At 36.1% G+C, this 57,671-nt stretch carries 39 protein-coding genes and 5 pseudogenes (1 of these 44 running past the window's edge); 25 read left to right on the top strand and 19 right to left on the bottom strand.

From position 1 onward, the window contains the following. Positions 1-282: 282 nt before the first annotated feature. A complete protein-coding gene (locus tag SAGCYANO_RS12755; protein WP_202220429.1) occupies positions 283-441 on the bottom strand; it encodes a hypothetical protein in 159 nt (52 codons plus the stop codon). 64 nt (positions 442-505) lie between these two features. On the opposite strand from SAGCYANO_RS12755, the gene SAGCYANO_RS12760 reads away from it, so the two are divergent. Next, positions 506-964, top strand: coding sequence for a peroxiredoxin (locus SAGCYANO_RS12760; RefSeq protein ID WP_202220430.1), 459 nt, complete (start codon positions 506-508; stop codon positions 962-964). A 175-nt stretch (positions 965-1,139) separates the two neighbouring features. Here the strand turns inward: SAGCYANO_RS12760 and hpf are convergent, their stop codons facing one another. After that, positions 1,140-1,778, bottom strand: coding sequence for a ribosome hibernation-promoting factor, HPF/YfiA family (hpf, locus tag SAGCYANO_RS12765; RefSeq protein WP_202220431.1), 639 nt, complete (start codon positions 1,776-1,778; stop codon positions 1,140-1,142). Positions 1,779-2,186: 408 nt separating this feature from the next. On the opposite strand from hpf, the gene lipB reads away from it, so the two are divergent. Beyond that, entirely contained in the window at positions 2,187-2,855 is a 669-nt protein-coding gene (gene lipB, locus SAGCYANO_RS12770) for a lipoyl(octanoyl) transferase LipB (RefSeq protein WP_202220432.1), read from the top strand. Between the two features lie 111 nt (positions 2,856-2,966). Here the strand turns inward: lipB and SAGCYANO_RS12775 are convergent, their stop codons facing one another. The 3 genes and pseudogenes from SAGCYANO_RS12775 to SAGCYANO_RS50235 form a co-directional block, all read right to left on the bottom strand. Then, positions 2,967-3,473: a single-stranded DNA-binding protein gene (locus tag SAGCYANO_RS12775; RefSeq protein WP_202220433.1), complete on the bottom strand. Its 507-nt coding sequence runs from the start codon at positions 3,471-3,473 to the stop codon at positions 2,967-2,969. 632 nt (positions 3,474-4,105) lie between these two features. After that, positions 4,106-6,208, bottom strand: coding sequence for a sugar phosphate nucleotidyltransferase (locus SAGCYANO_RS12785; RefSeq protein WP_375339922.1), 2,103 nt, complete (start codon positions 6,206-6,208; stop codon positions 4,106-4,108). 35 nt (positions 6,209-6,243) lie between these two features. After that, positions 6,244-6,632: pseudogene (locus tag SAGCYANO_RS50235) on the bottom strand (NDP-sugar synthase). Between the two features lie 1,037 nt (positions 6,633-7,669). Here SAGCYANO_RS50235 and SAGCYANO_RS12790 point away from each other — a divergent pair. The 3 genes from SAGCYANO_RS12790 (at position 7,670) to SAGCYANO_RS12795 (ending at position 9,049) form a co-directional block, all read left to right on the top strand. After that, entirely contained in the window at positions 7,670-7,864 is a 195-nt protein-coding gene (locus SAGCYANO_RS12790) for a hypothetical protein (RefSeq protein ID WP_202220435.1), read from the top strand. Between the two features lie 238 nt (positions 7,865-8,102). After that, positions 8,103-8,303, top strand: a complete 201-nt coding sequence (locus tag SAGCYANO_RS44645; protein ID WP_237396121.1) for a hypothetical protein — start codon at positions 8,103-8,105, stop codon at positions 8,301-8,303. An 8-nt stretch (positions 8,304-8,311) separates the two neighbouring features. After that, positions 8,312-9,049 carry a class I SAM-dependent methyltransferase gene (locus SAGCYANO_RS12795; RefSeq protein WP_202220436.1) on the top strand — a complete coding sequence of 246 codons (738 nt, stop codon included), beginning with the start codon at positions 8,312-8,314 and terminating at the stop codon, positions 9,047-9,049. A 267-nt stretch (positions 9,050-9,316) separates the two neighbouring features. Here SAGCYANO_RS12795 and SAGCYANO_RS12800 read toward each other — a convergent pair whose 3' ends face one another. Next, a complete protein-coding gene (locus tag SAGCYANO_RS12800) occupies positions 9,317-10,036 on the bottom strand; it encodes a tetratricopeptide repeat protein (RefSeq protein WP_202220437.1) in 720 nt (239 codons plus the stop codon). A 243-nt stretch (positions 10,037-10,279) separates the two neighbouring features. Beyond that, positions 10,280-11,404: a site-2 protease family protein gene (locus SAGCYANO_RS12805; RefSeq protein ID WP_202220438.1), complete on the bottom strand. Its 1,125-nt coding sequence runs from the start codon at positions 11,402-11,404 to the stop codon at positions 10,280-10,282. A 356-nt stretch (positions 11,405-11,760) separates the two neighbouring features. Here SAGCYANO_RS12805 and SAGCYANO_RS12810 point away from each other — a divergent pair, with 356 nt between their 5' ends. From SAGCYANO_RS12810 to SAGCYANO_RS12825, 3 genes are all read left to right on the top strand, one after another. Then, a complete protein-coding gene (locus SAGCYANO_RS12810) occupies positions 11,761-12,054 on the top strand; it encodes a hypothetical protein (protein WP_202220439.1) in 294 nt (97 codons plus the stop codon). A 297-nt stretch (positions 12,055-12,351) separates the two neighbouring features. After that, positions 12,352-13,101, top strand: coding sequence for a hypothetical protein (locus SAGCYANO_RS12820; protein WP_202220441.1), 750 nt, complete (start codon positions 12,352-12,354; stop codon positions 13,099-13,101). Between the two features lie 83 nt (positions 13,102-13,184). Further along, on the top strand, positions 13,185-13,391 hold the full coding sequence (locus tag SAGCYANO_RS12825; protein WP_202220442.1) for a hypothetical protein: 207 nt from the start codon (positions 13,185-13,187) through the stop codon (positions 13,389-13,391). Positions 13,392-13,681: 290 nt separating this feature from the next. On the opposite strand, the gene SAGCYANO_RS12830 is transcribed toward SAGCYANO_RS12825, so the two are convergent. The 5 genes from SAGCYANO_RS12830 to SAGCYANO_RS12850 all read right to left on the bottom strand — a co-directional run bounded on the left by SAGCYANO_RS12830 (position 13,682) and on the right by SAGCYANO_RS12850 (position 21,225). After that, positions 13,682-14,287: a hypothetical protein gene (locus SAGCYANO_RS12830; protein ID WP_202220443.1), complete on the bottom strand. Its 606-nt coding sequence runs from the start codon at positions 14,285-14,287 to the stop codon at positions 13,682-13,684. A 131-nt stretch (positions 14,288-14,418) separates the two neighbouring features. Further along, the gene (locus SAGCYANO_RS12835) at positions 14,419-14,562 is read right to left on the bottom strand and encodes a hypothetical protein (RefSeq protein ID WP_202220444.1); all 144 of its coding nucleotides are present in this window, start codon (positions 14,560-14,562) and stop codon (positions 14,419-14,421) included. A 218-nt stretch (positions 14,563-14,780) separates the two neighbouring features. Then, positions 14,781-14,918, bottom strand: coding sequence for a hypothetical protein (locus tag SAGCYANO_RS12840; RefSeq protein ID WP_202220445.1), 138 nt, complete (start codon positions 14,916-14,918; stop codon positions 14,781-14,783). A 2,442-nt stretch (positions 14,919-17,360) separates the two neighbouring features. Beyond that, a complete protein-coding gene (locus tag SAGCYANO_RS12845) occupies positions 17,361-17,525 on the bottom strand; it encodes a hypothetical protein (RefSeq protein WP_202220446.1) in 165 nt (54 codons plus the stop codon). Between the two features lie 352 nt (positions 17,526-17,877). Further along, a complete protein-coding gene (locus SAGCYANO_RS12850) occupies positions 17,878-21,225 on the bottom strand; it encodes an alpha-mannosidase (RefSeq protein ID WP_202220447.1) in 3,348 nt (1,115 codons plus the stop codon). Positions 21,226-23,273: 2,048 nt separating this feature from the next. On the opposite strand from SAGCYANO_RS12850, the gene SAGCYANO_RS12855 reads away from it, so the two are divergent. The 5 genes from SAGCYANO_RS12855 to SAGCYANO_RS12875 all read left to right on the top strand — a co-directional run bounded on the left by SAGCYANO_RS12855 (position 23,274) and on the right by SAGCYANO_RS12875 (position 29,156). After that, entirely contained in the window at positions 23,274-24,485 is a 1,212-nt protein-coding gene (locus tag SAGCYANO_RS12855) for a hypothetical protein (RefSeq protein WP_202220448.1), read from the top strand. Positions 24,486-24,589: 104 nt separating this feature from the next. After that, on the top strand, positions 24,590-24,706 hold the full coding sequence (locus SAGCYANO_RS12860; protein ID WP_202220449.1) for a photosystem II reaction center protein I: 117 nt from the start codon (positions 24,590-24,592) through the stop codon (positions 24,704-24,706). 500 nt (positions 24,707-25,206) lie between these two features. Continuing rightward, on the top strand, positions 25,207-25,293 hold the full coding sequence (locus SAGCYANO_RS50240; protein ID WP_202220469.1) for a zinc ribbon domain-containing protein: 87 nt from the start codon (positions 25,207-25,209) through the stop codon (positions 25,291-25,293). An 866-nt stretch (positions 25,294-26,159) separates the two neighbouring features. Next, positions 26,160-28,817, top strand: coding sequence for a DUF3769 domain-containing protein (locus tag SAGCYANO_RS12870; RefSeq protein WP_202220450.1), 2,658 nt, complete (start codon positions 26,160-26,162; stop codon positions 28,815-28,817). 102 nt (positions 28,818-28,919) lie between these two features. Beyond that, positions 28,920-29,156, top strand: a complete 237-nt coding sequence (locus tag SAGCYANO_RS12875; RefSeq protein WP_202220451.1) for a hypothetical protein — start codon at positions 28,920-28,922, stop codon at positions 29,154-29,156. A gap of 616 nt (positions 29,157-29,772) precedes the next feature. Here SAGCYANO_RS12875 and argC read toward each other — a convergent pair. Continuing rightward, positions 29,773-30,831, bottom strand: coding sequence for an N-acetyl-gamma-glutamyl-phosphate reductase (argC, locus tag SAGCYANO_RS12885; RefSeq protein ID WP_202220452.1), 1,059 nt, complete (start codon positions 30,829-30,831; stop codon positions 29,773-29,775). A gap of 292 nt (positions 30,832-31,123) precedes the next feature. Between argC and SAGCYANO_RS12890 the strand changes: the two are divergent. The 4 genes and pseudogenes from SAGCYANO_RS12890 to SAGCYANO_RS12905 form a co-directional block, all read left to right on the top strand. After that, positions 31,124-31,803: pseudogene (locus SAGCYANO_RS12890) on the top strand (porphobilinogen synthase); the annotation flags it as partial. 1,032 nt (positions 31,804-32,835) lie between these two features. Further along, positions 32,836-33,249: an AbrB family transcriptional regulator gene (locus tag SAGCYANO_RS12895; RefSeq protein WP_202220453.1), complete on the top strand. Its 414-nt coding sequence runs from the start codon at positions 32,836-32,838 to the stop codon at positions 33,247-33,249. Positions 33,250-34,147: 898 nt separating this feature from the next. Continuing rightward, a pseudogene (locus tag SAGCYANO_RS12900) lies at positions 34,148-34,524 on the top strand (ISAzo13 family transposase); the annotation flags it as partial. Positions 34,525-34,963: 439 nt separating this feature from the next. Further along, positions 34,964-35,089: a hypothetical protein gene (locus tag SAGCYANO_RS12905; RefSeq protein ID WP_375339923.1), complete on the top strand. Its 126-nt coding sequence runs from the start codon at positions 34,964-34,966 to the stop codon at positions 35,087-35,089. 754 nt (positions 35,090-35,843) lie between these two features. Here SAGCYANO_RS12905 and SAGCYANO_RS12910 read toward each other — a convergent pair. Continuing rightward, entirely contained in the window at positions 35,844-36,833 is a 990-nt protein-coding gene (locus SAGCYANO_RS12910) for a hypothetical protein (protein ID WP_202220454.1), read from the bottom strand. 1,701 nt (positions 36,834-38,534) lie between these two features. Between SAGCYANO_RS12910 and SAGCYANO_RS50245 the strand changes: the two genes are divergently transcribed. Further along, complete coding sequence (locus SAGCYANO_RS50245; protein ID WP_202220455.1) at positions 38,535-38,642, top strand: DUF4896 domain-containing protein; 108 nt, start codon at positions 38,535-38,537, stop codon at positions 38,640-38,642. A 1-nt stretch (position 38,643) separates the two neighbouring features. Here the strand turns inward: SAGCYANO_RS50245 and holA are convergent, their stop codons facing one another. Continuing rightward, complete coding sequence (holA, locus tag SAGCYANO_RS12920) at positions 38,644-39,699, bottom strand: DNA polymerase III subunit delta (protein WP_202220456.1); 1,056 nt, start codon at positions 39,697-39,699, stop codon at positions 38,644-38,646. Positions 39,700-39,732: 33 nt separating this feature from the next. Between holA and SAGCYANO_RS12925 the strand changes: the two genes are divergently transcribed. The 7 genes and pseudogenes from SAGCYANO_RS12925 to SAGCYANO_RS12955 all read left to right on the top strand — a co-directional run bounded on the left by SAGCYANO_RS12925 (position 39,733) and on the right by SAGCYANO_RS12955 (position 53,654). Further along, complete coding sequence (locus SAGCYANO_RS12925; RefSeq protein ID WP_202220457.1) at positions 39,733-40,512, top strand: DUF1868 domain-containing protein; 780 nt, start codon at positions 39,733-39,735, stop codon at positions 40,510-40,512. Positions 40,513-40,731: 219 nt separating this feature from the next. Further along, positions 40,732-42,036 (top strand): annotated as a pseudogene (locus SAGCYANO_RS12930) (RNA-guided endonuclease InsQ/TnpB family protein). Positions 42,037-42,059: 23 nt separating this feature from the next. Beyond that, on the top strand, positions 42,060-43,316 hold the full coding sequence (gene cbiE, locus SAGCYANO_RS12935) for a precorrin-6y C5,15-methyltransferase (decarboxylating) subunit CbiE (protein ID WP_202220458.1): 1,257 nt from the start codon (positions 42,060-42,062) through the stop codon (positions 43,314-43,316). A gap of 834 nt (positions 43,317-44,150) precedes the next feature. After that, on the top strand, positions 44,151-45,557 hold the full coding sequence (locus tag SAGCYANO_RS12940; RefSeq protein WP_202220459.1) for a carotenoid oxygenase family protein: 1,407 nt from the start codon (positions 44,151-44,153) through the stop codon (positions 45,555-45,557). 1,610 nt (positions 45,558-47,167) lie between these two features. After that, complete coding sequence (locus SAGCYANO_RS12945; RefSeq protein ID WP_202220460.1) at positions 47,168-51,427, top strand: GAF domain-containing protein; 4,260 nt, start codon at positions 47,168-47,170, stop codon at positions 51,425-51,427. A 32-nt stretch (positions 51,428-51,459) separates the two neighbouring features. After that, a complete protein-coding gene (locus SAGCYANO_RS12950; RefSeq protein ID WP_202220461.1) occupies positions 51,460-51,648 on the top strand; it encodes a hypothetical protein in 189 nt (62 codons plus the stop codon). A 223-nt stretch (positions 51,649-51,871) separates the two neighbouring features. Then, a pseudogene (locus SAGCYANO_RS12955) lies at positions 51,872-53,654 on the top strand (EAL domain-containing protein). Between the two features lie 310 nt (positions 53,655-53,964). Here the strand turns inward: SAGCYANO_RS12955 and SAGCYANO_RS12960 are convergent. The 4 genes from SAGCYANO_RS12960 to SAGCYANO_RS12975 form a co-directional block, all read right to left on the bottom strand. Further along, complete coding sequence (locus tag SAGCYANO_RS12960) at positions 53,965-55,614, bottom strand: WD40 repeat domain-containing protein (protein WP_202220462.1); 1,650 nt, start codon at positions 55,612-55,614, stop codon at positions 53,965-53,967. Positions 55,615-55,658: 44 nt separating this feature from the next. Next, a complete protein-coding gene (locus SAGCYANO_RS12965) occupies positions 55,659-56,057 on the bottom strand; it encodes a hypothetical protein (RefSeq protein WP_202220463.1) in 399 nt (132 codons plus the stop codon). Positions 56,058-56,333: 276 nt separating this feature from the next. Further along, the gene (locus SAGCYANO_RS12970) at positions 56,334-56,480 is read right to left on the bottom strand and encodes a hypothetical protein (protein ID WP_202220464.1); all 147 of its coding nucleotides are present in this window, start codon (positions 56,478-56,480) and stop codon (positions 56,334-56,336) included. Positions 56,481-56,702: 222 nt separating this feature from the next. After that, a protein-coding gene (locus tag SAGCYANO_RS12975) for a glycosyltransferase (RefSeq protein ID WP_202220465.1) crosses the window boundary here: on the bottom strand, positions 56,703-57,671 show its 3' portion. 222 nt of this gene lie beyond the right edge of the window; only the last 969 of its 1,191 coding nucleotides appear in the window; its start codon lies beyond the right edge, outside the window — the gene reads right to left on this strand; the stop codon is at positions 56,703-56,705.

Consider the following 57,671-nt stretch of genomic DNA (forward strand, 5'->3'; position numbering starts at 1 on the left):
AAGTCAGTAGTCAGTAGTCAGTAGGGGCGATTCGCGTTAATTACGCGTTTACCTTATGCTTTGCATCTCCGGACCGAAAGTATTCCGTAGGAAATCGCCCCTACAGATGGTGGATAACTAGATATTTTTCCTAAGTCCTGTTTATATTAGGAGCGAGGAGGAATAATGGTCTAATATCTGGAAAGCATTTCCTACGGTATGCTTACTTTTTTTCCGTAAAAAAGGTTAAAGTATTTACAAATAAAAACTTTTAAACTCAAGTGGTAAATCCTACCTATAATATTAGGTCTCCTGGGGCACTTTTGTGTAAACCCAAGGGTGAATATCTAGAGGAAATTTAGGTTTTTTCCAGCTTTTAAGCCTTCTTCCTTCTTCCCTCTTCCTTCTTCCTTCTTCCCTCTTCCTTCTTCCTTCTGCTATAATTTTCCTAATCCGAACCATGTACGCTAATATAACAAAAAGTTAACACTATATCCAAAAAATTAATTGGACTTATAACTTAAGTATGGCAGTTAAAGTAGGAGATCCAGCACCCAATTTCACCTTACCATCCCAAGACGAAACCCCAGTTTCTCTATCTAACTTCCGTGGTAAGAAAAATGTTGTCATTTATTTTTATCCAAAAGATGATACACCTGGATGCACTAAAGAAGCTTGTGCATTTCGAGATAAATATCAAGTCTTTACAGATGCTGGTGCTGAAGTGATTGGTATTAGTGCAGACTCTCAACAGTCTCACAAACAATTTGCTAGCAAGTATAATTTACCGTTTACCCTTTTAAGCGATACTAACAACAAAATCAGAGAATTATATGGTGTTCCCGCTACACTCTGGATACTGCCGGGTAGAGTTACTTACGTCATAGACAAAGAAGGAATTATCCGTCATATCTTTGACGATATGTTCAAATTTGAAGCTCACGTTGAAGAAGCTTTAAAAACATTAAAAGCAATACCTACCTGAAGAAGCTAGAAGGCTGTCATCAGAGACTTACGCAAAATTCTCTATTATCCCATAGCCTTATTATAGGGTGCATTGCAACACACCCTGCAATTAGAGTTTTTGCGTAAGTCCTCTATTTTTGAAATGAATCACTCAGATATTGGTTAATAACTCCAATTCTGACATCATTCTAAACCTAAGCAGATTCAATATCTGCTACTTCATCAATACTATGGACTGCTTTTCCATTGCTACCATTACCATTAGTAGGTCGTGGTTGAATTAAACCATAACCACCATGATGATAACGTTTGTAGATAACATTAATCTCACCTGTTGCAGCATTGGAAAACATATAGAAATCATGATCGATAAATTGTAGCTGTTCCAGTGCTTCTTCTACCGTCATCGGAGACATAGCAAAATATTTCGTCCGTACTACTTCACTCGGTAGCTCCGGTTGGCGATCGCCAATCAAGTCCTGCTCTACTGGTTGTGATTCAACTATCTCAACAGTTTTAACCTTATTAACCTTGGATTGACGCTTTTCTTTATACTTTCTTAATTGGCGTGCAATTTTATCTGCTACTAAGTCAATACTAGCATACAAATTCTCGCTACTTTCTTGGGCACGAATGACTGTACCGTTAGCGTAGATAGTTACTTCTGCCGTCTGCTTAGGATTTATCCGTGGGTTTCGAGCTACTGATAGATGTACATCTACCTCCGTAGTGAGTTGTTGAAAATGGCTAACAGCTTTTTCAATTTTTTGATTAACATACTCGTCAATGGAATCGGTTATTTCTATATTCTTACCCTGGATAACAAGCTTCATAAGCTCCCTCCGCTAATGTTTGGGATTTATTATTTAGAGTAGCACTTTGTATTCTTCCCAACATCCTATCTTTAAAATCCTTTGCATCCCTTGACAATTCTTGATTTTTTTTGTTTTAATTTGGCTAAATTTACCCTTGATTTTTTGGATAATTCACAGTATCTCCAGAAAAGAGGGAGTAGGGAGTAGGCAGTAAGCGGAAAGAATTAATGATTTATGTACGAGAATTAATTTTATTTTTTATTTATTATCAAACAGGATTGGGTCGCGCCACCCCACCTTGACTGGTGAAATATTTTTGGAGCTTTGCTCAACATCCCCTACTTCCCCTCCAGCGGAAGGGTTAGGGGTGGGTTGACTCCTAGAGACTTGACCATTCTATAACTGTTTAACCGGATTTGATATAAGATGGTTTATCAAAATAGTCCCTGTTTACCAAGCACTTGCCATTTAATTTGTCCAGGATTAATCAGTTACTCAGTGGCCTGGGAATGGCAAAAATCACTTGTCCAAGAACGCTGCAATTGTCCAGAATTGACTGATGTCCTCATATTATTAGAACATCCACCAGTTTATACTTTAGGACAAGGGGCAAAATTAGATTTTCTCAAATTCGATCCGACTCAAAATGAATATGAACTTTACCGAGTGGAGCGAGGTGGGGAAGTTACATATCATTGTCCTGGCCAACTGGTGGGTTATCCTATTCTCAATTTACGACGTTATCAGCAGGACTTACATTGGTATTTACGACAATTAGAAGAAGTATTGTTACAGGTCTTAGATATTTATGGTCTCAATGGTGAAAGATATCCAGGTTTAACTGGGGTTTGGTTAGAGGGACGAAAAATAGCAGCTATCGGGATTAAAGTTAGTCGTTGGATAACTATGCACGGTTTTGCTCTCAATGTTTGTCCAGATTTAGTTGGTTTTAATAGAATTGTACCTTGTGGTATTTCTGATAAATCTGTAGGTAGTCTCGCAGAGTTTATTCCTGGTATTACTATAGATGAAGTCCTTCCTCAAGTAGCTGCTGCTTTTACTAAGGTATTTGGAGTAGAGTTAATTTACTATTAGTACTAGACACTTCCAATAATAAAAAATAGAATCAATTATCGAACATAAATTATCAATTCTTCCCCTCCTGGGAGGGGCCGGGGTGGGTCCCTACTCCTTCTTTTCTGTCTATTAAAAAGGTATAGGATCGGAATCGTCTGGTGGTGAATTCTCTTCTGACATATTTGGTTTTGATTCTTCGTTGAAAGTAGAGTTACGACGAGATTTTAAATCTACAACATTATTATAGTTTTGCTCTTGTGGTTGTGTCTGAGTTACTGTTCTTTTACTTGATTGATTTTTGGATGTTTGACTATCATTTTGAGTCATAGCTTCAGCACTTACAGGATATATTCTGGAGGCTGTTAATTCGGCTCGTTTTTCTTTAAAACCTTCTGGTCGTTCAATAGTATTTATATTCAAGCGACCTTCAACAATTACAACATCCCCTTCGTGATATTGTTGACTAATTTGTTGAGCTAAATCTCTCCATGCTACTACTTTTAGTAAAGCTGGTTTATTTTCTACTCCTAAATTAGAAAATTCTACCATCATTTCTGCTACTGGTAATTGAGCATCTGCTGTGTAGCGAAGTTCTGGATCTTTGATAATTTGTACCATCAATATACAGCTATTCATTTTGATTTTTAATTATGATTAATTGAACAAAGTAAGAATTCAACAATTAATAATTAATAATTAATAATTAATTATCACCTCTCCTTGAAAAGAAGAGGATTGACGCGGTAGGGAAAATTTTTTCTTATTTCTACTTTAAAGGAGAGGCTTTAAACCTTAATTATTCGGTAAATAAATTGTAGGGGCGGGTTTAACCGAAACCTTTGACTTAAGCGCAATGAGTTCTCAAAACCCGCTCTCTAATATTGAGTTTATTTCTGCTCACCTACTTCCTTCTTATAACCCCCTTCAAGCTAGCAAAAAAAGGAAAACAAAAACAAGATAATTATAGTAATCTAAGAAAAGGTAAAGATATATCAAAAGCTGAAAACTCAGACAACACAATATTTTTCCTTGTGCCTTCTGCCTTCTTCCTTCTTACCGAAAAATTAAGGTATAAAGCCTCTCCATTCTTTGAGAAAAAAGCGGTCGAGGGATGGCGAGGAAACCTCGCCATATCCAATCGACCAAGAGAAGAAAAAATTCCTTTTAACCCAATCCTCTTCTTTTCAAGGAGAGGTAATTCTAAATTCTAAATTCTAAATTCTAAATTCTAAATTCTAAATTATTGAATTCTTCCTTCTGCTATACTATCAATTATTTAACTTTTTCCCACTCATAAATAAATTCACAAAATCATTGATTGTATTGCGGTAATCTCTCAAAGTTTTATCAACCCAATCTCGATCATTACTATCTGCATAAATATGTACTAAGGGTTCTGCTGCATCCGGTAAAACTAATACCCAATTATCATTTTGATGATTAATAATCTTTACTCCATCAGTTAATTGTAATTTTTCTGGAGGATTAGTTTCTACTAAATACCTCATTAAAGCTCCTTTCACTTTCCAAGGACAACGTACTTTATAGGAACGATGAGTAACAACAGGAATATCCGCACTGATTTGTCCTAAAGAGCGCTCTTGAATAGTCAACATTTCTATTACTTTAGCGATACAAAACATCGCATCAAAACCAGGATGCAATTTAGGAAAAATAAATCCCATATCACCACTTCCACCTAGTACCACATTATGATTAATTTGACAAGCCTCCATCAATGCCGTAGGATTTGCTTTTGTCCGAATCACACGACTATCATGACGACGAGCAATTTGTTCTACTGCCGCAGAAGCATTTATTGGCACTACTACCGCACTGCGCGGATGAGCGGTTAACATCAAATTGACCATTAGTGCAGTTAACATTTCACCACGAATAGCAGAACCAGTTTCATCTACTAATATTAATTGTTCACCATTTGCTGTTACTTGAACTCCTACATTTGCTTGTAGAGCTTCTACCACCCGACCTAATTGATCTAATAAATTTTCTTTTTCTTCTTTCCCTAAAGAAGTCTCTTTTAAGCTCGCATTTAGAACTACAGCATCACAACCAAATTTAGCTAATAATTGTGGTAATACTGCTCCAGAAACACCATAACAATAATCAATTACGACCTTAGATTTACTATAGCGAATTGCCTCAGAATTAAGCAGATTTTCAAAGCCTTTGCTATAAGCATCTAATACTTCATGGCGATAAACTACATTGCCAATTTCTGGAATTTGTACTCGCCGTAAATCTTCTTTAAAATATGCTCCTTCTATCTTTTTTTCCTTAGCTTTAGAAAGATTAATTCCTTGAGAATCAAAGATTTCAATTAATATTTGGTCTGAGCGGTTAGGAGAAAGACGTACATGAACACCACCTACAACATTCATAGTTGGTAAGATTGTTCTGGCAATAGGAATTGCAGTAGATTCTAAATTTATTACGTTCACTCCTACTGACATTAAACCGGCAATTAAAGACCGAGAAACCATCCGAGATATACTGCGTTGGTCACGAGAAGCTGAGATTGTTGAACCAGGTTTTAAAATAGAACCATAAGCTGCTCCTAACTTCACCGCAAATTCTGGAGTAATATCTATATTTGCTAATCCTTGCACCCCTCGTTGTCCAAACAAATTTCTCTTAGCAGTTGTCCCCCAAATCAAATTAATATTCAGGGTAGCTCCAGATTCTACTTTTTTACTAGGCCATACTCTAACATTGGGACTAATTTGAGCCTCTTCTCCTACAGTAGATAATGAACCAACCACAGCACCTTCTAATACCTGAGCGCGACGGTCTATCCGCGCACCTCGACAAATTACACAAGCTCTTAAATTTGCATCCTCTCCCACCAATGCTCCATTCCAAATAATTGGACGCTTCACATCAGCATCTGCGCCAATTGTCACATTATCTCCAATCACACTACCTGCTTCAATCTGAACTCTTGGCCCAATTCTACAGTTATCTCCGATTAAAGCTGGTGTCTCAATTTTAGCTGTCCGGTCAATATAAGTATTTTCTCCTGTCCAAAGTCCGGGCGATCGCTCTTGATAAGCAAAATCAAGTTTTACTGTCTGTTGAAGTGCATCATATTGAGCTTCCCGATAGGCATCTAAATGTCCGACATCACACCAATAGCCTTCTGCTATATAGCCATACATTGGCTCGTTTTTATCTAACAATAAAGGAAATAATTCTTTAGAGAAATCACTTTCTTGATTATCTGGTAGATAGTTTAAAATTTCTGGTTCTAAAATGTAGGTTCCTGTATTAACAGTATCGGAAAATATTTCGCTGCTAGAAGGTTTTTCTAGAAATCTTTTTATTCTCTGTTTTTCATCTGTAATTACCACTCCAAATTCTATAGGATTAGGTACGCGAGTTAGTACTAAAGTAGCTTTTGAATTATTTTTTTATGAAATTCTATAGCTGTAGTTAAATCAAAATCTGTAATTGTATCTCCACTAATTACTAAGAAAGTTTCATCGAGAAGTTCAGCAATATTTTTTACACAACCAGCAGTTCCTAGAGGTTGTTCTTCTTCTACAGCATAAGTCATTTGTACTCCAAATTGACTGCCATCTTGGAAATATTCACGCATTACATCAGGTAAGTAATGTAAAGTAGCAATAATCTCCCTAATTTGATGTTTTTTAATAAATTAATAATATGTTCGGCTATTGGGCGATTTAAAATTGGTACCATTGGTTTCGGAAGATCGCAGGTCAGTGGTCTGAGTCGTGTTCCGGAACCTCCTGCCATTAATACTGCACGCATAATTCCTCCTTTTTTGTTAATTTTATATTCATATCTATTAATTGATTAATACTAATTGACACTCTTTTTATATGATTGTGTCAGAACGCAAATAATTGGTCAAAATTCATTATTTCTTATTACCTTTTAAATACTATAATTAAGATTTTTTTATTGACTTTTAGCAAATTTTTGGTAAGTATTTCCTGCGGAATGCGGAGCAAACAGCCATCAGCTCTCAATTCTTAGCGTTTCTCATTTATTGCGTTTGGAGGGTAAGCATTTCCTGGGGAATGCGGAGCAAACAGCTATTACCTGTCAGGTCTCAGCTCTCATGGGGGGGGTTTAAATGAATATAGACTTTAAAGCGGACTTTGGTAGTAAGTATAAATTCTGCCTCAATTAGTAAAGCTTTTATTTCAAACTAAAAGCAATAGCTGACGGTTAAATGTTTACTTTGGAGGAGGAATTAGGATTGAGTTTGAGCAAGAATTAAAAGTCTGGGTAAAAGCAAAAGCATCACTTAACTTTACCTATTTAGCTTCTTTAGCTTCATTTTCATTACTGAAGTTCACAGTTCCTCTGTAGGAGACTAGCTAACTGCTAATAGCGGAATGCTGACAATTTTTACTCGAAGCTTTCCTTCAAATCTTCCACTCCAAATCAATCAAACTCCAGGAATTATAATAAACTTTAGACATCGCAACAATTATCAAAAATTAAATTTTTTCACTGACTTTTTATCAACTTTTTATTCTCTATTCCTGATTTGCTAGTAGCTGTAAAGAAGTTTTGTTCAAATATCACCTAATTTTAATTCCATAATCATTAAGTATATAGAACCCATTTGGGATCTATATAAGCATCTCCTCCACTCATAGGGAGTAGGCAGTAGGGACGCCCTTATGCAACGTCCGTACAGAGTAGGGGTAAAGAATTGATGAATAACAGTGCAATAATTGATTTGATTTTTGATTGTTGGAGATATCTATCTATGTAATTAAATATCAATATTCTAAATTATTTGCCTAAAAACCCTACATTTGCAAAGATACCAAATGGCTTCTATAGGTCAAATTAATATAGAAAATGATTGTTTAGAAAAAATAGAAGTTAGGCAATTTTTCCCACCTCGCCTGACACTTTGTATCCTGGTTTTATATTTTTTTACCGAAAAATTGTGGGTATGCGCCTCCCCTTTTAAGGGGATAAAAAGCGGTCGAGAGATGGATGGGTTACCTAATCATATCTAATCGACCAAGAGAAAAGATAATTCCGTATTTTCTTGCCTCCTTATTGCAGAGGTACTGATAACTGATAACTGATAACTGATAACTGATAACTGAAATGACACCTAACCTACTTACCTATATTACCTACTATTTGGTTATAATAAATTGAGGAATATTAAACCTAAAGTCCAATTAAGATTAATTAAATCATTATATTTGGACTGTACCTAAAAAATTGACCTTTTAAGAGTTTTGTGCCATGAGTACATTAATTGGCCTGTTATTACTGGTTGTATATGGAGGTGGAATCTGGAAGTTCTGGAATGGGTTTGAACAAACAAACTTTTCTAAGAACTTTCAGAATCGTTTGGTATTATCTATATTTTGGCCAGTTTTATTGATTGGTAACAAATCTTACCGTAAGAACTTTACAAAAGCTCTGAAAGGTTCTAAACGATAGAGAAATAAATGTCCAAAAAAAAGTCTGCCTTGTCCTCAGATGGGGACCAATCTTCCTGGTTTGCTCAAAAAAATTTAGATAATTGGCATACTCAAATCATCGCAGTACAGGATCGCTTCGATCGAGATTACCGAGGAGAATCTTTTGAGTTACCCTCGGAAATTGAAGCAATGCCAATATTCCATGATTATGCCTCCGGTAACCTCACAGCAAAAATAGTTTCACCTTTTTGGGAAATAGCTAAACCTAAGAAAAATCAAAAATGTTTGGATATTGGCTGTGGAGTGAGTTTTTTGATTTACCCTTGGCGTGATTGGGAAGCTTTTTTTTATGGTCAAGAAATTAGTACAATTGCTAGGGATAATCTCAATCAACGAGGCTCTCTACTAAATTATAAACTATTTAAAGGAGTAGAGTTAGGACCTGCTCACCAATTAAATTATCAAGCAAATGAATTTGACTTGGCGATCGCTACAGGCTTTAGTTGTTATTATCCTATAGATTATTGGGAAGAAGTACTTAAGGAAGTAAAACGCATTCTTAAACCTGAAAATAATTTTGTTTTTGACGTGCTTAACCCAGAACAACCATTAGCAGAAAATTGGGCAATTTTAGAAACTTATTTAGGAGCAGAAGTATTTTTGGAACCTTTAGAAAATTGGGAAAAAATTATCGATGCTATGGGTGGGAAAATAGTAAGGCGACAACCTGGAGAACTATTTCAAATGTATAAGGTAAAATTTTGAATGGTAGAGCAGAAAATAATTTTTGTATTTACTTAGTTATGATTAGTATACTCAATTAAGAAAATTATCACCACGAAGCTTTTGTTAGTATTTAGAAATTAATGTTAGGAATTAGCAATCTAAATTAGTCGGTGTTAAAATTAATCCTAACGGTTAAGGTAGAAGACAGAAAAGAAAAGTTTTTTGAACGATATGGAAAAAATAAAGGCATCTCATGGAATGCCTTTACCAAAGAATAATTACCTTTACTCTCTGTACTATTAACTATTACTTACATGGTCCTTTGTACAAAGCATTGTGTTCAAGGCTGAGAACATTATCTAGCTTGTCTGATTCATGAACAGTCACATTTCCAAACATACTTGAGATGCCTTGAGAAGTCAAAATTGGAACCATACTTATGTTACTAATATCTTCCTTAATTCCTTTCACATTATTAACACACTGCTTTTGATTAGATGACTCACAAGTATTTATTTTCTCAAGATATCTTTTAGCGGTATCTTTATATTGACTACTCTCAGGAACTTCCTTTAGAGTAATTTTTGCCTGTTCAACATCTCCAAGAAAATATTGTGCTATTCCCTTCCCAATATATGCGGAATAATTTGACAACTCTTCATTATCTTTTTTAACTCTTATTGCTTCTTCAAATTCATCCAGAGCATTTTTATATTCTTTTTCATTACTATCTTGATTTAGCAAAAGAGCAAAACCAAAATCTCTTCGCGCTTCATCAAAATTCAAGTCACCTGGAATAGTCACCTCTTTGTAATTATGAAGAATCAATTTTACTTTCCCACCATAAATAGCTGCTTTATAATAATTAATTGCCTTGTTGTAATTGCCGCTCATTGCATATACAGAACCACGATTATAAGTGACTTGATTCGATGGTTTTTCTGCTAGTGCATCCTCAAAATCTTTCCCAGACATTGCATATTCTTTAAGCCAAAAATACCCCATTCCTCTACTTACCAAAGCCATAAGTGTCACTTTGCTTCCGATACTACTTATTAATCAGCTAGTACTTGCAAGATTATGCAAGATTTAGTTTCACTAGAAGTAAAAATCAAAAAAATAAAGCATCGCACTATATTCTTCACCAAAAAAAGGTGACGAATTTACACATAGTACGAATACTTTTTACAAAAATTAATATTATTGATTTGGAAAATATAGAACTCACTATCATTGTTATTAATTATTAGGATAATTGAAATAACCAACTTAAGTAGTTTTAGCTTGCTCCTTTTTTGCTAGTAAATTCCTAATTGAAGCTTTTTCAATCAACCCTACTAATGCACCATTTTCACCAACTACAGTTAATTCATTAATTTGCTTTTGTTCCAACAAAGAAACTACTTCTAAAAGAGAAGTTTTAGCTACTACAGTCTCCATTGTTGTTACAGGTTTAGTTAATTCTTTGACCATAATTAAAGGCCACTCAGAAGTATTAACTACTTTCAAATCATCAACCTTAATGACTCCTACTAACTCCTCTACTTCATTAATAACTAAAAACTGCTTTCTACTATCTTTCCCAATTACATATTCATTCACAAATTCTCTTAAAGAAAGACTTTCTGAAACAATTGGGCTATCCGGAATAATAGCATCTGCTGCAGTTAAGTCCGCAAGAGTACCTTGAATTTCTGCATATTGGGCAGAACGACCAGCATTTTGTAGTAAAAACAAACCAATTAGAATATTCCAAATATTAGGAAAACTACTAAATAAAAATGTAGGAATTAAACCAGAAATTATTGCTAACCAACCAAATGCTTGACCTACTCTACTAGCAAAAATAATTCCTTTGTAAGGATTATTAGTGATTTTCCAAACAATAGATTTAAGGATATTACCACCATCAAGAGGTAAGCCAGGAATTAAATTGAATAATGCTAAAGCTAAATTGATATAAGCTAAGAGTTGCATAATTGCTGCTAATGGTCCGTTGATGGCTGTAAATATATTAATTACAGTAAACAAACCACATAAAACTATACTTACTAACGGACCTGCAATTGCCACCCAAAATGCTTCTCCAGGAGTTTTTGATTCTCTATCTAAACTAGCTAAACCTCCAAACAGAAATAGGGTAATTGATTTTACTTCTATTCCTTGAGATAGAGCAACAAAACTATGACCTAACTCATGAGCTAAAACAGAAGAAAATAATAATAATGCAGCTATTAATCCTAATATCAGTGGTAATATTTCGCCCAATTCTGGAAATTGATCTGCCAAATTGCTACTATAAGTTAAAGTGACAAGAAATAAGACAATAAACCAGGATGAGTTAATGTAAAATGGTATGCCAAATAGGTTACCTACACGAAAAGACCTATTCATAAATTTATCCTCTAAGTTAATAATCTTTAATTAAAGGAATTTCTTCCTCTTTTAAATCTATATATTTACTGTAACAAAATGTAAATTGGCTTTGTAGTTTCTTAATATAGTGGTATCCCTCCCTCAATGTTCGGTCATAGAAAAATTAACTAAATTATTTTATGATCTTAAATTTATGATGATTTTATTATAATATAGCTTTTTCCAATTCACCTCAGATACAGGATTTGGGATTTCAGGGAGCAAGCAAGAAATTAGATGTAACTTAACTGGATGATGGTTAATTACAGATAAAATAAAAATTAGCAGTAAATACAATAGTTATTAATGAAGAATAAACCTTATGGATAGGTTTGATGAGTGGAGGAATAACTGCAATTGCAACCGCTATTGTCACAATGGTTTATTCCCCAACTTTTCTAAACAAAACTCACCGGAATTATGCGGTCGCTTGTACGGCAGGTATTACCAGTTTTATCACAACGTTTAGCTTAGGTATTATAACTGCCCAAAAACTTCGTTTTTCAACTAATAGACTAGAGAATTGTCTAGAGGATATTTCTGAGGGAAAATATAATATTAGAATTCCTATTTATGCTAATGACGAGCTACAAGATTTGACTAAAAATTTAATTCTATGGCTGACGTGATTTGTAATCTTCTAATTAATCTAAAAATTAGAGAAGAAAGGAGCGAACAGGATAAAGAAAAATCGCTAGTCAAGTTATAAAATTGTTGGATAAAGTAGATACTGCTGCTCATGGTCAAATTTATGTAAAACTCAAAGTTAGATGCGAAGAATTGGGAGTAATATCTTATTGTATTAATATGACTCTCAACAACTTTATAAAACTTGTTAAAAAGTCAATTCTGATAGTCAAGAAATTCTGACTCTAATCGCAACAGATAGTCAAACTATTTTTCAAAATTTATCCCGAGAAAGTAAGTTGCAAGCAGAAGAAATAGATTCTTTTCTCACATCTTTAGAAGCGATAGTTGATACCTTTTATCAAAGAGCATATAAAGCATGGGAAGCCGAACAAGTTTATCAAGAAATTAGTAATTATGCTTCCACAAGTTACCAGTCAATAGGCAATATTTTTCAAGAAATTATGGCAGCATATATGTTGATTTCAGAAATTCATCATAAAGTCAAAAGATTGACTGAGTATAATTATGATTTAAATAAAATCCAAGCTTTAGTCGAACAAATGAATATTCACAGTAAATTTTTGTTACTAAATACTGCTATTTTTGCTTATAGGAAAACCAGCAACGAAGACCTACTAAAAATAGCAATAAAATTGCAAGAAATGGCAAATAATTGGGATTTAATCAAGAAAAGTTTAGAACACTTTCAACACAATGTTCAAAGCTTAAATCTGACTATTTATGAGAATAATATAGTTGTAGAAGAATTCCCACAGCAAAAATTAGGAGAAGAAGTTAAGCAAGGACTAACTAAAATTGTTCAGAATATCTATAAATTTAATAACTATATAGATAATGTTGCATCTTTAGGAGAAAATCAGACCGATAATCTACAAAAATCACAGAATTTTTACAAATTATCCACAAAAAAATATCGAAAGAAGTCAAGTGACAAAAAATTATATGATTCTTCACAAAAAATTATGAATATTACAGAGAGTTTAGCAGAATCAGTTAAACATTTTACTTTAGAAAAAACAGAATAATTATTGAGTTTGAGATAAATTTCAAAATCTAATATTGACATCCTTATTTAAGAGGCGATCGCTAGATAAATTTTATTTGAATTTTGAAGAAGGAAGAAGTTAATGGCAATGAGGATAAGAATATTGAAAAGTTGCCACTTGGAGTCTACAAACCCCAACTAATTGTAGATGCCGTGAGACAGCAGAGTATTAAACTAATCAGGAACAAAAGATCGAATTTTTTTGGGGTATCTGTAGCAGTTAGACACCATCAAAAATTATTTAAAATTAAGGCTATTATTGAGATTTAGATTTTAGTCAAAACGATAAAATCTATATTCTTTAGTTAGTTATTTCAATTTCATAAATTGTTGCTATATTAATTTTACAGGAAGAGTGAAAATATCTTAATAGTTTTGCAGACCATTTGACTGTAACTATCTTGAGTTTTAATTTGTCATTCTTGATAACTCTTCTCACCTTATAGATAAAATTTTCTGAAAATATCTACTTTTTATCTTGATGATATTTTCCAACAATTCAATTATCAAAAGTGATTTTTAAACAAGCAAAAATACAGTGATGAAAAGCTCAAAAAAATTCACCTTAGTTCTGGAGGATATTTGTTTCCTGAAAGAAAATATTGACGAATTTGAAACATTGGTCGCCAAGCAATAGCATTATAATTAGTACGAGCTGATGCTAAATTATTTCCTTGAGCATCAAATACTTCAAGGCATCCATCACCATCAGTAGTTGTGCGAATAATTAATGTATCTTGACCTTCAATAGTTATTCTCAATCCATAAGCTTTACCCCAGTCTCCTTCTTCGGCTTTATTATAAAATTTGTAGGATTCCCAAACACTATTTGGTAGTTGATTCACTGTTGCTTCAAAATCATTTTCTCCATCAACCGCCATACATTTTGGTATCTCATCAAATTTCTGCAAGTCACTTAGATAAAGTCCTCCATAAAGACTTACAAGATTTTCAAGATTAAAGGCAAATCTTAACTGATACTTATATTCATCAACAAATTCTTTTTGTAGAAGTTCTTCTGCCTTTTCAAGATTTAATCCGTGAATATAAAAAGATAAATTTTCATAGGGTTTAATTACTTCTAGAACTACAGGTTTTCCCCGGTCATACACTTTTAAATATTTCTGAGAATAAAATCCTTTGACAGTTTCTACAAAATTACTCATTGTTAATCCCCAAAATTTTTACTCAAAAAATCCACTATATAAAATTTAGTATAAATATTTGATTCCCTTAGCAACCCCCTTTCAGCAATCAACAATTATTACTCGGAGTAAACTCAAAATTTCATCTAAAATTAAAATGATATTTCCCCATACTTACCATAGGCAAAAATTTCACTTTCTATACCTATATCTATATTGATAGAGAAATTTTCATTGCCAGAAGTAAAGAAAAAGCGACGATTTTTCCTCAGAGCATAAATTTCCAACTCAGACAAAAGATAAATAGAAAAAATTCACCACCTCCCACAACCAAAAATCAGACATTGCCATACTTATCTATCTATTTATAGAGAAATTTTTACTGCCAGAGGTAAAGGAAAGCCAAGGATTTTTCCTCAGAACAGAAATTCCCCACTCAGACAAAAAATAAATGGATAAAAATCTCTCATCTCCCACAACCAAAAATCAGACATTGCCATACCCATCTATATATTTATCGGAAATTTTCACTGCCAGAGATAAAGGAAAGCCAAGGATTTTTCCTCAGAGCAGAAATTCCCGACTCCGACAAAAGACAAATGGAGAAAAATCTCTCATCTCCCACAGCCAAAATTAAAGAAAAAATCGTCATTTTTCCTCAGAACAGAAATTCCCGACTCAGACAAAAGATAAATAGAGAAAAATCTCTCATCTCCCATAACCAAAAATCAGACATTGCCAAACCTATATCTATATTTATTGGAAACTTTCACTGCCAAAATTAAAGAAAAATCGTCATTTTTCCTCAGAGCAGAAATTCCCGACTCCGACAAAAGATAAATAGAGAAAAATCTCTCATCTCCCATAACCAAAAATCAGACATTGCCAAACCTATATCTATATTTATTGGAAACTTTCACTGCCAAAATTAAAGAAAAAATCGTCATTTTTCCTCAGAACAGAAATTCCCGACTCAGACAAAAGATAAATAGAGAAAAATCTCTCATCTCCCATAACCAAAAATCAGACATTGCCAAACCTATATCTATATTTATTGGAAACTTTCACTGCCAAAATTAAAGAAAAAATCGTCATTTTTCCTCAGAACAGAAATTCCCGACTCCGACAAAAGATAAATAGAGAAAAATCTCTCATCTCCCATAACCAAAAATCAGACATTGCCAAACCTATATCTATATTTATTGGAAACTTTCACTGCCAAAATTAAAGAAAAAATCGTCATTTTTCCTCAGAACAGAAATTCCCGACTCCGACAAAAGATAAATAGAGAAAAATCTCTCATCTCCCATAACCAAAAATCAGACATTGCCAAACCTATATCTATATTTATTGGAAACTTTCACTGCCAAAATTAAAGAAAAAATCGTCATTTTTCCTCAGAACAGAAATTCCCGACTCCGACAAAAGATAAATAGAGAAAAATCTCTCATCTCCCATAACCAAAAATCAGACATTGCCAAACCTATATCTATATTTATTGGAAACTTTCACTGCCAAAATTAAAGAAAAAATCGTCATTTTTCCTCAGAACAGAAATTCCCGACTCCGACAAAAGATAAATAGAGAAAAATCTCTCATCTCCCATAACCAAAAATCAGACATTGCCAAACCTATATCTATATTTATTGGAAACTTTCACTGCCAAAATTAAAGAAAAAATCGTCATTTTTCCTCAGAACAGAAATTCCCGACTCCGACAAAAGATAAATAGAGAAAAATCTCTCATCTCCCATAACCAAAAATCAGACATTGCCAAACCTATATCTATATTTATTGGAAACTTTCACTGCCAAAATTAAAGAAAAAATCGTCATTTTTCCTCAGAACAGAAATTCCCGACTCCGACAAAAGATAAATAGAGAAAAATCTCTCATCTCCCATAACCAAAAATCAGACATTGCCAAACCTATATCTATATTTATTGGAAACTTTCACTGCCAAAATTAAAGAAAAAATCGTCATTTTTCCTCAGAACAGAAATTCCCGACTCCGACAAAAGATAAATAGAGAAAAATCTCTCATCTCCCATAACCAAAAATCAGACATTGCCAAACCTATATCTATATTTATTGGAAACTTTCACTGCCAAAATTAAAGAAAAAATCGTCATTTTTCCTCAGAACAGAAATTCCCGACTCCGACAAAAGATAAATAGAGAAAAATCTCTCATCTCCCATAACCAAAAATCAGACATTGCCAAACCTATATCTATATTTATTGGAAACTTTCACTGCCAAAATTAAAGAAAAAATCGTCATTTTTCCTCAGAACAGAAATTCCCGACTCCGACAAAAGATAAATAGAGAAAAATCTCTCATCTCCCATAACCAAAAATCAGACATTGCCAAACCTATATCTATATTTATTGGAAACTTTCACTGCCAAAATTAAAGAAAAAATCGTCATTTTTCCTCAGAACAGAAATTCCCGACTCCGACAAAAGATAAATAGAGAAAAATCTCTCATCTCCCATAACCAAAAATCAGACATTGCCAAACCTATATCTATATTTATTGGAAACTTTCACTGCCAAAATTAAAGAAAAAATCGTCATTTTTCCTCAGAACAGAAATTCCCGACTCCGACAAAAGATAAATAGAGAAAAATCTCTCATCTCCCATAACCAAAAATCAGACATTGCCAAACCTATATCTATATTTATTGGAAACTTTCACTGCCAAAATTAAAGAAAAAATCGTCATTTTTCCTCAGAACAGAAATTCCCGACTCCGACAAAAGATAAATAGAGAAAAATCTCTCATCTCCCATAACCAAAAATCAGACATTGCCAAACCTATATCTATATTTATTGGAAACTTTCACTGCCAAAATTAAAGAAAAAATCGTCATTTTTCCTCAGAACAGAAATTCCCGACTCCGACAAAAGATAAATAGAGAAAAATCTCTCATCTCCCACAAGCAAAAATCAGACATTGCCAAACCTATATCTATATTTATTGGAAACTTTCACTGCCAAAATTAAAGAAAAATCGTCATTTTTCCTCAGAACAGAAATTCCCGACTCCGACAAAAGATAAATAGAGAAAAATCTCTCATCTCCCACAAGCAAAAATCAGACATTGCCAAACCTATATCTATATTTATTGGAAACTTTCACTGCCAAAATTAAAGAAAAATCGTCATTTTTCCTCAGAACAGAAATTCCCGACTCCGACAAAAGATAAATAGAGAAAAATCTCTCATCTCCCACAGCCAAAATTAAAGAAAAAATCGTCATTTTTCCTCAGAACAGAAATTCCCGACTCAGACAAAAGATAAATAGAGAAAAATCTCTCATCTCCCACAAGCAAAAATCAGACATTGCCAAACCTATATCTATATTTATTGGAAACTTTCACTGCCAAAATTAAAGAAAAAATCGTCATTTTTCCTCAGAACAGAAATTCCCGACTCCGACAAAAGATAAATAGAGAAAAATCTCTCATCTCCCACAAGCAAAAATCAGACATTGCCAAACCTATATCTATATATTTATAGAGAAATTTTTACTGCTACCTTTATTCAAAGTAAAAATTTTAGATAGAGACAAGCGATCGCTCATCTCAATTCACAAAACTTTCCCAAATTCATCACACCAGAAAATCTAGAGAAAAACTCATTATTTTCCAAGGTGAAATTTCACAACTTCCACTCTCAAAATCAACAGAAGATTCAGCAACATCTCGCTCCAACAAATCAACAACTTTTCCTACTGCCAAACCAGCATCACTTTCCAACTTCAAAATTGCCTCTCTTCCCAAACATTCATAACACCTTAAAACCCAATATTGATTATTCTCCGACCGTTTCAACGCCATCAAAATTAAATTATCAGTTTCCCAACCCAAGAAACGATAAATTTGTGGCAACCTTCCACCAGATTTTTCCGAACTAATCCACGGCATTACCTTAACAAGCAAAGGCAGATTTAACTCATAACCCCGTTGCACAGTACCAGCACTTTCCCAACTTCCCAAATGAGGATAAATAGCATAAGTAAATTCGTGAATTCCCACATCAGCTTCCTCATCAGGCCAAGTCGAACCTCTTAATAAAGTTAAACGTAATTCATCCGACTTTGCATCATATCCATACTTACAATCATTCAGCAAACTTACCCCATAATTATCATCACTAATATCCGCCCAACGTAAAGCAGGAACTTCCCATTTTGCCTTATCTCTTTCTGTCTGAAACTTAGTCATTCTCTTAATTGCCCCACAAGGAATTTCATAAGTAACAAAATCCGTATCTATATTTATAGGAAAAGCCACCTTAACTAAAGTATGACTTTCCTGCCAATTTACCCAACATTTAATTTTTAGCAGCGGAGAACCAAACTCCAGAATATAATCCTGACAAAATTCAGACTTTCCTATTTTTCTAATAACTCGCAGACAACTTCTTAAATCTCCCCGTTCCATCCACCCAATATCTATTAATTTTGCAGGAGCTAAAAGATATTCTTGATAATTTGGATCAATATTCCAAGCATCCCAATATTGACCCTCATCTTGAAAAACTTGCAATTCATTCCCCTTCCCTTTTCCCAAAACTTCCCGTTCATTAACCTTGTCAAAAATACTCTCCAAATTTCCCATTTTCCCCTCCACCTTTACCCGTAATAAATCATTCTCTAAAAGCCATCCTTCACCATCTAAACTAACAGTATTGACAAACTCAATTTTTTTCGCTATCCTTTCTGTAGAATAGGGAATAGGTGTGCTCATATATAGTCTTTTGTCCAAATCTGAAAACCCACAACATAACCAAAACACTCGATAACCAACCCCAGGCACATCAGAAGCAACAAACAACAAATCCTGAACCGAGACCTGAGAACTAACTAATTTTCCCTCATTGTCATAAACTAGCCAGTCATTTCCATCGCTTTGCATACCAGCAGAATAATTATCCATATCCAAACCCTCTCCCTGCTCCATCTCTTGATGCGCCTTCCCTTTCATCTGTCGCCGACCTGGGGTCGCACCGCCACTCCCTACCCCCCAACAACCCTTTTTTTCCGGAGGCGCTGGCAAAGCAACCGAAACCAATTCCGAACGTTGCCAATTCAAAGAATTAAAAACAATAACCGGAAAAAACATCCCACCTTCACCAGAATCAAACGAAAAAGGCCGACAAAAATCAATCTGAGAAGCGATCGCCTCCATAGCCTCATCCAAAATTTCCAACCCTAACCGTTCAGACTCCCTCCAACTACCATTAGCATCCACATAAACATCAGAAATAGCCGAACCAGGCAAAATATCATGAAACTGATTAAACAAAACCCCCTTCCAAGCAACCTCCAAATCACTCTTCCGGTAAAAAGCTCCAGTCACAACCGAAGCAAAAACAGCAAACAACTCCGCCTCATACAACAAACCCTCACAACAACGGTTCCATCTTTTTTGATCCGCATGAGTCGTATAACAACCCCGATGAAACTCCAAATAAAGTTCATCCCGCCAAACAGGATAATCATCAGAACATTCCCTCGCCAACTCCACCAAAAAACTCTCAGCAGTCGTAAACTCCAACAAAGGAAAAAAACCAGACTCCCGCCATCTTTTCCCTACCTCCAACATATCCCTAGTCGGACCTCCACCATGGTCTCCCACCCCAGGCAACCACAAAACATTTTTCCTGCCAGTTTTCACCAACCATTCACAAGCAAACCTTCCCATCCTCACAACATCAATACCCTCCCCTATCGGCGGTAACATCAAACTAAAAATCCGACTTTTATCCAGACCTTCCCACCAAAAAACCTCAAAAGGAAACTCCATCAAATCATTCCAACGCAACTTTTGAGTCACAAAATATTCCATACCCCCACCCTGAAGAATTTGTGGAAGTTGCCAACAAAAACCAAAACTATCAGGCAACCAAGCTACAAGAGAAAATCTGCCAAACTTTTCCCAAAAATAACCTTGACCATATAAAACCTGCCGAACAATTGATTCACCACTCACCATATTTAACTCTGGTTCCACCCACAAACCCCCAACAAACTCCCACTTTCCCAACTCAACTTGTCCTTTAATTCTATTAAATAAATCTGGTCGATTTATCTCTATCCATTCATATAGTGCCGGAGTCGAATGACAGAAAATAAGTTCCGGAAAATCTTGTTGTAAATTCAATACAGACTCAAAAGTTCGTTCCGCCACTTCCCAAGTTTCTTTTACATCCCATAACCAAGCTAAATCTAAATGAGCATGACCCAATAATTTCAGTTTTAAACTATTAATATACTTCTCAGAAATTTTGGCTATTTCAGCATTGACTTTTAACAGACACTTTTCAAATTTTTCCCTCTCTCTAACTGAATGCCAATCTATCAAATTCACCGCATCTTTTATTCTGTCTATATCTAAGTCATTCTCAGTCTCAACCTTTGCCAAATATTCAACCAAAATTTCTAACTCGTCTGCCAAAAAACCAGGGTCTAGCTGATAATTATCCACATTTTCATACACACACCAAGACTTTACCAAAGCTCCCCAGTCATGTACTGGACTTACCAACTTAATCCCAATTAAAAAAGTCTCCCCAACCATTGCCTTTCGACTCAGTAAAATTCGACTCGAACAGTCAAATAAATCTCCTGTTTGTACTAATTTTCCGTTCACATAAATTTCCGCAGATTCAGCCCACCAAGTTAAACCTAATTTTAAAGATAAATCAGCTAAAAAATAGTCGTTTAAGTGTGAGGGAATTATCAATTTTTGCCCTAACCATAAAATCTGTTTACCTTTTGCCCAGGCAATATGTTTTCTCTCATTTGTTACAGCTAACTCCCAACTGTCTAAATTTTCAAGTGCGGTTAAAGGTATATCTCTTTGTCGGTATCGCCATTGTCTTTGAATATCTACTTGGGTTAGTTTTCGTAGTTTGTCTATAGTTGTGGAAATTTCTTTGATAAGAAGTTGCATAAAGTTTTGATTTCTTGATTATTGATCTGGTTAGACCGAGTATATAGCAGAATAAAGAAGGAAGAAGAATAGGATAGATAGGATATAAGCTATCGTTCCACTCAACTGAGAAGATAGAGAAAATATTCGTTTCAGTGGAGTTAAATAAAACATTTTGTGAAGCACCAAAAAATCTGTCAGGTTTTGAGTCTTGCATTCTCCAAAAAATAGTGAGACAATTTATGCATTGGGATCTGTTCGCCCCTACGCATGACTATTTATTCAACTAAAACCACCGCACTTTCTGCGCATATCCTATATTTATAGATATAGCGATCGCTGAACTCAACTGAGAAGAGAGAAAAACATTTTGTGAAGCTCATGAAAAAACCGTGGCGACAAGGGTTTTTGCCTTGCATTCCCCAAAAAATTGTGAGACAATTAATGTATTGGGAGCTTTTCGCCCCTACGCATGACTATTTATTCAACTAAAAATCTCCCACTTTCTACTGATAACTATATATATAGAGATATAAGTGATCGCTCCACTCAACTGAGAAGAGTCAAAACAAGCATTTTGTGAAGCACCAAAAAAATCTGTCAGGTTTTGAGTCTTGCATTCTCCAAAAAATAGTGAGACAATTTATGTATTGGGAGCTTTTCGCCCCTACGCATGACTATTTATTCAACTAAAACCACCGCGCTTTCTGCGCATATCCTATATTTATAGATATAGCGATCGCTGAACTCAACTGAAAAGTTTTCCCTTTTTTCCCTTTCTATGGAAAATCATCATTGTGTGAAGCATCAAAAAATCCCCAAGATTTTAGCCTTGCATTCCCCAAAAAGTTGTGAGACAATTTATATATTAGGGGTCGTTCGGCTATCCGCATGACTATTTATTCAACTAAAAATCTCCCACTTTCTACGGATAACTATATACAGAGATAAGTGATGTAGCTACCGTACTTGTTCCGCCAACGCTCCACTCAATTGAGAAGAGTCAAATCAAGCATTTTGTGAAGCACAAAAAAAAATCTGTCAGGTTTTGAGTCTTGCATTCCCCAAAAAATTGTGAGACAATTTATGTATTGGGAGTTGTTCGCCCCTGCATATGACTATTTATTCAACTAAAAATCTCCCACTTTCTACTGATAACTATATATATAGAGATATAAGCGATCGCTCCACTCAATTGAGAAGAGTCAAATCAAGCATTTTGTGAAACCAAAAAATCTGTCAGCTTTTGAGTCTTGCATTCTCCAAAAAATTGTGAGACAATTTATGTAGTGGGGGTTGTTCGCCCCTACGCATGACTATTTATTCAACTAAAACCACCGCACTTTCTACCGATAACTAATAGAGAATCTGAAGTGATCGCTCCACTCAATTGAGAAGGGAGAAAAAGTCTTCCTCTCAGTGGAGTCCCCAAAATCATTTTGTGAAGCACCAAAAAAATCTGTCAGGTTTTGAGTCTTGCATTCTCCAAAAAATTGTGAGACAATTTATGCATTAGGATCTGTTCGCCCCTCTGCATGACTTTTTATTCAACTAAAGCCACCGCACTTTCTACTGATAACTATAGATAGGATATAAGCGATGTAGCTACCGCACTTCTTCCGCCAAGGCTCCATTCAGTTTAGAAAGGAGAAAAAGTTTTCCTCCTGTCATTAAAAATAATCATTGTGTGAAGCTCAAAAAAATCTGTCAGGTTTTGAGCCTTGCATTCCTCAAAAAATTGTGAGACAATTTGTATATTAGGAGTGATTCGCCCCTACGCATGACTATTTATTCAACTAAAAAATCAGATAACTCTCTCATAAAAATACCCAAAAATCCTATATTTCTTCTCCTTGAAATAGAGATGTAGAAGCAGATTCTGATTTTTTTTTCTAACAACAACTTTTTTGCATTTTGCAACTAACTTGAGTTCCTGATGAGCTTTTCTCATACAAAAATTTCTTTCATCAAAACCTTAGCTATTTGATAAATAAGTAAAGCCAAATCATATTTCATATTTCAATTCACTCAGAATAGAAAATTAATAAACCTATAAATCTAAAATAAAAATGACATCAAGTACTTATAAAAGTAAAGTATTAAACTTTGTTTCTGAAAAATATCGCCAAATATTAGATAAAAGCGATCGCGCCCTCAGTCAAATAAAATTTGCAACAACCAACACAATTCAATTGCTACTTTATCCAATATATGTGTTGCTGCAAACCTCTCGCCTAGCAGTCAAACAACTAGAAAAAAATAATACTAGCAAAATACCACAAATTCAAAATAAAGTCAATAATAAAAAGACTAAAAATCATCAAAATACTAGCTTACCCATTCAGCAAACATCACTAACAACAATACAAACACCCACTCCACAAACAGCTAAACTCTCAGTAAACACCTCAGCTTCCTCCTTAATTAAACCCCAATCTGAACTTTTCCCAGGACCAGATATTAAATCAGAAAACCAAGACATCCTAGCTGATAATCATCAAAAATCTGAACTTTTGACCAAAGACCAACAAAAACAGCCACTTATCCTAACAGCTTACTTAGAACACAAAACCCCATTGCAACTTCAACCATGCGCCGAAATTGCACCAAATTCAGGATATATGAGTATTTTCTGGCAAATTATGGCTTGGGTGCAAACCAGTAAAATAGCCTTGTGGTTCAATCTATTTGAGGAATTAAACTTAGTCCTAGAGAAAAATGAACTAATTCAGCAAAAGAAGCCTTACCAAACACCGCTATTATTGTCAAGTTCCAACCTAACATTCCGTGACTTTATTAACAATATAGCTAAACATTACCTACACCCAATTACTAGAAGTCTAGGTTTAAATGAATTACTACCACCTATTAACATAGAAGAATTACCCTTTGACTCATTGTTAGAAGTAAAAATAGAGGAAGACCAGACACAGAACCCTTCTCAAAATACCACTTTCACTTCTAATAATTCTGTCCAAATAGAAACAATCAGACGTAGAGAAAATCGGGACAGAAACATCAAAGCCTTAACAAAGACAAATGAACCAAACTATTCTCAGACCATAAAAAATACCAAAATTTCAATTCAACATCATAGTAGAGACAGTAAGCCAGAGTACCAAAAAGAATCAGACTGCTTAGAAGTAACCTCAGTTTCCATAGGATATATCAAACATCCCCTAGAGCGAATATTGGAGTGGGTCGATGTAGTTATGACCTGGATAGAAAAAGTATTTGCACAAGTCTGGCAATGGAGTCAAAAGAAGTTGAAAAATATTTGACACATAAATTGTAGTCAAATGAGACAATATTTAGATATGATAAGAAAGTTGTAGATTTCTCATAATCAAAATCAATTTTTCACATTCTGGGAGAAAAATAATAGATGCTAACTCTAAAAATAGTCGTTAATATTGTCGTCCTCTTCTTTGTTGGATTATTCATTTTTGGATTCTTGTCCAATGACCCCGCTCGTAACCCTAGTGGTCGAGATATGGAGTAATAAAATTTCTACCTAAAATGGACCGAGAGGACTCCCGGTATAATCTCCGATTTACCGGGAGATGAATCACAACCAAAATAAAAACAGATACTGACCTTGATTTGCAGCAGCAAAAGTAATTTGTAATCAAGGTATCACTGCGGCCCTTGCAATCTAGATAAGTGCAACTTAAGTAGTAAACCGCACTGATTATTTCCTAGAAAGTCGCACATCGCCTTAGACTGTGTAAAAAATAGAAAGTTGCTTGCTAAAGCTGAAAAACATGGACTATCCAAAACTTATACCTACAAGATGTCTACGTTTTTACGCCATTAATCTATGTTATTATTACATCTGTCTGCTAAGATAAGAGAATTTTAGCAACAATTATGGAGTGTTTGGCACTCGATTTTTATCTCTGACGAAAACCCGCCTAGGGAATCCTAAACTCAATGTGTTGAATCGGAACATTAATGCTGCATGGAGACAATTCCTAACTATTTTAACTCTCAAAGCCGGAAATGCTGGAGGTGAAAACTATAGTAGTGACCCCCAAAAATACCAGCCAAGACTGCTCCAACTGTGGGAAAAAGTCGATAAAGAATTAAACATACAAACTCATTCTTGCCCGCATTGCGGTATTGTAATAGACCGCGACTTGTTTGCGTTTGCGCAGCATCCCGTAGGGAAGCATAACAAACGGAAATGCAGCGATAAATATAAAAAATAGGGCGACAGGGGATTCCGTCCTTAAAGCACGCGCTTGCCCGATGCAATGGCAGGGCTACGAAACGAGAGAGCTTACACTATAGCGCCAGCAAGCGTGTGGGAGTATGTCACAAGATAAGTAAAAACTTGCAGATACATCAAGCCAGGCAATTCCCGGCAACAGTCGGGAAAACCTTTCATAGCAACGTGACGGCAAAACCATCAACGCAGGCGGTATCGCGCTAACGCGCCGCAACGCTTACGCAATGCTTTGAGGAAAATCCCCAAAGCGCTATTTTTTGACTTATTTATGGCCAATTTACATGAGTATTTATTTTGCGCTTTCTTTTTCTTGACTAGGCAACCATTAGGGATGACTCAAAGTCGGGATCGAAATAACGCGATACTCAGTTGTCAGTTATTTTCCAACTTCTATCACAACACTATTTTCAGGAAATTGCCAGGGATTATAAAATCTAGTAATGCACCAAGATGTCAGTCAGCCTGGAAGTCCACTAATCTAATTAAGTGTAACATTCCAGGCAAAAATTTGACATAATTGACAAAATATGATAAGCAAAATAAAAATAAGTGAATAACTGAATAATATATCTATGAATAAAAAAAAGTGGAAAAAAGTAATATCGAGGCCAAGCTAATTAGATTTTTACTCTGAAATTGATAAATCTTGTGTAAAAATTCTAACTCTTAAGTTTATGATTGACTCCGATCTTTAACCATTGAGCTGAGTGTCTCTATCAGAAATATGTCCTATCCTCTTCCCCCACCAGAACTACCTCCAATAGTCGAAACCCTCCCTTCACCAACTGTAACTCAAGGTGTTACAAAATCACGACAGGAAGTACCTAGCTCAGTGCCAAAATCAAACCAGGGGACTGAGGAAATCATATTGTCTGCAAAAAACACTTTCTCAGGACAAGAATTCAGAGAAACCGTATTGTACAAAATTCCTCAAATTAAATCCACCTTTGACCCTGTTAGTCCAGTAAGTCCAATTCATACCACCTCAGCAAGTCTTGGACCACCTGTAGAAATAGACATATCATCAGCAGAAAAAATTTCTACTATCGAAAACCAAATTAATTCAGATAGAAAACTAACATTCTCCTCTACTTCCTTCTCAAATTTCTCCGAATATATTGCCAGAAAACAAGAAGAACAAACTACCAAACAAGTCAACTTATATAGCCCAAACAGTAGAGAAATATTACAACGTTTCAGTGAGAATACCGTAACTACTAGGAAAAAAATAATTACCTCAAAATTTGTCAGTCAACCAGAGCAACTAGAAATACAAACACAAAAACAAAAACAAACACTTAAAATAGGCCAAATAATAGAAGATAGCTCCCCAGAATTGCCCAATCTTCCCCAAGACCAACAACCTATAGACCAGCCAGATGTCCCAGAATCAAAAGAAAAAGAAACACCCGTCCCCATAGAAGATCCAGAATCTCAAACCCAAGAGTCAGACGAAGAAACAGAAAATAAACAACCTATTACAGTACCCTTGCCAGCAGATGTAGTAGAAGTAACAGCAGAGCGCCAAGAATATGACGACCAACGACGACTAATTACAGCAGAAGGCAAAGTAATAGTGCGATTTAGTCAAGGACTCGTTAACGCAGACAAAGTACAAATTAACCTAACAACTCGTCAACTCCTGGCCACAGGAAACGCTGTTTTTACTCAAGGACAACAAGTATTGCTAGGAGAACGAATGGAATACAACTTCAGCCTAGACAAAGGAGTAATAGAACAAGCAAGTGGAATTATATTCGTCGGTAACGCAGAAGAAATATCCTCACAGTCCCTACCCACCACAGAAGGAGTAGGAGCATTACAAGCAACAACCTTAAGCGATCGCATCAGTGCAACTCAACCACCAACAAATGTCAAAGCAACTGAAGGCACAAAAGTTACATTTGAACCCAAACTAGAAGCACCCGAACAAGCAGGAACAGTTAATAGACTCCGCTTTGAAGCAGACCGTCTCAACCTATTAGGTGCAGGCACCTGGGAAGCAATAAACCTCCGACTCACCAACGATCCATTCTCACCCCCAGAAGTAGAATTAAGAAGCGAGCGTGCTACACTCAAACCCCTATCCCCCTTTCAAGATGAACTAATCACCAAAAAAGCACGGTTAGTATTCGACGATCGCTTTAGCTTGCCACTATTTCGCGAACGAACAATTATTGACCGTAACCAAAGAGACCCCCTACCACTTCAAATTGGTTATGACCAAGATGATAGAGGAGGGTTATTTGTTGAAACTACATTTGAACCACCACTTCAAATACCATTTCAAGTCAGATTAACCCCTCAATATTACTTAGAAAGAGCATTTTTAGGTGATGAAGGCGACTCCCCCATAGATGATAATGTTTTTGGTCTCAAAGCTTCAGTAAACGGGTCCATAACTCCCACAACTCAACTAGAAGGACGAGCCACATTTCTCACATTCAAAGATTTTCCCGACCTAGAAGAAGACGACTTTCGGGGTAGCGTTCGACTAAGACAGTTATACCAAGGTTACAACTTAACAGGAGAGTATAGTTATCGCGATCGCCTATTCAATGGCAGCTTAGGATTTCAAACAGTTCACAGTAGCGCAGGTGTAGTCCTTACCTCCCCCCTAATACCAGTAGGTGAAACTGGTGCCCAACTAAGTTTTCAGACAGGTTATCAAGTAGTCAATGCTAGAACAGACCGTCGGGAATTATTAACAGACCTCCAACCATTTGAACCCTTACCCGATGAAAATGATGATAATGATGACGACGATGCTAAAGCACGAGCTGACCTTGGTCGTTTCCAGAGCGTAGTCTCCCTGAGATACCCGCTAACTATCTGGAGTGGAGAAGCATTGCCAGCTACCCCGAACGAAGGCTTGAGATATACCAGCAAACCAGTAGTTCCATTTGTGCAAATGGTCTTAGGACTTACCGGTGCTACTAGCCTTTATAGTAACGATGAAGACCAATCTTATCTTCGTGGCAGTCTTGGGTTTACTGGTCAATTTGGACATTTTTCCAGAGACTTTTTTGATTATACTGGGTTCAACTTAACTTATAGCCAGACAGGTCTGAGTGGTCAGTCTCCTTTTTTCTTTGACCGCGTTGAAGATACGAATGTCCTCTTATTTGGTTTTGTCCAACAGATTTATAAAGGTTTTCGGGTTGGCTATCAAAGTGGAATCAACATAGAAAATGGTGATATTCTCGACGATCGAATCACATTAGAATATAGTCGTCGTACTTATGGAGTCGTATTAACTTTTAGTCCCAGACGACAAACTGGTACATTTAGCCTCCGGATCAGTGACTTCAACTGGCAAGGTGGTACAACTCCTTTCTCAGGGGAAGATATTCGACCCGTAGGTGGCGGTGTGGTTCGATAATTATCAGAATTTAGAATTTAGAATTCAGAATTCAGAATTCAGGCGACAATAGCAAAAAATTAGGCGTTGCTGAAATGTAATGGTAAGTAGCTGAAGGTAAAATTGAAAAACTTATGTTTTGCGTTGATAGTTAATCTAAAAATCATTACCATTCAGCAACGCCAAAAATTAAAGCACCCTGATGAATTTTGCCTGCCCTATTACCAAAAACTTGACAAAAATCTGCTTCCGATTCCCGACCGAAAAGCGATCGCTCCATCTATAGAAGCCATTTGGTATCTTTGCAAAGGTAGGGTTTTTTTTGCCAATAAGTTAGGATATTTATATTTAATTACATAACTATATCATGTCCGGATAATTAGTGATAAAAAAACTTTCTCCTTCTCTTCTTCTTTATTTCCTCCTGACTCCTGATCTTCCCCTCCTCCACGGTCGGGGTTAGGGGTGGGTTGGGAGGGGGAGGGGCGAGGGGTGGGTTGACTCCTGAGGACTCCGTCATTTATTTATAACTGTTCAACCGGACATGATATTAATAGATATCTCCAACAATCAAAAATCAAATCAATTATTGCACTCTTATTCATCAATTATTTTCCCCTACTCCCTACTCCCTACTCCCTACTCCCTATGCGTGGAGGAGATGCCTAATAGATCCGTTTAGGGGTTCTATAGCAGAAAGTTTAAGTTGAGAAATTAGCAGTCAGGTAGTAGGTGGCATAAAACCACCAAAAACTAACTAACTGCCAGAAACAAACTTGGGTATGGATAGACAGAAAACAAACAATTCTATAGCCGGGAAAAGTGGAAAAAGCTTTTCTTTGTCTCAGGTTCATCATCAATCTCTGTCAAACACGAACTCTTTCCTTGCCGTCTACAAAATATTTAGAATTGGTTAGGGTTTGAGTCCCCATCCACTTCTTCCTTCTTCCTTCTTCCTTCTTCCTTCTTGAAACTATTAGGGATAAAAACTCAACTGAGGTAATCCCAGAGTTTCTTCCCAACCCATCATCAAATTCATACACTGAATACCCTGACCAGCTTGACCTTTAATCAAATTATCAATAGCTGACATAATAATCACTCTATCAGTACGGTGATCCACCTCAATACCAAGATAACAGAGATTAGTGCCACAAGCCCATTTAGTTTGAGGATAAGTACCACTAGGTAATACTTTCACCCAAGGGCAATTACGATAAAAAGCATTGTAAATAGTCAGCAAATCTTCTCGCACTAACCCAGGGTCTCGCAGAGTACCATAAACTGTAGCTAATATTCCCCGCACCATTGGCATCAAATGGGGAGTAAATTGCACCTTCACATCATAACCAGCCAAATTACCACAAATTTGTTCAATCTCTGGAGTATGTCGATGACTAGCTACTCCATAAGCACCGACAGAATTATCCGCCTCAGCTAGTAACATATTAATAGCTGCTTTGCGACCACCTCCAGAAGTCCCTGACTTCGCATCAATAATTGCAGTATCCGGTACTATCAAACCCTGTTTAAATAGTGGAGAAAGAGCTAAAAGACTAGCCGTGACATAGCAACCAGGACAACCTATAAGTTGAGCATTAGCAATGCGATCGCGATACAACTCTGGTAAACCATAAACAGCGGTTGCAGCTATTTGTTTATCTGTACGTTCTCCACCATACCAAGATTGATAAGTCTCTAAATTAGAAAATCGATAGTCAGCGGATAAGTCCAAGACTTTACATCCCTTTTCCAACAGAGTTGGTGCCATCTTCCAAGCTAAACCATTGGGAAGAGAAAGGAAAACTACCTGACATTTACTGGCTATCTTGTCCAAATCTATTGGCTCTACAATTAAATCTACAGAATGCTCCAAGTGAGGGTAGATGGAAAAAAAAGGTTTCCCCGCACTGCTGTCACCCCCCAAGTACACAACCTCAGCCTTTGGATGATCCTCAAGCAGCTTGACAAGTTGCACCCCGCCATAGCCGGAAGCACCTACAATTCCTATTGGCACAGGTGCCGATTCATTCATAATATTAACTCCTAAGTAATTTTAGTAGCAAAAATTTTAACTTTTGCTGCATTTTAGTACTAAATTTTAATTTTGGTGATATTTAACATTTTTTATAGTTTTTATTTTTTTGAGCATTGGCAAAATAGTTAGTAAAAAAACCTTATATTATATCAAATTTTATTAATTAGTGATGTGATAACGATCGATTGGCCATATTAAATATAAAGAATTGTTATTTGAGTATTAATTTTTAGATCGAGATACCATAAACTTTTTCTTAGTAAATAATGTAGTTCTAACAAAAAAGAATATGTTTCCAGTACATCGCCCTAGTCGTCTTGGTAACCATCCCCAGCCACGTCGTATGGTACGAGAAAACATTGTTAACACTGATGCCTAATGCTCTGATCTATCCTCTTTTTGCTGTACCAGGAGAAAGTGTAGCCAACTAAGTGAAATCAATGCCTGGGTTTATCAACTATCAATAGACAAAATAGTTGAGGAAGCTAAGGAAGTATATGATTTAGGAATTCCCGCGATCTAGTTGTTTGGCATTCCTGATGATCGAGATATTGAAGCCACAGGAGCTTGGCATGACTTTGGTATCCTCCAAAAAGCTACAACGGCAGTCAAAGAAGCAGTGCCAGATTTATTAGTGGTTGTAGATACTTGTTTGTGTGAATACACCAGTCATGGTAACTGTAGTTATTTAGAAGTAGGAGACTTGACAGGTCGTGTATTAAACGACCCTACCTTAGAATTGCTGAAAAAAACAGCTGTTTCTCAAGCTCAAGCAGGTATGGTTTTGTACAAGCAATTAGAATGGGTTTAGACCAAGCAGGATTTGAAAACATTCCAACTTTATCTTATGCTGCTAAATACGCTTCCTCCTACTATGGACCGTTTCGAGATGCTGCTGAATCTGCTCCTCAATTTGGCGATCGCCGAACCTATCAAATGGACCCAGCAAATGCTAGAGAAGCTCTCAAATTGAACTTTTCTTTCCCTTTCCTAGGTCATGCTGCGCAAACAGCATAGCTGCCTTCTTCCCTCTCTCTGCCTTCCCTCCTCCAAAGTGTAACTATTCAACCAGACATGATATTTCTACTCATAAGTTTCAGTCCTCAATAGACATAGGAGTGGAAATTACACTTATGGATCATATTTTGTGTCTTTTTTCAGAAATTTTCTTCACTGTTGCCTGTTGCTTTCCGGAGCTGTTACCTACTTCTGCAAAAAGTCTATTTTTTTTCGGAGATGTCTAATACAGTGGCTTTCATCTGGGTCAACCACAGTAGGGGCGATTCGCGTTTGCGGAGCTGCCCCTACACAATTTTTGCTTGTGAAGATGTGGTTCATCAATTTGAAAAGCGCTGTAAGTATCAGTTTTGATGAAAAAATCAGCCCTCAAATTTAATTTTTCCCTATTGCCCAATACACATATCCCTTGAATCCAGACTCTTATAAAAAAACTTAATATTGACAAAGATAACAATGGATTCTACAAGAAAGTCACTACATCCACCAATTAACACGATCGCTTAACTGCTACCTATTAAAATTGTTATCAATAAATACAATTTTAGCAAATATTTTCAATGATTATTCAAACTTAGGCCATCACTTTGTAGAGAAAATTCCAGATATCCAGATACCTAGAATGACAGATTCATTTTCAAAAAATCCGACTGATAAATTAAACAAACCGATTAGATAATTTACCTTACATCCGTAACATTTTTTTCCTCCTCCTTCCTTAAATAATTTTGTACAAAAATAATCCTAATAGAACCTAATATAATAAGAACTCTTGAAAATTAGGAGAGAAATTCAGAGTAACAAGAATGCTTAAGTTCCACACTATGGAAATCTAGATTATCTACTCAAATATTAGTGGCCTTAAGGCTTAGTAAAATTTTTTTGCACAATTGATAAATTTCAGGATATATTTTTAATAAGCCTAACAATTTTCAGTAAAATTGATTTACTATATTATAAACAGAAGGAGAATTATTAAGAACTATGGTTGACAATCCAGAAACTCCATTAACAGGAAAAACCTTGCTTCAAAAAGTCAAAGAATTTTCTCACTTACCACGAAGGGAAACTGCCAAACGTTGCGGATATTACACAGTTACAAAAAATGAAGAAACTCGTGTTAATCTCACAGATTTTTATGATGCAGTTCTAGCAGCAAAAGGAGTTGATTTAGACCCTGATGGTAGTAAAGATGGGCGTGGTAGAGAACCAACTTATCGAGTTAGCGTTCATAGAAATGGCCAAATTGTCATAGGAGCAACTTATACTACATCTATGGGATTAAAACCAGGAGATGAATTTGAAATAAAGCTAGGATACAAACACATTCATTTGATTCAAGTAGAAGATGAGAAAGTCGATGAGACTAATGGTAATGGCTCACAGATAGAAGAATAAATGGAATGGAGAGGCCGAGGAATTGTAATTGACTAGGATTGGAGATGAATTTTACCTCTAAAATAGTCTCCTAGTTAATATATAAATATCGTCATAATTCCCGGATTCTCCCTAATTTATTCTTTGTCTAGAGGTAAAAATTGAAATAAAAAATCTATATTTTTAGTTGGCTCTGCAAATAAGCTGACATTTTATCTAATTGGATAATTGTGCGCATAAATTTTCACCTGAAAATCATGGGACTTTTTAGGCATTTAAGTCTGTAGCTTGCTAGAGCTAAATTTAGTAATATATATTATAGATTTTTATATTTGATAATTTGTCGAGGCAATCTTCAGCTAGTTGAAAGATAGTGAGTAATTGATAATTACTTAGTTCGGCTTATAAGGACTAGGATTAATTTGATTTTTGCCAAAATATCTTTTCTGTGGCGTGAATTTTTAAGAAGGCTGACCTCTGCTTTGATGCGTATATAAAAATGAGATAAATCAAGTATTAATTGAGGATTTATGAATTGACGATCGGCAAAGTTGATATGTAAGCATTTCCTGCGGAATGCTGCGCAAACAGCTATTAGCTGTCAGCTAGCCTCCTCCGGAGGAACTGCGTTAACAGCAACAAGACTCTCTGTTATGGGACAGTGTTTAAATTAACAATTGACTTTAAGGGCAAAGAAGGCAACTTTTGTAGTAAGAAAGTTAAATATTACTTTGAGCCTAAACTAAAAGCAATAGCTGAAGTCCGCAGTTCCGACCATAGGAGGCTAGCTGATGGCTGACAGCTGAATGCTTACGTTGATATTATTTAACTTATACCAATTTGGTCCGATAAAATAATCTTGAAGGATTGTAGTTTTTAGGACTTAACTAGACACAGAGCTTTGTCGCAAACATTTGCAAATAAAGTCAAATATTTCCAATCCCAAAATCTACCAGTCATTTTGGTTGATACCAAGAAAAAAGAATTGATTGGAGACTTTAAAACTCTGGTAGTGAGTGGTGTGTTCATGGACAACCAATAGAAGTACGAATGCACGACTTTGCTGACCCGAAATTAGGAAAAGCAATTCCCTATGGAATTTATGACCTAACTTTGAATCAAGGATGGGTAAATGTTGGTATTAATCATGACACTGCTGAGTTTGCAGTGGAATCAATTCGCCATTGGTGGTACTCCATGGGCAAACAACTCTATCCTCATAGTGAGCAGATAATGATTACAGCCGACTGTGGTAGCAGTAATAGTTATTGCTCCCGACTATGGAAGTTAAAGCTATAAGAATTGGCTAACGAGATGAATCAAACTATTGAGGGCTTGCTGATTAAATCTAAAAGCATTGACAGGTAAAGGTTTTAGCTTTTTTTTAGCTGTAAGGGGGTGCAACTTTTTAAGCTTGAGCGACCAAAAAAGCTAGGATAAAAGGCAGAGTAATTGCAGAAAAATCAAGGGATAAAATATCCGACTACCTCCTCTAAATTTCCCATTCCTCCTTACTCCTACCTCATACCAAAAGACTTCCATAAGCAAACCCTATTTATGTGTGTCATTTTCCACCAGGCACAAGTATAGCGCTGTGCGCAGGCAACAGCTCATCTGGGGGAATAAATTGCCCATAATATAAGACTTTTAGCTATTTGGCCCCTCATGCAATTTGTAAATATACCAGCGCTCATTGTTATAAATGGAATAAAATTGAACATCGCTTGTTTGCCACATCACCCAAAACTGGCGTGATAGACCTTTGACTAACTTGCAGGTAGTAATTAATTTAATTAGCAATACTACTGCCGCACAAGGATTGAACAAGTATCACAGAACCAAAGTTTTTTTAAGGTTTTAACTGTACCGTAGGGCATACGGGAACAGGCTCTTGATAGCGCAGCTCCTCCGGAGGAGGCAATAGAGCAAACGCTTGAGGAGAGAACCATCTCTGGCTTAGGTATCGCTTGCGTATCTAATTTAAGTGGACTCGGTGTTGGCGTAGCCTTGCGTCAGCAAACCAAGAATCCTGGTTTCAGGAGAATCTCCGGACTAAAGGCACGGATAGTATGTCAAATGACTCCTGACCGTAATCAACAACTCTAATTATGAATACCCCTTTCATTACTTGCTCCCGAACAACCCGTAAACGAAATAATCTGTAGGGACGTTGCATGCAACGTCCATACCTATTCCCTATTCCTACAGCCACGAAAATCATAGCTAAATTCACCAACGCCAAATAATACAATAGGGGTGTTTTGCTACCGCTTAAGATGTAATATCATGTCCGTTGGGGCGCGTTTGTGTCAACCCAAGGATGAATATCTGGAAATTTAAGTTTTTTTCTTGCTCTTATATAAAATCCTGTTATACAGTTATCGCACTCTCTACTTCCATTCAATGCACACATAAAATTCCGGAATATACCCAGATAATTCTCACTCTCATCCTTCCTGACTCCTAACTCGGTCCTCCTGCCTCCTGAGTTATACGATAACTAATTATCTGGATACTCCTACTTCTTCCCTCTTCTCTCTTCTCAGTCGCCGTACTATTCACAAAAACAAAGGCAACCTTGGCACAAAAAGTTTCATTGTGTTGTTTGTTTATTCCTAATTAGTAGCTTGGTCTACTCTCTGCTTTGCTATATCCAGATAATTTTGATATTCAATAACTTTTGCTTGTGCTGTTTGGTAGTTTTGATTAGACTCTGGCACTTCTTTCATCAGATCGATAGCTTTTTGCCACTCATTAGCTACCGCGTTCCATTCAGATTTTGTTTGAGCAGTCTGGGCTTTTTGAGCAGCAGTTTGGGCACTTCTAACAGCAAAATACCAAGGGTCTGAAACAGTACTTCCCGAATCATTTGTTTTTGGAGATGGTGAAGTTTCAGTATCTTCAGAAGATGTTTGTGGTTGAGATGAGTCAGGGTCATTAGTTTCAGTTTTTTCTGATTTTGACCCACTTAGGAAAGGTAAGGGAAATATTCCACTAAAGTGTAATGCTGCAAGGGTGGCTAATGGTACTAACAAAATTAGTAACAATATTGCCAGAATCAGAGGAGTTTTCTTTTTTTGAGCTGGAGGTTGCGGTGATATTTCCTCTTCATATTCTTCATTTTCTTCATACTCAGTTTCTTCGTCGTATTCTTCCTCCTCGTAATAATCTTCGTCTGTTTCTGTTTCGTAGTCAGCTTCCACTTCTTCTCGATCTAACTCATCGAACTCATCTATAGGTTGTATAGGTTGCTGAATATCTTCTAAGTCTGAGCTTTCTTCAAAGTCAGATAGATCGGATATTGGTGGGGTACCTAAAATAATTTTATCTTCCCAGACTGGTTGTAGATCGCCAGTCTGAATACCATACACTTTGACTGTGTGGATTGATTCAACCTCCAATTTAACGATTCCAGTTCTAATAAATTCAACAAGAGCAGCTTGTTGATTAGCAACTTGATCGGACTCGAGTGTAACTTCAAGACAACCATTGTCCCTCGTTACTTGGACGTTAATACCTTTTTTTTGTAGTGAGTGGTTAATGATTGAGGAGATAATTTTTGGATCTCCTTGTTTAGCAAGTTCCCGCAGATTATTTGATGCCATAAATAGCGCTCCTTTAGGCTGGAGGGCGAATAGTTGATTTACTTAAAATTACTTAATTATTATAGTTAATTACTATAGCCAAAACTTTTTGGCTCTGAGCTTCCCAATTTACCGAAAAATTGGGTTTAAAGCCTTTCCCTTGTAGGGGGACTCTGTGTTATACTCGGAGCAGCGGAAAGGTATTCAACCGCTCTAAAAACCTAGCTACTAATCATAGCACTAGCACCTTGAAAAGTAGAGTTATGGGGTTTTGCATAGAAATGCTTATCCATGGAAAAGCTCTAAGCAACAAGTACCAGAGAGCCAAAGTTTTTAAGGTTTGAACTGTACCGTAGGGTATACGGGAACAGGTTCTTGATAGCGCAGCTCCTCTGAAAGAGGCAATAGAGCAAACCCTTGGGGAGAGAACCATCTCTGGATTAGATTCCGCAAGGTATTTGATTTAAGTGGACTCGTGGAAATAAGAATCCTGGTTTCAGGAGAATCTCCGCATCTTTAGGTCGGAGAGTATGTCAAAGAGTACTGCCTCTACTAAGTTAAGTTAACTTAATTTTGGGTCTTAGGTTCTCCCTACATATTTATGCCTTAGTTTATAAATTCATCGACTTTACTCTATAAATTACAACCTTATTACCACTAATTTTTACCTGTTTCTCTTTTAATACTCCTGATTTTTCTACTTACTTTTTTCATAGTATGGGTCTTTATTAAAGCATTCGATAAATTTTGACATTTTTCCAGCCAATTTTAAAATCTTAAAAACCTTAATGGCAGTTTATTGTTTTACTGGGTTTGTCTAGCTACAAACTACCATGAGTTTTTCACCTCGTCTAGATTTTCCTCCACAACTTATTAAATTAATTTTTATAGGCTGACCAACTACAGATGATTTGCAGAATCAGAAAACCTACTACATAGGTTGTATATTAGCAGAAATTATCAATTGTTAACAAGATCGAATAATTAAGAAGCAATTCTTAATCTATCTATACCTCCAGTTCAATTTATCTAAATTATATTATGATACTTAATAGAGTTCTCCTCCAAAAGAGGGATTAGGGAGTAGGGAGTAAGGAGTACGCGGAAAGAATTAATGAATAAGAGTACGAAAATTAATTCTATTTTTACGATCGCCAGATGTCTAATAGAAGCTCTGATTTTTTTATACTAAGTAAAATTATCTGAAAATAACTAAATATTTTAGCCGAGCATGGGTAAGCATTTCCTCCGGAATGCTGCGCAAACAGCGGTCAGCTATCAGCTATCAGCTATTGCTTTTAGTGAGTGATAAAAGCAATATTTAATTGAGAAACGAAAAATCTTACTACAAAAATCAGCTCCAAAGTCTGTATTGATTTCAACCCCGTCCTTAAGCATAAGGTCTTATTGCTGAAGTCCGCAGTTCCTCCGCAGGAGGCTAGCTGACGGCTAATAGCTGAATGCTTACGAGCGTGGAATGCCAATCCTATTAATTTTATTTATTTTTAAGCATAGTGATTTTAGGGGGCATTTAAGATTAAAAAATATGCTATAATTAATTTTTAAATATTTTCTAGGTTTTTCTGTTGGCAATTTAATGACTTTATCTGTCTTGAATAAATATCTGCAACAATGATAATTATCAGGAGGAAAAACCTGAAAAAAACTATATAAATTTACCGAATAATTAAGGTTGAAAGCCTCTCCTTTAAAGGAGAAACAATGAATAAATTTTCCTTTTATTCAATCCTCTTCCTTTTAGGGAGAGGTAATTATCAATTATCCATTATCAATTATCAATTATTGAATCAGACCGATAGGAATATTTGAATTATGGCCATAATGATTCCGGCCTCCTAAATTTTAATTCCCAGCCTACGATAGTTCTAAGATTTTTACTTAAGATATTTTTCTGAGAAAGCACCTGACAAAGTTCTATTACTTTAGTTTGTAGTGTAGATATTTGCTCTTTTCCTTCCTTGAGACTTACTTCTAACTCTAGTAATAAAGGTAAAGTTTTCTGTAATTGATTTAAGGACAAAGAATTAACCTCTTTTCGTAAAAAATATATCCTTTTAGGGTTGCCTATTTCCGCAGCTTGAGCGATCGCTTTTTCATCTCGCTCCCCTGTCTCTATCATTAGTTTTACCCAAAACCATACTCTAAATTGGCCTACTAGAGTAGCCACTATTCGTAATGGATGTTCATTGTGGGCAATTAAATCTGCCACTAACTGCAAGGCTTTAACCGTATCACCTAAACGAATAGCTGTAGCTAACTTTAAACTACTTTGAGTCTGAGAATTCACCAGATTAGTGATTACTTCCAAGTCCACTACAGCATCTTGAGATGCATATAACTGTAATTTAGTCAACTCACTATGAAGTTGTCGGCGATCGTTACCTAAAGCTTCTGCTAAAAAAGTAACCCCACTAGAATTAAGTTTGACTCCTACCTCCTGAGCAACTTCTTTAACTTGCTGCTCCAGTAATTCTGTTTTCCAAGGAGGAATAGGAGAAAAATCTCTAACCTCAGCCCATTTTTGGATCAATTTTGTGGACTTAAGTCTTTTATCGGGTTTATTGGGCGTAGTCAACAATAGCACAGTAGTTTCAGGAATCTGAGGTAGAGTACCTTCCAAATTTTCCAATAGATTTTGTGAACAATGCTGAGTTATATTAGTATCGACTAGCCAGACAAAACGACTACCAGAACCAAAAGGAGGAGTCATGGCCTGATTCAATCCAGTTTGAACAGCATCTATTGCTGGCAAAATTTTGTCATAGTTAAAGCTAGCCCAGTTAGGATCGAGGACAGATTCACGCAAAGCATTAGCTGCTAGCATCATTGAATATTCATCCTCGCCAAAGTATAGGTAAATTGGCATAAGAAGCTATTTTTTGATAAGGGGCGATTAAGATTGGACGATATATATCAGAACTACATTAACCGAGTAGCACAGACAACCTTGCTATCAAGTTACAAATCTCAGTTGGAATATATCCAACAGTCTCCGAAGTTCACCAAACTGGATGGCCAAATTGAGGCGAATAATTTTCCTGGCTATTCGGTAATTACTCCACCAGGGGAAGAAGACTCGCAAAACTTCAAGTTTTATGAGCATTTGCAACAATGTCAACAACAATTGGTAGAACTATTGGGAACTAATTTAATGATTCCCCTGCCTAGCAATAGTTTTCATTTAACCTTAGCTGATTTAATTTGGGAAAGTGCCTTTCTAGATGCTAGTCAAAGTAATCCTCAATTTGAAGAAAAACTACGTTCTTGTATTGCTGAAAGTCTTCAAGAGTTATCTATTTCCAAAAATGGCCATCAAGTACGTTGGCAAGTTTTAGGAATTATGGTAATGACTAGAGCTATTGGTGTTTGTCTAGTCCCAAAAGATGAAAGTTCTTACAATCAGGTTCTACAACTACGTCGGTCAATTTATCAAAATCCTAATTTCATTGCTCTAGGTATCGAACAGCAATATCACTTTACTGCTCATGTTACTTTGGGATACTTTGGGGAAATTCCATCAGATTTAGATATTGCTGCTGTAGGAGATAGGATTTCAGAATTAAATCATCAATGGTTGGAAAGCAATTCAGAAATGTTATTGCATTGCGGAGAACTCCGAAAGTTTGACAATATGATACGGTATTATCGACAACCAGATTGGCCTGTTGTAGATTTGTAATTAAATTAGGCTAGAAATAATATAGGGAATAGGGAATAGGGAATAGGTAGGGACTTTGTATTCAAAGTCCCTAAAGATTATTTCGTTTACTGGTTGTTCAGGAGCAAGTAATGAAAGGGGTATTCATAATTCTGATGTTGATTACGGTTAGTCCAAATATCTTAATTTTTATGTTGATTCACCAATGCCAAATGTAAACGTAGAATTAGCAAGCAGTAAATGGTTGAAAAGGCTTACAAATTTAGGTTATATCCTACTCCAGAACAGGAAAATCTGTTAAGGAGGACTTTAGGTTGTGTTCGACTGATCTACAACAAAGCTTTAGCTGCCAGAACTCAAGCTTGGAATGAAAGACAGGAACGGGTAGGATATGTCAAAACCTCAGCTATGCTTACCAACTGGAAAAAACAGGAAGATTTAGATTTCCTAAAAGAAGTAAGCAGTGTACCATTACAGCAAGGCTTGAGACATCTACAAATAGCTTTTCCTGCGGAATGCTGCGCAAACACTAACTTTTTTAGTGGACGTACGAAGTATCCTAACTTTAAGAAAAAGCGTATGGGGCGGTAGTGCTGAATTTACAAAGTCTGCATTTAAGTGGAAAGATGGTCAAGTCTCAGATCGCTAAATGTTCTGAACCGTTAGCGATTAGATGGAGTAGGCAACTACCACCAGGTTGTGTACCTAGCACAATTACAGTCAAGCTGAACCCCAGTGGTAGGTGGTCTGTATCATTGACTCTCAAAGATACCAGAAATTTGAGTCTCAAGTCAGTCACCAAACAAATAGGTATTGACTTAGGAATTACCAGTTTAGTGACTACCAGTGATGGAGAAAAAGTTCCTAACCCTAAAAACCTCAACAAGTTACACAAAAAACTGAGGTTAGCCCAAAAATCACTTTCTCGTAAAACCAAAGGCTCTCATAACTATCACAAAGCCAGGATAAAAGTAGCGAGGATACACGCAAAAATCAAAGATTCAAGGCTTGACTATACCCATAAGCGCGCCTACTCAACTGATTAGAGAAAATCAAACTATTATTGTAGTTGAAGATTTAGCGGTAAGAACATATGGTCAAGAATCACAACCCACTCCCTCCTCCCGGAGAGGAGCAAGAGGGGTCGGTAGTGATGCCAATTGGGGAGAGTTAGTTAGGCAATTAGCAGTACAAAGCTGAATGGTATGGCCGAGAGTTAATCAAAATTGATAGATATTTCCCTAGTTCGCGCGCGTTGCTCTAGTTGTGGGCACACAGTAGAAAAATTACCATTAAACATTAGAGAGTGGGATTGTCCAGAGTGTGCAGCTCACCATGACAGGGACATAAACGCTTCGGTAAACATTTTGGCTGCGGGACTCGCAGTGTCAGTCTGTGGAGCGCGCTTTTAGACCCGAAGGGAGTAAATCTCGGAAGGCGGGTGCATTGAAGCAGAAAGTCCCTAACAGTGATGCTAGGGAATCCCGCGCTGTCTCGCGTATAGCAGCGTCGGGAGGATGTCAAATAATTCCTACGGACTACTGACTACTGATTTAGTATAAATTATCGTGACTATAAATGTTATTGGGATAGGTTTAGATGGAGTTATTGGACTAAATGAGTCAGTGCAGAAAATTGTTGAAAGGGCGACTGTATTAGTAGGAAGCGATCGCCATCTTCGTTATTTCCCTAATCATTCTGCCGAAATTATTGTACTGGAAGATATACTTGAGACAATTGTAGAAATACGACAGTATTTAGATATCCCCAATAGTTGTATCGTAGTTTTAACTTCAGGAGACCCTTTGTTTTTTGGTTTAGGGAGGTTATTAGCAACTCATTTTCCACCAGAAAAATTAAGGTTTTATCCGCATCTGAGTTCTGTACAATTAGCTTTTAGTAGCCTCAAAATTCCTTGGCAAGATGCTAAAATAATTAGCGTTCATGGTCGCTCAATGGATGAGTTGATTCAAGCACTGCAGCAGGGAGTTGAGAAAATAGCAGTGTTAACAGACCATACTCATACACCAAAGGCGATCGCTAGTTTGTTATTGAGTTTAGATTTACCAATTGACTATCATTTTTGGGTCTGTGAAAATATAGGTAGTGAGGATGAACGAGTTCAACAATGGTCTATAGATGAAGCAAAACAAGAAATATTTGCTCCTTTAAATGTAGTAGTATTATTACGTCAATCTAAAGCAGCTAATCAACCTGTAGATTTAGCTAATTTGCCTTGGTTGGGAATACCGGATAGTTATTTTCTTACTTACGATGACCGCCCAGGGTTAATGACTAAACGGGAAGTACGAGTGTTAATTTTGGCCGAGCTGGGTTTGCAACCAGGGCAAATTATTTGGGATATTGGTGCTGGTAGTGGCTCTGTTTCAGTTGAAATTGCCCGCCTTTTTAGTAATTCTACAGTATATGCAATTGAAAAAACTGCTGCTGGAACAAGTTTAATTGAAGAAAACTGCCGTCGCTTTCAGGTTAACAATGTAGTTTCTATTCACGGTAATGCTCCAGATATTTTACATCACCTGCGCCCTCCCCATAGAATTTTTATTGGGGGTAGTAGTGGTAAACTCAGGAATATTCTGGGAGTTTGTGGGATGAGGATGCTACCTGGAGGAATTATAGTATTAGCGTTTACCAGTTTAGAAAATTTACATACTGCTTTAAGCTGGGTAAAGGAAAGAAAAAAGAGCGATCGAAGTTGGAATTATCGTCTTTTGCAGGTACAGTTATCTCGTTCTATACCTATAGCTAATTTAACTCGCTTTACTCCACTCAATCCAGTGAATATTATGATTATTAGTAGATAGGGAGTAGGGAGTAGGGAACAGGAAGTAGGGAGTAGGGAGTAGGGAGGAATAATACAGTTTCACAGAATTCGTAGGGGCGAATGGCATTCGCCCTCACTAGATGGAGATGGCATTCGCCCTCACTAGATGGAGATGGCATTCGCCCTCACTAGATGGAGATGGCATTCGCCCTCACTAGATGGAGATGGCATTCGTCCTCACTAGATGGAGATGGCATTCGCCCTCACTAGATGGAGAATGGCATTCGCCCTCACTAGATGGAGATGGCATTCGCCCTCACTAGATTTAGTTTCCGTGCGTAATATCATGTCCGGTAGCATCGGTATTGTATAGTGAAGGTAAGGAAGAAGCAAGAAGTAGGGGCGAACGGCCGTTTGCCCCTACAAAAGAAGGAAAAACCTTAAATATGTTAGGTAGTGGGACTTAAACAAAATATAGCCAGAAAATAGGCTCAAATATAGACTGGTAAAGGCTTTTACGTCAAAAAGGTATAAATCCTGAATTACCAAGGGTTCTAGCTATTTTTAGAGCATTGACGTAATTCCCTTGTCTAGAGTGGCTTTGACGCATTTTTTCGACCATAAAATGTTTAAGTACCAGTAGATATTTCTCCAACTTTTACACAAACGATACTAACGGACATGATATAAGTCCTGAAAAGTTAAAAGTAATATTTTTAGGACTCAAAACTTTGACTCTACAGTTTCACGGAAGTCAAAAGTTAAAAGTTAAAACTTGCTCCCTACTCCCCTACTCCCCTACTACCCTACTCCCCTACTCCCTACTTACAAATGTTAAATTAAAACACAGATACTTAGACATTATCAAAAATTTATGACTAGCACAACTCCTACCCTTAGTCCTTTCTTAACCAATAATTTTGCCCCTGTCAAAGAAGAAATAACTGCTGACAACCTCAAAGTTATTGGGGAACTACCCGCCGATCTTTCAGGAATGTTTGTTCGTAATGGCCCTAATCCCCAATTTTCTTCTATTGGTCAATATCATTGGTTTGACGGTGATGGAATGTTACATGGACTGAGAATAAATAATGGTAAAGCATCTTATCGCAACCGCTATGTAAGAACACACAAATTCCAGATAGAAAATCAAGAAGGCAAGGCCGTCTGGGCGGGATTATTGGAGCCACCCCAACAGGATAATCCCCATGGTACAGATACAAATAGAGCTAACACAGCTCTGGTATATCATGCTGGTCATTTCTTAGCTCTGTGGGAAGGTGGTGCGCCCTACGATCTTAAATTACCCGATCTGACTACTATTGGCAAACATACTTTTAACAAAAAACTTCAATCTTCTTTTACTGCTCACCCAAAAGTTGATGCAGTAACAGGGGAAATGATGTTTATTAGCTACTCAATGCCTCAACCTCCATATTTACAATATGGCATTATTTCTGCAAGTGGGGAGTTGTTGCGAACAATACCTATCGATCTGCCAGTGGGAGTAATGATGCACGACTTTGCGATTACGGAAAACTATACTATATTTTTCGACTTACCGATGAACTTTCGCCCAGAAAGAGTTGAAAAAGGTCAATTTCCCATCGCCTTTGAGTCAGAGACACCCAGTCGTTTTGGTATTATTCCACGCCATGGAGATAATTCTGAGGTCCGTTGGTTTGAAACTCCAGCTTGCTATATCTACCATACTCTTAATGCTTATGAAGAGGGAGATGAGGTTGTATTGGTTGCTTGTCGGATGAGTGCAACTAATGTGTTTGTGACAAATGAAGGCGATGGCGACCCTAATGGCGATATTCCGTATCTATATCATTGGCGGTTTAACCTAAAAACTGGAGAAGTTAAGGAAGAAAAGCTGGATGAAGTACCTTCAGAGTTTCCCCGTGTAAATGATGAGTTAGTAGGGCGAAAAACTCGGTATGGTTATTCAGCAAGGGTGGTATCGGGAGATTTGCCACTGTTTGATGGGTTGATTAAATATGACTTGGATACAGGAAAGTCGGATACTTATGAGTTTGGTAAAGGGCGTTATGGTGGCGAGGCAGTATTTGCACCTCGACTTAATGCTAGTAGTGAGGATGATGGTTGGTTAGTGACTTTTGTTTATGATGAAAATACTCAGACTTCTGAGTTGGTGGTAGTTAATGCTCAGGATATTAGTGGGGAAACTGTAGCGCGGGTGATTTTACCTCAAAGAGTTCCTTATGGTTTTCACGCTAGTTGGATATCTGAGATGCAGTTGATAAACAATAGGTAACTGGTAGAGCGATCGCTAATTTTTACCCAAACTAAATGATATATAGAACCCATTTGGTATCTACAGGAGTTACGCAGAGACTCTATACATAGGTAGGGCGAATACCATTCGCCCCTACGCAGAGACTCTATACATAGGTAGGGCGAATACCATTCGCCCCTACGCAGAGATTCTATACATAGGTAGGGCGAATACCATTCGCCCCTACGCAGAGACTCTATACATAGGTAGGGCGAATACCATTCGCCCCTACAGATGGTGGTTTAATAGTCATATCATGTCCGGTTGAATAATTAGACTTTGGTGGAAGGAAGGCAGAAGGCAGCGGGAGCTGGAGTCAGAAGGTTTTCTCAAGAGTGTCACCTTAATTTTATACACAAACGATGCTACCGGACATGATATGATTCATCAATTCTTTCCCTCTACTCTCTACTCTGTAAGGACGTTGCATACAACGTTCCTACTCCCTATGCATGGAGAAGATGCCTAATATCAAATCCGGTTGAATACTTATCATATATTTGGGTGTGGGAAGGGTGGGTCCCCACCCTCGCCCCTCCCTCCTGAGAGGGGAATCTGGGGAGTGTGGGGAGGGTGGAGAGTTTCGGGATATTGAAGGCGAGAAAGTGTCGATAGAATTATAAACATATACTGTATAACCGGATTCTATATAAAAGATTCCAAATGGGTTCTATAAGCTATTTCTACTGATTTCGTTAAATTTGGGAATAAAGATTCATATAACAAAGATATTCAAGAATTTAGAATTTAGAATGCGCGAATTTAGAATTACTTCTACTTGAAAAGAAGAGGATTGACGAACAGGAAAATTTTTATTTATTATCCCCTTAAAAGGGGAGGCTTTAAACCACAATATTTCGGTAATTATGAAAAATTTATTCTGGCAATATGTGATTTTTTTCAGCTCTATCATAGGAAGTATAATATTAGAATAAAATACCACTAATTGAACAAAAAAGTAAAAAAAGAGTAATAAAATCTTGATTTCTTAATAAGAAATATCTCAAATATCCATCGGACAGTATCACAAACAAAATTACTTAACAATTATCAAGAAGCTAAAGTTAAGCAATCGAAGGACTTGGATGATTTTTGGAGATGTCTATTTATTTAAAATTCGACCTTCAATTTTAACAATATAATCCCATCTGTTTAAAGAAGCTCGGGACTTACGCATAGAATCTATATATAGGGAGGGCGAATACCATTTGCCCCTACATATGGTGGTTTAATAGTCAATTTGCGTAGGTCCTGAAGCCATAATTTTCTGTGGTCTAAAATTAACTTATATTAAAAAAATAGTAATATATCCACATAATTAATTACCAAATATTTTTAATTCTCTTCCCCGTTAATTCTGACTATTAATGAATTATACAGATGCTCAGGAATTTGATCTTAAAAATAATTTATCATATCTCTCATATTTTTGATGAATAATTATCATGTCTTATAGATAAGTTTATGGCAATATCTCCATTGTGTGATTTATTTAATTGAGTTGATTTAGATATAATTTAAATAGTCAATATTAATAATTATATTAAAATGTAGATATTCTTGTGTTGATACTTAATCGGTATTGTATTATGTGGGAAGTATTAATAACTCTATTTTCATCGAAGCAATATATGCCTCATGGTCAGTGTTACCTGTGGCAGTCTCAGCTTATCTGGTTACATTTTCTCAGCGATCTTTTGATTGGTGTGGCTTACTACTCCATACCTATTACACTAATATACTTTCTCCGCCAGCGAACAGATGTCCCATTTAAACATATATTTTTCCTGTTTGGAGCTTTTATTATTTCCTGTGGCACAGGTCACCTGATAGAAACTTGGACTATTTGGCATCCAGCATACTGGATATCTGGGCTAATCAAAGCCTTTACTGGTTTAATATCAGTATATACTGCAATTGTTCTAGTACAAATTATTCCTGTAGCATTGGCCTTACCAAGTCCCGGTGAACTAGAAGCCATTAATAAACAACTAAAAACAGAAGTAAGTCAAAGAGTAAAAGCGGAAAATATTCTCAAAAACTTGATTGTTGGTACAGCTTCACTTACAGGAGAAAAATTCTTTTCTGCTCTAGTCCAACATTTAGCAAAAGCTTTGAATGTTAGACACGCATTTGTATCACAACTTTCAGAAGATAGTTTAGAAGAACTCCAAACAGTAGCATTTTTTGCTCAAGAAAACTTAGCAGAAAATATTAAGTATAAAATCGAAGGAACTCCTTGTGAACCTGTCATTAGAGAGGCACAACTCAAGTATTATCCTGAGAAGGTGCAGAAAATTTTTCCGACAGCATCTGGGTTAGCTGCAATGGAAGCAGTTTGTTATTTAGGAGTACCATTAATCAATGAACAAGAACAAGTAATAGGAGCATTATGTATTAATAGTAATCAAACTTTAGATAACCCGGAAAATGCTATAGCCATTATGCAAGTATTTGCTGCTAGAGCAACAGCAGAATTACAACGTAAAAAAGCTGAATTTAAGCTCCATCAAGCTTATGATAAGTTAGAAAAAAGAGTTGAATCTGCAACTCAAGACCTGCAACAACGTACTTCAGAATTAGTTAAAATAAACGCTGCTCTGGCAACAGAAATAAGTGAAAGAAGAACGGCAGAATTAGCTTTAAAAAATAGTGAAAATTTTTTAAAACAAACACAATCAGGTTTATTAAGATTAGCAAAAAACCAAAATTTATACAAAGGAAATCTTAGTGCAGCTCTAGCCGAAATAACTAAATTAGGCAGCCATACCCTGAATGTAGAAAGAGCGAGTGTGTGGTTTTATAATGACGATAAATCAGAAATTAAATGTGCTGATTTATATGAAAAGAGTCTCAATAAACATAGTCAAGGAATAATTATTTCTAAAGATAACTATCCTCAATACTTTGAAGCTATAGAAATAGAAAAATTAATCGCTGCCTCAGATGCCCATCAAGACTGTAGAACTAAAGAATTTAGTGATTCCTATCTGACTCCACTTTCAATTTATTCAACGTTAGATTCTCCTATTCATCTACAGGGGAAAATTGTCGGAGTTATATGTTTAGAGCAAACTCAAACTAAAAGATATTGGACGATAGAAGAACAAAATTTTGCTAGTTATATAGCATATATGACAGCTCTAGCAATAGAATCACACGACCGTAAACAAGCAGAAGCAGCATTAAGCTCAAGTCAACGTTTAGTACAAAAAATTACCCATACCTGTCCAAGTCTTTTGTATATATACGACCTATTTGAACAGAAAAATGCCTATGTTAATCGTTCAATTCAAGATATGCTTGGTTATACAGAATCAGAAGTTGAAGAAATGGGGGAAATTTTCTTAAAAAATCTGATGCACCCCGATGATTTTGCGAGACTGCCTCAACACTTTCAAGAAATTATGATGGGAGCGGATGGCGATATCTTTGAATTTGAATATCGAATGAGATGCCACAATGGGAAATGGATATGGCTATTTAGTAGAGAGACCATTTTTAGCAGAACAGATTCAGGAGCAGTAAGACAAATTATTGGTGCAGCTACCGATATTACAGGAAATAAACTAGCAGAAGCTAAACTACAAGCTAGTCAAAAGTTTTTGGAGCGAGTTATTAACTCAGTAGCTGACCCTATATTTGTTAAAGACCGCCAGCACCGTTGGCAAATTGTTAACAATGCTTTTTGTCAGATGGTTGGAGCTTCGCAAAAAGAGTTGCTTGGCAAATCTGAGTACGAATTTTTCCAAAAATCTGAAGCAGATGTTTTTTGGAGAAATGACAACCTTGTCTTTGAGAATGGAATAGAACAGGAAAGTGAAACAAAATTAACAAATATTGCTGGTAAAGTTCATTATCTATCAACAAAAAAAGTTGCCACTACTGATGTTTTTGGTAATCAAGTATTGGTTGGTGTAATTCGAGATATCACAGAACAAAAACAAATTGAGTTAACCCTCCGAAAAACAGCAGAGCGAGAGTCTGCTCTAGCTACAGTAATTCAGAAAATGCACCAGTCTATAGATTTAGAAACAATCTTCAGCGCTACAACTGAAGCACTACGACAGGTAGTTAAAGGCGATCGCTGTGTTGTCTATCAATTCTACCCTGACTGGAGTGGGGAATTTGTGGCTGAGTCGGTAGACCAGAAATGGACTTCTGTATTAGCCTCACAAAAATGCTCCTTAGTATCTGAAGTAGCAGTGGATAAAAATGAATGTGTAGTTAAAACTTTTGCTAGTGTTAATCAGACAATACAATATGCCGATACTTATCTACAAGATACTCAAGGTGGTGTTTATAGCCAAGGAGTAAAATATACATCTGTAGCAGATATTTACAAATCTGGATTTGATTCATGTTACCTAGAATTTTTAGAGCAATTTCAAGTAAGAGCTTATATTACTGTTCCCATATTTTGTGGCACTCAGTTATGGGGACTATTAGCAATTTACCAAAATACAGGTCCGCGCTCATGGCAGGAATCAGAAATTAGTCTAGTAGTTCAAATAGGCACTCAGTTAGGAGTAGCTGTCCAGCAAGCAGAACTACTTACCTATACTCAAAGACAAGCAGCAGAATTGAAACAGGCAAAAGAAATTGCTGATGCAGCAAACCAAGCGAAAAGTGAATTTCTGGCTAATATGAGCCATGAATTACGCACACCTCTAAATGCTATTCTTGGTTTTACTCAACTAATGAGTCGGGATGAAGATTTATCTTTCGAGCGTCAAAAATATTTAGAAATTATTAGTCAGAGTGGGGAACATTTACTAGCATTAATTAATGATATTCTTGAAATGTCAAAAATAGAGTCGGGACGAATAGAACTCAATGTAAATAATTTTAATCTTCACTGTCTATTAGATGGCCTAGAAAAAATGTTACAGTTAAAAGCTCAATTAAAAGGTTTAAAGTTAAAATTTGAGCGTTCTCCAACAATTCCTGAATGGATTAAAACTGATGAAAATAAATTACGTCAAGTATTAATTAATCTAATTGGTAATGCCATTAAATTCACAAAAAAAGGAGGCATTACAGTTAATATTTCCCTAGTCACTCAAGTGAAAAATGAAAAGCTAGAAACAAACTCCTCTGTAGCTCAGATTATTTTTTACATCACAGATACTGGAAAGGGTATTGCCTCCAATGAACTAAATAAATTATTTAAACCTTTTAGTCAAACCTTAAGTGGTTATGAATCTAAAGAAGGGACAGGTTTGGGTTTAGCAATTAGTCAAAAATTTGTACAATTAATGAAGGGAGAAATAACTGTAGATAGTATGGTGGGTAAAGGAAGTACATTTGCTTTTGATATTCAAGCAGAAATAGTAGAAGCATCTGTAGCAAAAGAAAATCAATATTCAGAAGAAATAATTATTGGTTTAGACTTTGACCAACTTCAATATCGTATTTTAATTGCGGAGGATAGAAATACTAACCGTTTGTTATTAGTTAAATTACTTACATCTATAGGCTTTAATGTTCAAGAAGCTGAGAATGGTAAACAAGCCATAGAAATTTGGCAGAGTTGGCAACCTCACTTAATCTTAATGGATATGCGAATGCCAGTAATGAATGGCTATGAAGCAACTACGAATATTAGAAGTCAATTAAAAGGTCAATCAACTAAAATTATTGCTCTTACTGCTAGTGCATTTGAAGAAGACAAACGTTCAATTTTATCAGTAGGATGTGATGATTTTGTCAGAAAGCCATTTCAAGAATCAGAATTATTAAGAAAAATTGGCAAACATTTAGAAGCAAAATATATATATGCAACAAAAAAATTAACAACGAAAATATTAATCAAAATATCAATCAAAATTCCTCAGAAAAAACAATAAATTATTCTGAAATAACTGTCAAGATTGCCAAGATGCCTTTAGAGTGGACTGAAAAATTAAACCATTTTGCATCTATGGGTTCTGATGATGAAATTTTCCAACTACTCAAACAAGTTCCTCAAGAAAATACAGCCTTAATTACAGCCTTAACTGACTTAGTTGAGAACTTTAGATTTGATATAATTATAGATTTAACCAAGCATATAGAAAGCTCAAAATAATTAAAAAAGCGGTCAGCGGTCAGCAGTCAGCAGTCAGCAGTAAACTTTTAGAAGGGGATGAGCAACCCCTCCGCGCACCTTCCAGTTTATAGAAACCGGGGATGTTTTACCAGAGCTGCTAAAAGCTGTTAACGAAGTTCCTCTGCAAGAAGCTAGCTTAATGCTAAAAGCTAATAGGTAGTTAACAATGGAAAATTCCAAACAACAAGATAAAATACTAAATATGGACAAAACTCCAGCAGATATCCTAATTGTTGATGATACACCAGAAAATTTACGCCTTTTATCTCGAATGCTAACAAAGCAAGGGTATAATGTTCGTAAGGCAATTAGTGGACAAATGGCACTGAGGGCAGTAAACACTGCACCCCCCAATCTCATTTTGCTAGATATTATGATGCCACTGGTAGATGGGTATGAAGTTTGTGAACAGTTAAAAAATAATCCTCAGACCTCTGAAATTCCGATCATTTTTCTCAGCGCGCTTGATGATGTAATTGATAAAGTTAAAGCATTTAAAGTAGGAGGGGTAGATTATATTACTAAACCATTTCACCTAGAAGAAGTTTTAATCCGAATTCAAAATCAATTATCACTACAAGCTGCAGAAAAAGAAATTCACTTACTTAATACTCAACTAGAAATAAGAGTGCAAGAGCGTACAAAGCAGCTAGAGGAAGCTAATGCTAAATTACTTGAAATGGCGCTTCACGATAGTTTGACAGGATTAGCAAATCGGGTTTTATTCATGGACCGTCTCAAACAAGCTCTTGATTATACTAAAGTAAATTCAGAATATAAGTTTGCCGTGATGTTTCTAGATTGCGATCGCTTCAAAGTAGTTAATGATTCTCTTGGCCATCTAGTAGGAGATGAATTACTCATAGCAATTTCTGATCGCTTACAAAAGGTACTTAAACCAGAAGATACCCTAGCTAGACTAGGAGGAGATGAATTTGGTATTCTGCAAATCAATATTCAAAATATAGATGCTGCTATCAACTTAGCAAATCAAATATTTGAACTTCTATCTTATCCATTTAAGCTGCTCAGACATGAGGTTTTTATTAATGCTAGTATTGGCATTACTGTAGGCAATAGTAACTATGAAAAACCAGAGTATTTATTAAGAGATGCAGATACAGCAATGTATCAAGCTAAAGCATCAGGGAAAGCAAGGTATCATACCTTCAGTCCAGAAATGCATAATTCTGCTCTCCAACTTTTGCAGTTAGAAACAGACCTACGCCGAGCAATTAATCAACAAGAATTTATCGTTTATTATCAACCAATTATTGAATTTAATACAGGTAAAATAACAGGTTTTGAAGCACTGGTACGTTGGTATCATCCTCAACGTGGTATAGTTTCACCAGGATTATTTATTCCGATAGCAGAAGAAACAGGTTTAATTAACCCCCTTGGCAATTTAGTAATGCGGGAGGCGTGTCATCAACTCTACAAATGGCAACAGCAAAAAATTACCGATTATCCTCTAACAATGAGTATTAATTTATCAGTAAGACAGTTTGCCCAACCAAATTTGATTGAACAAGTCGATAAAATTCTGGCAGAAACACAAGTAAATCCTCAAAATATTAAATTAGAAATTACAGAAAGTGCTATAATGGAAAATACAAAAACTGCTGATATTTTACTTAAAAACTTAGAGAAAGATATATAAAACTGTGTATAGATGATTTTGGTACTGGTTATTCTTCACTGAGTTACTTACATTTATTTCCTGTAGATACTCTCAAAATAGACCGCTCTTTTATCTGGTCAATTGATGATAAATCGACTGATTTAGGACTTGTTCCAGCAATTATTAGTATTGCTAAAACTATGAGAATGAATGTAATTGCTGAAGGTATAGAAACACCTATACAATTCAAACAATTAAAAAATTAAAATGTGACTTTGGTCAAGGATTTTTATTTTCTCAACCTCTAGAAGCAGAAAAAATTACTCAATTACTGAAGACAAATCCCCAGTGGCAGTGGTAATATCAATTCTGGTGGAATTGGACATAAAAAAATATCCAATCATTATAACTACGCTCATCCAACATGAATATCTTTCCTACTGAGTTATGACTCCTAAAAACTACTAATCTATAACTGTTTAACTGGATTTGATATAATACCGTTTCACGGAATTCAAAAGTCAAAAGTCATGCATTATGATTTTATAGCTCAAAACTTTGATGCTTCAGTAATTTCAGCAAATTATTCGACATCTAAAGTTTGAAACTATTTGTAACATTTTTTATCGCTCGAATCAATACTTTTCCCACTATTCCCTGTTCCCTGTTTTCTATTCCCTGCTATAGTATTGATTAACTTGCCACAAACGAACAACACCGTAGCGACCACTAGATGCCAAAAAGTTGCCATTTGGAGAAAACGCAATACTGTTAACAATATTCGTATGTCCAAATAAAGTTTTTAAGGACTTACCAGTACTAACATCCCATAAACGAACAGTTTGGTCATCACTTCCAGATGCCAATATTTTACCATCAGCAGAAAAAGTAACTCGATTAATTATACTCTGATGACCTATTAAAAGTTTGCTCATTTTTCCAGTGGCAATATTCCACAACCGTATAGTTTTCTCTCCACCCGCAGATGCTAATAATTTGCTATCTGGGGAAAAGGCAACTGTTTTAACATACATTGTATGTCCTGAGAAAATTTTCAGGGGTTTACCGTTGCTAGTATTCCATAACCGGACTGTTTTATCAGCACTTCCAGATGCCAACATTTTACCATCTTTGGAAAAAGCAATACTCCAGACTAAATCATCATGGCCTGCGAGCAGTGCTAACTTCCTACCAGTAAGTACATCCCATAATATTAATGTTTCTTCCCGACTACCAGATGCTAATAACTTGCCACTGGCAGAAAAAGCTACACTTTTAACTACATCTGTATGTCCTGTCAAAACTCGCGTTTGCTTGCCAGTAATAGCATTCCATAAACGCACGTTAGTATCATCACTAGCAGATGCTAATAACTTACCATCTGGGGAAAAAGCCAAACTACCGATTAAACTTTCATGTCCTTTGAGAATGCGTAGTTGTTCCCCAGAATTAGTATTCCATAAGCGGATATTTTTATCCCAACTTCCGGATGCTAAGGTTTTGCCGTCGGGAGAGAAAGCAATACTTTCTACTCTATTCATAAACCCTTGAATTAAGTGTTCTAATTCCCCAGTGTTAACATTCCACAAACGCACAGTTTCATCTCCACTGCCTGATATTAATAAACTGCCATCGGGGGAGAAAGCGACACTGTTAACAAAACTTGTATGGCCAGTAATTAGTTGTAACTGTTTTCCTGTAGTCACATCCCACAAGCGCAAATTGTTTTCATCTCCTGCGGATACTAATAATTTGCTATCTGGAGAAAAAGCTGCATCATATATTTTACAACTATGACCCTGTAAAACTTGTATTTGTTTACCAGAAGCAACATCCCATAAGCGTATAGTTTCATCCCAACTGCCTGATGCTAATATTTTGCCATCTGGAGAAAAGGCAACCATTGTCACCCGACCTTCATGCCCTGACAATAGTCGTATTTGTTTGCCAGTGGCAACATCCCACAAACGTATAGTTTCATCCCAACTACCCGATGCTAATATTTTGCCATCTGGTGAGAAAGCAACTGTTTCGACTCGCTTAATATTTTCTTGGAGAACTTGTATTTGTTTGCCAGTGGCAACATCCCATAAGCGTATAGTTTCATCCCAACTACCGGATGCTAATATTTTGCCATCTGGTGAGAAAGCAACATTGTTAATTGGAGAAATATGTCCTTTTAATTCTGCTAATAATTGACCTGTGCGTAAATTCCATAAATATATATTTGGATCTGCTCCTACAGCTAGCAAGTTATGACGAGAATTAATCGCACCACACTTAGCAGGGCAGTCAATTTCCCATAATATATTTTCACTCAAACCTATCTGAAATAAAGTAGCACCACCAGCACTACAGACAAGAATTAAATTATTTTTAAGGGTATTATATCTGTGATAAATCCACGTCCTAAACGTTTTTTCATCCCTTGATTAACTAATTCTGGTAAAGCAACAGAGCGAGGATATTGTAATAATTCTTCTTTTTGTTTTTCTGTGGCTTTTTCCCAGAGTAAATTGTGTGCTGTCCACTGGACTCTTCCTGTTTCTGTTTGAATAATTGGGGCAATAAGTTTGATGCCTTCTCTACCAAATTTAAGTGCTTCTCTCACAGCAGCTATTCTTTGTTCTTGGGGGTTATTATTGGTAAGTTTAGTTTTGAGAAGCTGCAATTTTTTCAGAGTTTCTGTATCCTTTGGAGTAGATGTAGATTGTCCAGTAGGGATTAAATTATCAAAAGACTTATTTTGTGAGTTATTATTCATTGTTTATAGCTGATGGACTTAATGCCATTGTATTTAATTTTATGGAAGAAGGAAGAGGGAACAGGGAAGAAGGAAGAAGTAATACCGTTTCACAGAAGTTATAACAGGACTTACGCAAATTCACCTTGAAAACGCCATATGTAGGGGCGTTAACGATAGTTATGCGAAGCATAAGGCATTTGCGTTACGCAAAGCTCCGAATTGTGCCCTCACTGGATTTAGTGTCCGTGCGTAATACCAATTTGAAAAAAGAATGCTATGAAAAGTGCCACTCTATCAGATATTCTTAAAAATAGTGACTATCGTGGATTTTAGATAGTTATTTATATCGTTTTTACCTTTTTTAAAATATTTCCTTCTTCTTCCTTCTTCCTTCTTCCTTCTTCCTTCTTCCTTCTTTCTTACTTCTATTGTAACAAACACTTATCAAATTGGTACAAGTCAAAAGCGAGTGCTAATTGGCGAGGTTTCTTATGACGCTTTTAAAGTGTGGAAATAGTTCCGCACACAGCCCCTCCAGAATGTAAGACGCACATCTGAGAGTCAAAAGTCATGCATTAAGATTTTATCAGCTCAAAACTTTGATGCTACAGTAATATCAGGAAATTATTTAACATTTAAAGTTTGAAACTATTTGTGACATTTTTAAAGTGAATTGGTATAAGTTCGCCCTTTCCAATTACTACCTCGCCGTCGCCAGTATTGCCAAGCTGAATTTATGGTAATTAATGTATAAATCGAAGCAACAGTTGGTAAACTCATGGCATAGATTGGTGAAAGTTGATAAAATCTGACAATAGGTAAGTAAGCTAGAAACATTAATATTCTTGCCAAGAAAGCGATCGCTACTATTTCCCACCAACTAAAAATTACTCCTAAAATTATTCCTAATGAAGGAATTAAATAAGTTAATTTCATCCCTATTACTGTTGCGGCTAACAGCAGAGGTGAATAATTTAATTGAGTAAAAGCAGTACGAGCAACCATATTCCAAATACTAAATAAATCTGGATAGGAACGTCTACTTTTCGTGTCTGAAGTTAGCCCTAACCAAATCTTTTTATTTGTTGATTTTTGTTTAACTGCTGTAGCTAAAGAACAATCATCTATTAAAGCATTTTTAATAACTTCTATTCCGCCAATTTCATCTAAAACTTGGTGACGAATTAATATACAACCTCCAGCAGCTGCAGCGGTAGAATTTTGCGGATTATTTACCCATCTAAATGGATATAATTTTTGGAAAAAAAATACAAATGCCGGAATCATTAATTCCTCTGCTAAAGTTTGGCATTGCAGCCTCACCATTAAAGAAGCTAAGGCTAAATTTTCCTGTTCTGCTTTAATAATAAGTTGACTAATATTTGTGGAGCTATGTTCAATATCTGCATCAGTAAAAAGAAAATAATCTGGGGCTGGAGTTTGTTGTTTTGCATATCTAATTCCTTGATTAATTGCCCATATTTTTCCACTCCAACCACTAGGTAAGTTTCCTGCTGAAATTACTTCTAGTTTAGTAAAATTATCATTTTGTTGAGCTATAAATTTTGCAACATTAGCTGTATTATCTTTGCTATTGTCGTCCACCAATATAATCTTGAAATTTCCTGGATA

Source organism: Okeania sp. KiyG1 (assembly GCF_014132355.1).
Classification (GTDB): Bacteria; Cyanobacteriota; Cyanobacteriia; order Cyanobacteriales; family Microcoleaceae; genus Okeania.

Bases quoted from the DNA above. Each gene is read 5' to 3' on its own strand.
- SAGCYANO_RS12755 (WP_202220429.1), bottom strand. From the start codon at position 441: ATGGTTCGGATTAGGAAAATTATAGCAGAAGGAAGAAGGAAGAGGGAA.
- SAGCYANO_RS12760 (WP_202220430.1), top strand. From the start codon at position 506: ATGGCAGTTAAAGTAGGAGATCCAGCACCCAATTTCACCTTACCATCC.
- hpf (WP_202220431.1), bottom strand. From the start codon at position 1,778: ATGAAGCTTGTTATCCAGGGTAAGAATATAGAAATAACCGATTCCATT.
- lipB (WP_202220432.1), top strand. From the start codon at position 2,187: ATGGTTTATCAAAATAGTCCCTGTTTACCAAGCACTTGCCATTTAATT.
- SAGCYANO_RS12775 (WP_202220433.1), bottom strand. From the start codon at position 3,473: ATGAATAGCTGTATATTGATGGTACAAATTATCAAAGATCCAGAACTT.
- SAGCYANO_RS12790 (WP_202220435.1), top strand. From the start codon at position 7,670: ATGGCTTCTATAGGTCAAATTAATATAGAAAATGATTGTTTAGAAAAA.
- SAGCYANO_RS44645 (WP_237396121.1), top strand. From the start codon at position 8,103: ATGAGTACATTAATTGGCCTGTTATTACTGGTTGTATATGGAGGTGGA.
- SAGCYANO_RS12795 (WP_202220436.1), top strand. From the start codon at position 8,312: ATGTCCAAAAAAAAGTCTGCCTTGTCCTCAGATGGGGACCAATCTTCC.
- SAGCYANO_RS12800 (WP_202220437.1), bottom strand. From the start codon at position 10,036: ATGGCTTTGGTAAGTAGAGGAATGGGGTATTTTTGGCTTAAAGAATAT.
- SAGCYANO_RS12805 (WP_202220438.1), bottom strand. From the start codon at position 11,404: ATGAATAGGTCTTTTCGTGTAGGTAACCTATTTGGCATACCATTTTAC.
- SAGCYANO_RS12810 (WP_202220439.1), top strand. From the start codon at position 11,761: ATGAGTGGAGGAATAACTGCAATTGCAACCGCTATTGTCACAATGGTT.
- SAGCYANO_RS12830 (WP_202220443.1), bottom strand. From the start codon at position 14,287: ATGAGTAATTTTGTAGAAACTGTCAAAGGATTTTATTCTCAGAAATAT.
- SAGCYANO_RS12840 (WP_202220445.1), bottom strand. From the start codon at position 14,918: ATGACGATTTTTTCTTTAATTTTGGCTGTGGGAGATGAGAGATTTTTC.
- SAGCYANO_RS12845 (WP_202220446.1), bottom strand. From the start codon at position 17,525: ATGACGATTTTTTCTTTAATTTTGGCTGTGGGAGATGAGAGATTTTTC.
- SAGCYANO_RS12850 (WP_202220447.1), bottom strand. From the start codon at position 21,225: ATGCAACTTCTTATCAAAGAAATTTCCACAACTATAGACAAACTACGA.
- SAGCYANO_RS12855 (WP_202220448.1), top strand. From the start codon at position 23,274: ATGACATCAAGTACTTATAAAAGTAAAGTATTAAACTTTGTTTCTGAA.
- SAGCYANO_RS12860 (WP_202220449.1), top strand. From the start codon at position 24,590: ATGCTAACTCTAAAAATAGTCGTTAATATTGTCGTCCTCTTCTTTGTT.
- SAGCYANO_RS50240 (WP_202220469.1), top strand. From the start codon at position 25,207: ATGCTGGAGGTGAAAACTATAGTAGTGACCCCCAAAAATACCAGCCAA.
- SAGCYANO_RS12870 (WP_202220450.1), top strand. From the start codon at position 26,160: ATGTCCTATCCTCTTCCCCCACCAGAACTACCTCCAATAGTCGAAACC.
- argC (WP_202220452.1), bottom strand. From the start codon at position 30,831: ATGAATGAATCGGCACCTGTGCCAATAGGAATTGTAGGTGCTTCCGGC.
- SAGCYANO_RS12895 (WP_202220453.1), top strand. From the start codon at position 32,836: ATGGTTGACAATCCAGAAACTCCATTAACAGGAAAAACCTTGCTTCAA.
- SAGCYANO_RS12910 (WP_202220454.1), bottom strand. From the start codon at position 36,833: ATGGCATCAAATAATCTGCGGGAACTTGCTAAACAAGGAGATCCAAAA.
- SAGCYANO_RS50245 (WP_202220455.1), top strand. From the start codon at position 38,535: ATGAATAAATTTTCCTTTTATTCAATCCTCTTCCTTTTAGGGAGAGGT.
- holA (WP_202220456.1), bottom strand. From the start codon at position 39,699: ATGCCAATTTACCTATACTTTGGCGAGGATGAATATTCAATGATGCTA.
- SAGCYANO_RS12940 (WP_202220459.1), top strand. From the start codon at position 44,151: ATGACTAGCACAACTCCTACCCTTAGTCCTTTCTTAACCAATAATTTT.
- SAGCYANO_RS12945 (WP_202220460.1), top strand. From the start codon at position 47,168: ATGTGGGAAGTATTAATAACTCTATTTTCATCGAAGCAATATATGCCT.
- SAGCYANO_RS12950 (WP_202220461.1), top strand. From the start codon at position 51,460: ATGCCTTTAGAGTGGACTGAAAAATTAAACCATTTTGCATCTATGGGT.
- SAGCYANO_RS12965 (WP_202220463.1), bottom strand. From the start codon at position 56,057: ATGAATAATAACTCACAAAATAAGTCTTTTGATAATTTAATCCCTACT.